At 71.5% G+C, this 51,153-nt stretch carries 46 protein-coding genes and 1 pseudogene (1 of these 47 running past the window's edge); 22 read left to right on the top strand and 25 right to left on the bottom strand.

The genetic code is table 11. The features are described from left to right. Both ACZ4VA_RS30360 and ACZ4VA_RS30365 read right to left on the bottom strand, forming a co-directional pair. Positions 1–439 carry the 5' portion of a glycosyltransferase gene (locus ACZ4VA_RS30360; protein ID WP_355782619.1) on the bottom strand. It extends 824 nt beyond the left edge of the window, so the window shows 439 of its 1,263 coding nt (coding positions 1–439); the start codon lies at positions 437–439; its stop codon lies beyond the left edge, outside the window. Between the two features lie 188 nt (positions 440–627). Further along, entirely contained in the window at positions 628–2,664 is a 2,037-nt protein-coding gene (locus ACZ4VA_RS30365; RefSeq protein ID WP_452922184.1) for a thioredoxin domain-containing protein, read from the bottom strand. A 129-nt stretch (positions 2,665–2,793) separates the two neighbouring features. Here ACZ4VA_RS30365 and ACZ4VA_RS30370 point away from each other — a divergent pair, with 129 nt between their 5' ends. From ACZ4VA_RS30370 to ACZ4VA_RS30390, 5 genes are all read left to right on the top strand, one after another. After that, on the top strand, positions 2,794–3,360 hold the full coding sequence (locus tag ACZ4VA_RS30370; RefSeq protein WP_356238179.1) for a Uma2 family endonuclease: 567 nt from the start codon (positions 2,794–2,796) through the stop codon (positions 3,358–3,360). 466 nt (positions 3,361–3,826) lie between these two features. Next, positions 3,827–4,570 carry an NUDIX hydrolase gene (locus tag ACZ4VA_RS30375; RefSeq protein ID WP_356238178.1) on the top strand — a complete coding sequence of 248 codons (744 nt, stop codon included), beginning with the start codon at positions 3,827–3,829 and terminating at the stop codon, positions 4,568–4,570. After that, on the top strand, positions 4,571–5,734 hold the full coding sequence (locus tag ACZ4VA_RS30380) for a 5'-methylthioadenosine/S-adenosylhomocysteine nucleosidase family protein (protein WP_468083211.1): 1,164 nt from the start codon (positions 4,571–4,573) through the stop codon (positions 5,732–5,734). Continuing rightward, a complete protein-coding gene (locus tag ACZ4VA_RS30385) occupies positions 5,731–7,713 on the top strand; it encodes a hypothetical protein (RefSeq protein ID WP_356238176.1) in 1,983 nt (660 codons plus the stop codon). The genes ACZ4VA_RS30380 and ACZ4VA_RS30385 overlap by 4 nt, the downstream gene beginning before the upstream one ends. Before the next feature lie 26 nt (positions 7,714–7,739). Further along, a complete protein-coding gene (locus ACZ4VA_RS30390; protein ID WP_356238175.1) occupies positions 7,740–8,273 on the top strand; it encodes a hypothetical protein in 534 nt (177 codons plus the stop codon). A 217-nt stretch (positions 8,274–8,490) separates the two neighbouring features. On the opposite strand, the pseudogene ACZ4VA_RS30395 reads toward ACZ4VA_RS30390, so the two are convergent. Further along, positions 8,491–8,646, bottom strand: a pseudogene (locus tag ACZ4VA_RS30395) (DUF255 domain-containing protein); the annotation flags it as partial. A 202-nt stretch (positions 8,647–8,848) separates the two neighbouring features. On the opposite strand from ACZ4VA_RS30395, the gene ACZ4VA_RS30400 reads away from it, so the two are divergent. After that, positions 8,849–12,067 (top strand): tetratricopeptide repeat protein, encoded by a 3,219-nt coding sequence (locus ACZ4VA_RS30400; protein WP_468083213.1) that lies wholly within the window; start codon positions 8,849–8,851, stop codon positions 12,065–12,067. A gap of 74 nt (positions 12,068–12,141) precedes the next feature. Here the strand turns inward: ACZ4VA_RS30400 and ACZ4VA_RS30405 are convergent, their stop codons facing one another. Both ACZ4VA_RS30405 and mca read right to left on the bottom strand, forming a co-directional pair. Continuing rightward, entirely contained in the window at positions 12,142–12,399 is a 258-nt protein-coding gene (locus ACZ4VA_RS30405; RefSeq protein WP_355791548.1) for a hypothetical protein, read from the bottom strand. Beyond that, complete coding sequence (mca, locus tag ACZ4VA_RS30410) at positions 12,392–13,252, bottom strand: mycothiol conjugate amidase Mca (protein ID WP_355791561.1); 861 nt, start codon at positions 13,250–13,252, stop codon at positions 12,392–12,394. The genes ACZ4VA_RS30405 and mca overlap by 8 nt, the downstream gene beginning before the upstream one ends. A 197-nt stretch (positions 13,253–13,449) precedes the next feature. On the opposite strand from mca, the gene ACZ4VA_RS30415 reads away from it, so the two are divergent. Continuing rightward, positions 13,450–13,851, top strand: coding sequence for a DUF4307 domain-containing protein (locus tag ACZ4VA_RS30415; RefSeq protein WP_355791551.1), 402 nt, complete (start codon positions 13,450–13,452; stop codon positions 13,849–13,851). Positions 13,852–14,078: 227 nt separating this feature from the next. Next, positions 14,079–14,576: a transcription elongation factor GreA gene (gene greA / locus ACZ4VA_RS30420; RefSeq protein WP_355791555.1), complete on the top strand. Its 498-nt coding sequence runs from the start codon at positions 14,079–14,081 to the stop codon at positions 14,574–14,576. A gap of 64 nt (positions 14,577–14,640) precedes the next feature. Here the strand turns inward: greA and ACZ4VA_RS30425 are convergent, their stop codons facing one another. The 3 genes from ACZ4VA_RS30425 to ilvA form a co-directional block, all read right to left on the bottom strand. Continuing rightward, positions 14,641–15,498: an ABC transporter permease gene (locus tag ACZ4VA_RS30425; RefSeq protein WP_355791558.1), complete on the bottom strand. Its 858-nt coding sequence runs from the start codon at positions 15,496–15,498 to the stop codon at positions 14,641–14,643. Further along, a complete protein-coding gene (locus tag ACZ4VA_RS30430; RefSeq protein ID WP_356171030.1) occupies positions 15,495–16,505 on the bottom strand; it encodes an ATP-binding cassette domain-containing protein in 1,011 nt (336 codons plus the stop codon). The genes ACZ4VA_RS30425 and ACZ4VA_RS30430 overlap by 4 nt, the downstream gene beginning before the upstream one ends. A 199-nt stretch (positions 16,506–16,704) precedes the next feature. Next, a complete protein-coding gene (gene ilvA, locus ACZ4VA_RS30435; protein WP_355792235.1) occupies positions 16,705–17,934 on the bottom strand; it encodes a threonine ammonia-lyase in 1,230 nt (409 codons plus the stop codon). 164 nt (positions 17,935–18,098) lie between these two features. On the opposite strand from ilvA, the gene ACZ4VA_RS30440 reads away from it, so the two are divergent. From ACZ4VA_RS30440 to ACZ4VA_RS30450, 3 genes are all read left to right on the top strand, one after another. Further along, positions 18,099–18,605 carry a MarR family winged helix-turn-helix transcriptional regulator gene (locus ACZ4VA_RS30440; RefSeq protein ID WP_355792238.1) on the top strand — a complete coding sequence of 169 codons (507 nt, stop codon included), beginning with the start codon at positions 18,099–18,101 and terminating at the stop codon, positions 18,603–18,605. 304 nt (positions 18,606–18,909) lie between these two features. After that, positions 18,910–19,407 (top strand): sigma factor-like helix-turn-helix DNA-binding protein, encoded by a 498-nt coding sequence (locus tag ACZ4VA_RS30445; RefSeq protein WP_355792240.1) that lies wholly within the window; start codon positions 18,910–18,912, stop codon positions 19,405–19,407. Next, the gene (locus tag ACZ4VA_RS30450) at positions 19,404–19,652 is read left to right on the top strand and encodes a hypothetical protein (RefSeq protein ID WP_468083218.1); all 249 of its coding nucleotides are present in this window, start codon (positions 19,404–19,406) and stop codon (positions 19,650–19,652) included. The genes ACZ4VA_RS30445 and ACZ4VA_RS30450 overlap by 4 nt, the downstream gene beginning before the upstream one ends. Positions 19,653–19,668: 16 nt before the next feature. On the opposite strand, the gene ACZ4VA_RS30455 is transcribed toward ACZ4VA_RS30450, so the two are convergent. After that, positions 19,669–20,823: a cystathionine gamma-synthase gene (locus ACZ4VA_RS30455; RefSeq protein ID WP_355781107.1), complete on the bottom strand. Its 1,155-nt coding sequence runs from the start codon at positions 20,821–20,823 to the stop codon at positions 19,669–19,671. Between the two features lie 165 nt (positions 20,824–20,988). Here ACZ4VA_RS30455 and ACZ4VA_RS30460 point away from each other — a divergent pair, with 165 nt between their 5' ends. Continuing rightward, positions 20,989–22,107 carry a hypothetical protein gene (locus tag ACZ4VA_RS30460; protein ID WP_355781110.1) on the top strand — a complete coding sequence of 373 codons (1,119 nt, stop codon included), beginning with the start codon at positions 20,989–20,991 and terminating at the stop codon, positions 22,105–22,107. A gap of 181 nt (positions 22,108–22,288) precedes the next feature. Continuing rightward, the gene (gene msrA / locus ACZ4VA_RS30465) at positions 22,289–22,954 is read left to right on the top strand and encodes a peptide-methionine (S)-S-oxide reductase MsrA (protein ID WP_468083220.1); all 666 of its coding nucleotides are present in this window, start codon (positions 22,289–22,291) and stop codon (positions 22,952–22,954) included. Positions 22,955–23,235: 281 nt separating this feature from the next. On the opposite strand, the gene ACZ4VA_RS30470 is transcribed toward msrA, so the two are convergent. Both ACZ4VA_RS30470 and ACZ4VA_RS30475 read right to left on the bottom strand, forming a co-directional pair. Then, positions 23,236–23,907: a hypothetical protein gene (locus ACZ4VA_RS30470; RefSeq protein WP_468083222.1), complete on the bottom strand. Its 672-nt coding sequence runs from the start codon at positions 23,905–23,907 to the stop codon at positions 23,236–23,238. A 222-nt stretch (positions 23,908–24,129) separates the two neighbouring features. Continuing rightward, positions 24,130–25,170 carry an NAD(P)-dependent alcohol dehydrogenase gene (locus tag ACZ4VA_RS30475; RefSeq protein ID WP_468083224.1) on the bottom strand — a complete coding sequence of 347 codons (1,041 nt, stop codon included), beginning with the start codon at positions 25,168–25,170 and terminating at the stop codon, positions 24,130–24,132. A gap of 172 nt (positions 25,171–25,342) precedes the next feature. On the opposite strand from ACZ4VA_RS30475, the gene ACZ4VA_RS30480 reads away from it, so the two are divergent. After that, positions 25,343–26,257, top strand: a complete 915-nt coding sequence (locus ACZ4VA_RS30480) for a helix-turn-helix domain-containing protein (protein ID WP_389390567.1) — start codon at positions 25,343–25,345, stop codon at positions 26,255–26,257. Between the two features lie 252 nt (positions 26,258–26,509). On the opposite strand, the gene ACZ4VA_RS30485 is transcribed toward ACZ4VA_RS30480, so the two are convergent. The 6 genes from ACZ4VA_RS30485 to ACZ4VA_RS30510 all read right to left on the bottom strand — a co-directional run bounded on the left by ACZ4VA_RS30485 (position 26,510) and on the right by ACZ4VA_RS30510 (position 35,194). Beyond that, positions 26,510–27,280, bottom strand: coding sequence for a group II truncated hemoglobin (locus ACZ4VA_RS30485; RefSeq protein ID WP_388904281.1), 771 nt, complete (start codon positions 27,278–27,280; stop codon positions 26,510–26,512). Between the two features lie 164 nt (positions 27,281–27,444). Further along, positions 27,445–30,762, bottom strand: a complete 3,318-nt coding sequence (locus ACZ4VA_RS30490) for a S8 family peptidase (RefSeq protein WP_468083226.1) — start codon at positions 30,760–30,762, stop codon at positions 27,445–27,447. 224 nt (positions 30,763–30,986) lie between these two features. After that, positions 30,987–31,670: an ABC transporter ATP-binding protein gene (locus ACZ4VA_RS30495; RefSeq protein WP_355779524.1), complete on the bottom strand. Its 684-nt coding sequence runs from the start codon at positions 31,668–31,670 to the stop codon at positions 30,987–30,989. A gap of 50 nt (positions 31,671–31,720) precedes the next feature. Next, positions 31,721–33,163: an ABC transporter permease gene (locus ACZ4VA_RS30500; protein WP_389390569.1), complete on the bottom strand. Its 1,443-nt coding sequence runs from the start codon at positions 33,161–33,163 to the stop codon at positions 31,721–31,723. A 188-nt stretch (positions 33,164–33,351) separates the two neighbouring features. Further along, positions 33,352–34,605 carry a L,D-transpeptidase gene (locus tag ACZ4VA_RS30505; protein ID WP_356171012.1) on the bottom strand — a complete coding sequence of 418 codons (1,254 nt, stop codon included), beginning with the start codon at positions 34,603–34,605 and terminating at the stop codon, positions 33,352–33,354. Positions 34,606–34,849: 244 nt separating this feature from the next. Next, on the bottom strand, positions 34,850–35,194 hold the full coding sequence (locus tag ACZ4VA_RS30510) for a hypothetical protein (RefSeq protein WP_355779531.1): 345 nt from the start codon (positions 35,192–35,194) through the stop codon (positions 34,850–34,852). A 131-nt stretch (positions 35,195–35,325) separates the two neighbouring features. On the opposite strand from ACZ4VA_RS30510, the gene ACZ4VA_RS30515 reads away from it, so the two are divergent. Further along, the gene (locus ACZ4VA_RS30515) at positions 35,326–35,676 is read left to right on the top strand and encodes a hypothetical protein (protein WP_389390582.1); all 351 of its coding nucleotides are present in this window, start codon (positions 35,326–35,328) and stop codon (positions 35,674–35,676) included. A 61-nt stretch (positions 35,677–35,737) separates the two neighbouring features. After that, complete coding sequence (locus ACZ4VA_RS30520; RefSeq protein ID WP_356171006.1) at positions 35,738–36,484, top strand: DUF2625 family protein; 747 nt, start codon at positions 35,738–35,740, stop codon at positions 36,482–36,484. Positions 36,485–36,646: 162 nt separating this feature from the next. Here the strand turns inward: ACZ4VA_RS30520 and ACZ4VA_RS30525 are convergent, their stop codons facing one another. From ACZ4VA_RS30525 to ACZ4VA_RS30540, 4 genes are all read right to left on the bottom strand, one after another. Next, complete coding sequence (locus ACZ4VA_RS30525; protein ID WP_356171003.1) at positions 36,647–38,377, bottom strand: DEAD/DEAH box helicase; 1,731 nt, start codon at positions 38,375–38,377, stop codon at positions 36,647–36,649. Between the two features lie 295 nt (positions 38,378–38,672). Further along, entirely contained in the window at positions 38,673–40,211 is a 1,539-nt protein-coding gene (gene hutH, locus ACZ4VA_RS30530) for a histidine ammonia-lyase (RefSeq protein WP_356171145.1), read from the bottom strand. A 120-nt stretch (positions 40,212–40,331) separates the two neighbouring features. Continuing rightward, the gene (locus ACZ4VA_RS30535; protein WP_356238170.1) at positions 40,332–41,483 is read right to left on the bottom strand and encodes a GGDEF domain-containing protein; all 1,152 of its coding nucleotides are present in this window, start codon (positions 41,481–41,483) and stop codon (positions 40,332–40,334) included. A 711-nt stretch (positions 41,484–42,194) separates the two neighbouring features. Next, the gene (locus ACZ4VA_RS30540) at positions 42,195–43,001 is read right to left on the bottom strand and encodes an enoyl-CoA hydratase/isomerase family protein (RefSeq protein ID WP_468083231.1); all 807 of its coding nucleotides are present in this window, start codon (positions 42,999–43,001) and stop codon (positions 42,195–42,197) included. 201 nt (positions 43,002–43,202) lie between these two features. On the opposite strand from ACZ4VA_RS30540, the gene ACZ4VA_RS30545 reads away from it, so the two are divergent. Further along, positions 43,203–43,871, top strand: coding sequence for a hypothetical protein (locus ACZ4VA_RS30545; protein WP_468083233.1), 669 nt, complete (start codon positions 43,203–43,205; stop codon positions 43,869–43,871). Here ACZ4VA_RS30545 and ACZ4VA_RS30550 read toward each other — a convergent pair. Both ACZ4VA_RS30550 and ACZ4VA_RS30555 read right to left on the bottom strand, forming a co-directional pair. Continuing rightward, positions 43,846–45,084 carry an adenylate/guanylate cyclase domain-containing protein gene (locus ACZ4VA_RS30550; protein WP_356170991.1) on the bottom strand — a complete coding sequence of 413 codons (1,239 nt, stop codon included), beginning with the start codon at positions 45,082–45,084 and terminating at the stop codon, positions 43,846–43,848. The two genes, ACZ4VA_RS30545 and ACZ4VA_RS30550, sit on opposite strands and share 26 nt — an antisense overlap. Positions 45,085–45,292: 208 nt before the next feature. After that, positions 45,293–46,177, bottom strand: coding sequence for a biotin--[acetyl-CoA-carboxylase] ligase (locus tag ACZ4VA_RS30555; protein ID WP_355786138.1), 885 nt, complete (start codon positions 46,175–46,177; stop codon positions 45,293–45,295). Between the two features lie 131 nt (positions 46,178–46,308). Here ACZ4VA_RS30555 and ACZ4VA_RS30560 point away from each other — a divergent pair, with 131 nt between their 5' ends. Together ACZ4VA_RS30560 and ACZ4VA_RS30565 are read left to right on the top strand one after the other, a co-directional pair. Then, positions 46,309–47,910: an acyl-CoA carboxylase subunit beta gene (locus tag ACZ4VA_RS30560; protein WP_355786141.1), complete on the top strand. Its 1,602-nt coding sequence runs from the start codon at positions 46,309–46,311 to the stop codon at positions 47,908–47,910. A 16-nt stretch (positions 47,911–47,926) separates the two neighbouring features. Beyond that, the gene (locus tag ACZ4VA_RS30565; RefSeq protein WP_356170986.1) at positions 47,927–48,133 is read left to right on the top strand and encodes an acyl-CoA carboxylase subunit epsilon; all 207 of its coding nucleotides are present in this window, start codon (positions 47,927–47,929) and stop codon (positions 48,131–48,133) included. 8 nt (positions 48,134–48,141) lie between these two features. Here ACZ4VA_RS30565 and ACZ4VA_RS30570 read toward each other — a convergent pair whose 3' ends face one another. Further along, complete coding sequence (locus tag ACZ4VA_RS30570) at positions 48,142–49,272, bottom strand: SGNH/GDSL hydrolase family protein (RefSeq protein ID WP_452922169.1); 1,131 nt, start codon at positions 49,270–49,272, stop codon at positions 48,142–48,144. Between the two features lie 150 nt (positions 49,273–49,422). Here ACZ4VA_RS30570 and mmpB point away from each other — a divergent pair, with 150 nt between their 5' ends. Beyond that, positions 49,423–49,551 carry a morphogenic membrane protein MmpB gene (mmpB, locus tag ACZ4VA_RS30575; RefSeq protein ID WP_355794064.1) on the top strand — a complete coding sequence of 43 codons (129 nt, stop codon included), beginning with the start codon at positions 49,423–49,425 and terminating at the stop codon, positions 49,549–49,551. A gap of 51 nt (positions 49,552–49,602) precedes the next feature. Further along, positions 49,603–50,223 carry a Maf family protein gene (locus tag ACZ4VA_RS30580; protein ID WP_356170981.1) on the top strand — a complete coding sequence of 207 codons (621 nt, stop codon included), beginning with the start codon at positions 49,603–49,605 and terminating at the stop codon, positions 50,221–50,223. Here ACZ4VA_RS30580 and ACZ4VA_RS30585 read toward each other — a convergent pair whose 3' ends face one another. Continuing rightward, entirely contained in the window at positions 50,224–50,703 is a 480-nt protein-coding gene (locus ACZ4VA_RS30585; RefSeq protein WP_356170978.1) for a hypothetical protein, read from the bottom strand. Positions 50,704–51,057: 354 nt separating this feature from the next. Here ACZ4VA_RS30585 and ACZ4VA_RS30590 point away from each other — a divergent pair. After that, the coding region (locus ACZ4VA_RS30590) for a biotin carboxylase N-terminal domain-containing protein (protein WP_279617129.1) at positions 51,058–51,153 on the top strand (96 nt) is incomplete at its 3' end.

A 51,153-nucleotide genomic window follows, 5' to 3' on the forward strand; every position in this document is an offset into this window, starting at 1 on the left:
GCTCCGGATGGACCTGGTCCTCGGCGTCGAAGACCCCGACGACGTCACCGCGGCAGTGCGGCAGCGCCGTGTTCATGGCCTTCGGCTTGTTCTTCCGCTCATGGGTGTCGACGACGACCCGCACCCGCGGGTCGCGGGCCTCGGCGGCGCGGGCGACGGCCGCGGTCTCCGGGTCGTCGTGCCCCACGATGACGATGATCTCGTAGTCGTCGTGACCGGACTCCAGCAGTCGCCGGATCGTGTGGTCCAGCACCGCCTGCTCGTGCCGGGCGGGCAGCAGCAGAGAGAAGGACAGGCCCTCTCCGCCGTCCGGTCTGCCGAAACGGGTGGAGGCGAGCACCTCGGGCGTACGCCAGGCGTGCATCTGCCACCACAGAGTGAAGGCGGCCATCCAGAACAGAGCCAGTGAAACGGCAGCGATGAAGACAGACGTGAGCAACAGATCCCCCCAGATCCCCAAACCCCTGTCGCGGCGGCGTGTCCTCAACCGCCGCGTCACCGTGAGGAGACTAGGAGGGATCTGTGAAGTCCCGGCACTGTTCAGATAAATAGAGTGTTTCGTAATCCTCGGTCGACTAAGGGCATGTATCGGACCACGTCAGAATTTTCCCGTCCAGATGCGACCGATCAGTCGGAAACCACGCCGCCCAGGGCCTCCCTGAGCTGCTCGGCGTCGGACGTCGGGGCGTCGCACGTGAAGTTGCGGCAGACGTACGCCGCCGGTCGGCCGCCGAGCAGCGGTCGGTCCGCCAGCAGCGGCAGTTCGTCACTGCCCGGAGCACCCACCGCGACCACCGCGCCCGGCGCCGTCCCCAGAAGTGCCGTGCGGTGCAGGGTTCTTGTGGCGTCCGCGTCCGCCGGACCGACGACCGCGACCTCGCGCGGCCCGTCCAGCAGCGCCTCGGCCACCGAGAGCCCCCAGCCCACGAACCGCGGGGCGCGCGGACCCAGCGCCTTCACCACGCCCAACGCCCGCTCCGCGGCGGTGCGGTGGGGTTCGGCGCCGGTCTGGGCCGCGTACGACAGCAGGGCGCCGGCCGCCGCGCTCCAGCCGGAGGGGGTCGCGTTGTCGGTGGGGTCCTGCGGACGCCGGATGAGCCGCTCCGCGTCGGCCGCCGTGTCGTACAGCGCGCCCGACTCTGCGTCGGTGAACTGCGCGAGGACGTGGTCGAGCAGGAATCCGGCGAACTCCAGCCAAACCCCCTCCCCCGTGACCGACGCGAGCGCCAGGAAGCCCTCGGCGACGTCCGCGTAGTCCTCCAGCACCCCGGCGTGCGCGCCGGTCCGGCCGTCCTTGCTGGTACGGGCCAGGCGGGCGCGGTCGTCCAGATGGACGCGTACGAGCAGGTCGGCGGCGCCGATCGCGGCCTCCACCAGGTCCGGACGCCCGAAGTAGGCGCCGGTCTCCGCGAGCGCGGCGACGGCCAGCCCGTTCCAGGCGGCGACCACCTTGTCGTCGCGGCCGGGATCCGGCCGCTCCCCGCGGGCGGCCAGCAGCCGCTCCCGCACCGACGCGATCCGCGCGGCGTCGGACACGCCCTCCCGCTGCGGGAGTTGCAGCACCGAGGCGCCCTCCTCGAAGGTGCCCTCCTCGGTCACGCCGAAGTGCCGGGCGGCGAGTTCGGCGTCGTCCCCGAGGACGTCGCGCAGCTGCTCGGGCGTCCACACGTAGTACGCGCCCTCGACGTGCCGGCCGGTCCCGTCGTCGCTGTCGGCGTCGAGCGCGGACGCGAACCCGCCCTCGGCGGTGCGCAGTTCGCGGACCATGAAGTCGGCGGTCTCCAGGGCGACCCGGCGGGCGAGGTCCGACCCGGTGGAACGCCACAGGTGCGCGTAGACCCGGCACAGCAGGGCGTTGTCGTAGAGCATCTTCTCGAAGTGCGGAACCGTCCAGTCCCGGTCGACGGAGTAGCGGGCGAAACCGCCGCCCAGCTGGTCGTAGATCCCCCCGCGCGCCATGCGCTCGCAGGTGTCCCGCGCCATCTGCAGGGCACCCTCGGAGCCGGTGCGGGCGTGGTGGCGCAGCAGGAACTCGATCACCATGGACGGCGGGAACTTGGGCGCCCCGCCGAAGCCGCCGCGCTGTTCGTCGTACTCCCGGGTGAGCCCGAGCAGCGCCCCGGCCAGCTCCTCCTCGCCCGGCACCTCGGTACCGCCGTAGTTCAGCTCGCGGCCCGCGAGGTCACGCACGATCTTGCCCGCCACGTCGGCGACCTCGTCGCGGCGGTCGGTCCAGGCGCTGCCGACGCCTTCGAGGACCTGGCGGAAGGCGGGCATCCCGTGCCGGGGCTCGGGCGGGAAGTAGGTGCCGAAGTAGAAGGGCTCGGCGTCGGGGGTGAGGAAGACGGTCATAGGCCAGCCGCCCTGGCCGGTGGCGGCCTGCACCGCCTCCATGTAGACGGCGTCGACGTCGGGCCGCTCCTCGCGGTCCACCTTCACGCTCACGAAGTGCTCGTTCAGGTACGCGGCCGTCGCCTCGTCCTCGAAGGACTCGTGCGCCATGACGTGACACCAGTGGCAGGCGGAGTAGCCGACCGACAGCAGGACGGGGACGTCGCGCCGTCGGGCTTCCTCGAACGCCTCGGGTCCCCACGGCCACCAGTCGACCGGGTTGTCCGCGTGCTGAAGCAGATAAGGCGAGGTCACACCAGCCAACCGGTTCATACGACCCAGCCTCTCACAGGGCCTGCCGCGATCGAGGAAGCGCTGACGAGCCCGCCGCACTCGGCCGCGGAACAGTAGGCTGAGCGCAGTGGCGCTGGACCTGCCGAGGCTCCTCGAAGGAGGTACACCATGTCCGCCGAGATGGTGGCGCCCGCGTGGATGCATACGCAGATCAGCGCGGAGCAGTACGACTCCTGGTCCGAGGAGCAGTGCGCCGGCATCGAGATCGTGGACGGGATGGTCGTCGTGAGCCCGAGCGCCTCGAAGCGGCACAACCGGCTGGCTCGGCTCCTGGCCAATGCCCTGGACGCCGCCGCGGGCCCGGACTGGAACGCGGACACGGACTTCGACGTCCGCCTCCAGGACGTACCGCTCACCAACCGCCGGCCGGACGTCATCGTCTACCGGGCAGAGACCATCGACCTCACGCCCACCCGCCCCGAGCACGTGCTCCTGGTAGTCGAGGTCGTGTCGCCCGGCTCGGAGACCACGGATCGGATCGTGAAGGTGGACCAGTACGCCAAGGCCGGCATCCCCTTCTACTGGCGGGTCGAGCAGGCCGCCACCGGGGTCCCGATCGTATACACCTATGTTCTCGACCCCGCCACCAGGGCTTACAGGGACGGCGAGATGTTCACCGGCATGGTGAAGGCCACCGCGCCTTTCTCCATCGCGGTCGATCTTGGGGCCATGTAAGGACGGAGAGGTCTCTCCGCTTTCGAAAGCCGACCGGTAGCGCCCGCATCGCGATTATTCATGGGCCGATCGGAACATTCCCCACCTCCGGGCCGGATGCACCAACTGCGGATGCCATGCCAGCTCGCAAGTGATCGTTTAGCCGTGCCCGGTCAAGAACTGATCAAGGTGACGTTGCCGGAAGATCGGATCAGCCGGGGCGGCTACATACGAAACTGACCCAGGTCCCGGCATCCGGTTTGCGGTTCATCGACGCGAACGGGCCACGACTATCTCGCTTTGCCATCGACGCCACGAGCGCGCCAGTCGCGGCCCGGAAACCGTGACCCGGCAGACAGGTACGAGCTGACATGTTCGACCACCAGCCGACCATCCATGTGCGTCACGACCATGAGGTCGAGCGGCGCGACGATCCCAACACTCTACTTCTTGTGCAAGTGACAGTAACTCAAGTACCTTGCAGGGCATGCAAGATGACGCATGGTCACCTCCTCCTGTCCTACTGACGGTCGATCTCGTGATCCTGACGCTGCGCGACAGTCGTCTGCACGTCCTCCTGGTGGAGCGGGGCGAAGATCCCTTCCGAGGCATGCTCGCGCTGCCTGGAGGATTCCTGAGCCACGATGGCGAGGAGATCCTGGACGCCGCTCACCGCGAACTGAGTGAGGAAACAGCCCTGACCTCCGGCTGTGTGCACCTTGAACAGCTGGCCGTGTACGGAAGATCGGGCCGCGACCCCCGGGGCCGAGTCGTCTCCGTAGCTCACCTGGCGATCGCACCGGGGCTGCCCGACCCTGTCGCGGGGACGGACGCCACCGATGCCGCGTGGGTTCCCGCAGAAGCCGTCCTGTCCGGCGAGGCGACTCTCGCCTTCGACCACCATCGAATTGCCGCAGACGGGATCGAACGCGCGCGCACCAAGATCGAATTTTCGGCACTGGCCACCGCGTTCTGCGGGGAGAGCTTCACCATCGCAGAACTGCAGCAGGTGTACGAGGCCGTTTGGGGCACCACGCTCGACACCCGCAATTTCTACCGGAAGGTCCAAGCCGCGAAGGGGTTCATCGTTCCCGTCGGCACGGACCGCAAGGCCACGGGGGGAAGACCCGCACGGCTGTACCGGGCCGGTCCGAACACCGTGCTGTTCCCACCGCTGATCCGACCCGCGCCATCTGCGTCGGAAGAGAACACGAGAGGGGAAGAGGAGTAGATGCCGAAGAACTCAGTGGTGATTCTCACCGCTCTCAATCTTGAATATCAGTCCGTGCGCCAGAGGCTGGCGGATCCTCAGGTGCATCGCCACAAGCGCGGTACCCGGTTCGAGGTGGGAACCGTACGGGGCACATCGTGCCGCGTCGCACTCGGCCTGACGAACAAGGGGAACCATTCCGCCGCGGTGATCGCCGAACGCGCGATCCAGGAGTTCTCGCCGTTGGCCGTGCTGTTCGTCGGGGTCGCCGGCGCCCTGTGGGACGCCACCAGGCTGGGTGACGTGGTGATGGCCTCCCACGTGTACGCCTATCACGGCGGGACCAGCGAGGACGACGGGCTCAAAGCCCGTCCCCGGGTATGGGAAGCGCCGCACGGCATCAGCCAGCTCGCCTCGCACCTGGCCCGTGTGAACGACTGGGCGGACCCCACACCCGGTCACAAGGACGGACCGCAGGTGCGTTTCGGGGCGATCGCCGCCGGCGAGATCGTCCAGAACTCGAGGATCTCGGCTGAGGCGAAGTGGATCCGACAGCACTACAACGACGCGCTCGCCATCGAGATGGAGGCGGCCGGTGTGGCCCAGGCCGGCCATCTCAGCGGAGCGCCGGTGGCCATCGTCCGGGGGATCAGCGACCGGGCGGACGGCACGAAGAACAGTTTGGAGGACCGCAACTGGCAGCCGCGGGCCGCGGCGAACGCGGCGGCGTTCGCCATCCGGTTGGCAGCGGAACTGGTGGGCGAGCAGGACGAGACCCCCGTGCCCCAGGACGACGGTGCCCGTTCGGCCCACCGGTTCGACCTGCCCGTCAGCAACACCGTTCACAACAGCACCGTCGGCATCATGGCGGGCTCCGTCACGGGCAGCAGTGTCCACATGAGCACGGTCCCCAAGGCACCCGGCCCGACGGACCTGATCACGGGACTGAACGGTTTCCGCGATCAGCTGGGGTGGCACCGCGACAAGGGCGCCCTCGACGAGGACAGCTACCGGGAAGCCCTGACCGATCTGGACTCCGCCCTCCGGTCGGCAAGGGAGCGCACCCTTGAATCGTCCAAGCGGACGGTCATGACACTCAAGAGGCTGCGCGGACTGGTCGCGGAGTGCCCCGCGCTGCTGGCCACGTTGGCTCCGCTGGTTGCCGCGGCCGGTGACCTGACATGAACCACGACGACAGTGCCCCGTACAGCTCGGCGGCGTACGGCTCGACCATCGGGATTCAGGCCGAGACCGTACACAACTCCAACGTCTACTTCGTCCACCCGGACGCCTCGCCGCAGGAGAAGTACCGCGTCGGCGTACAGCTCCTGGAAGACGGCGTTCCCAGCCGGGCCCGCGAAATGATCACCGATGCGATCGCCCATGGGTACGACGGTACCGAGGTGCGTTTCCACTGGGTGCTCGCCATGCTCAGCGCACGCACCCACCACGACCTGACTGCCGAAGAGGTCAGGCAGCTGCGTTACGCCTACGGGCTCGTGCGGGACTTCGCCGAGGACCAGTGGAAGGAAGCCCTGCGCGTCACTTTCGACCTGTTGGCGGTACTCAGCAGCGCCGGCAGCGAGACCGGCCCTGTGCTGAAGCAACTGCAGGACCTGCCGCTCCGCCAGCACGACGCGATTCTCCGCCACCTCGACGTGATACTTACCGGAGGGCTGAAGGACGACCTGTGGGCGGAGACCCTCGGGCGGGCCAGGGCGGAACGCTTCGGCAACGGCCGGGCCCAGCGGGTCTGGGCCTACTTCGCACCCGACCCCATCGGGGCGCGGGCCGTTCGGCCCCGCCCGAGCACCGCGGCCGCCGCCAAGGCGGCCCTCCCTGTCCGGGCGGTCCTGTTCGCCATCAGCAGTGCTCTCCTTGGGGCCCTGGCTCTGATCGCGAATCCGGCCCAGGCGATCGTCGAGTTAACGGTGGCACTCGGCGCGGGCCTGACTGCGGCGCGCTTCGGCGTTCGGTGGTGGGGCCAGGAGCCCAGGCCTGCCTTCAGGGCCGAGGTTCACGCCCCGGATCCGCGCGATCCTCCGATCGCCGAGGACCGGTTCACCAAGCGCGTCCGCCATTCATTCGATCACTACTTCAGCATTCGAAGGCCCCACGGTTTCACCGCGGATGCCTGGCTCGGTCACACCGTTCAGATCCGCAGCAGCCTCGCTGCCGAGATCGCGGACCTCTACCGGGAGAGCCGAATCGGTGTGGAGCGAGTCGACTGGCTGATCCGGTACCTCGCCGAGGACGCCCGAGATCGCTACAACAACGGCATCCTGTCCGATCGGTACCGCCAGGACCGGACGTCGGGCAGGACGAAGGCCTTGACCGTGGCGGCCCTCGCCGTTCTCGGTGTCGCGGCTCTGGCCGGGTTCGGCACAGCGGCCATCGGTGCCGCCCAACCGCGGCCTCTGTGGGCGTTTCTGGCCGTGCTCGGTGCGGCTTGGTCCGGGCACGCGAGCGCTTCCCGATGGCTCGAGGTCCGGCGTGAAGAGCACCGGCTGAACCGGGAGACCCAGGAATACAGCGAGCATTTAGCCGAACGGCAGATTGCCTACCACCGCTGGAAGTCGTTCCTGGACGCTACGCGCCCCAGCGAACTGGAGATGGAGACGTGGCTCACCTGCGACAAGACCTTGTTCGTCGATGAGGCACTCCAGTACCACCGGCTCACCTGGCGTGATCTGATCACCCACACCATCCTGATGGCCCCTGGTCCCTCCTACAAACGTGGTCGGGTCCGAGGCGGCCCATGGCGGTACTCGCACTATGTGTTCCGCCTATTCCTGTTCACCCAGGACGGTATCCGCGAGATCAGCTCTGAGTTCGACTTCTTCGACGGAACGCGCAAGAACGAGCAGCGGTGCAACTACCGGTTCGACGCGCTGACCTCCGTACAGGTGACGGAGAACGCCGACATCGGCTACGACCTGGAGCTCTTCCTCGCCAACGGACCGGCCAGGAAAATTCGCGTCAAGGACGCCGACGCCCATCAACTGGCCCCGACCGAGAATTCCCGGGAAATCTCCGAGATCAACCTCAGCGCGGCCGGCTCCACCCACACCTTCCGCCTTCTGGAGGGGATAGCGGCGGACGGGAAGAGCTGGATCGAACGGCACGGCCCCGACAGCCTGGCTCCCTTCCAGACCGCCGGCTGATCCTGAACGCGAGCATTGGGGTGCCTGTGACCTCCACGGATGACGTCACCGAGAGCAAGGTCCTGCTGGCCGAGTACGACCGACTCAAGGAGGAACAGAAGACCCGCATAGGGTTCCGCGACAATCTGCTCTACTTCACGCTCGCCGCAGCCACTGCAGTCGTGGCGATCACCGCCCAGAGCGGACAGTCCCGACTGTTGCTATCCGTCCCCGCGATCTGTCTGATCCTGGGCTGGACCTACCTGGTCAACGACGAGAAGATCTCGGCGATCGGCTGCTACGTCCGCGACCGGCTGGGGCCGCGCCTCGGGGAACTCATCTCCGCCCACGGCGCAGTGTTCGGCTGGGAGAGCTACCACCGCAACGTCGCGGGCCGCACCGTGCGCAAGCGGCTTCAGACCGCGGTGGACCTGTTCACGTACCTAGTCCTGCCCATGGTCTGCACGACCGCGTTCTGGTGCTCCCCTGCCGTTCAGCCCCTGCTCGTGCTCGCTTCTCTCGGTCAGACGCTCGCCCTAGCCGTACTGGGCTGGCAGTTCCTGCGCCGTACGGAGCGGTAGCACCAGGCCGCCGCCAGGCACGCGTACGACACCTCCCGGCCGCAGCGTGAGGCAAGCGCACACCGCTATCGGACACCCCCGCGTGCAGTGGGCTGACCAGGGCCCTGGTTAAAGGTCTACGTACGGGTCGGGTACCCCTGGAACGAATCGGTCTGTTGATCTCCAAGCCGGGCGGCCGTGCTCAGGCTCCGGGCTAACGCCCTGTGCGAGTCGACTGACACCAGTGGCAGCTGCTGTAGCCCACGCTGAGCAGGACGGGCACATCGCGTCTGCGGGCCTCGTCGAAGGCCTCGGCCGACCAGGGCCACCAGTCGACGGGGTTGTCGGCGTGCTGGAGCAGATACGGGGACGTCTCATGGGCCAGTCGGTTCACCCTTCCACTCTCCCACGGTGTCCCGCGCGAGGAGGAAGCGCCGCTTCGCCCGGCGTGCCCCGCCGGGGGCTCCCCGCCTGGAGGGTCCGCGCCTCCCCGCGTCGCGGCGGCGGGCCGCGCCAATGATCGCGGGCCTCTGTCGCTCGGGCCCCGCACCAAGGACACTCGTAGCCAAGGGAGTTGCACCGGAGGGGGACATGACATGCGGGACAGCCATCGGGCGGAGGCCGAGCGGCTGTTGGCCCGGGCCGTGGAGGAGGAGGTGCGGCGCTCGGGCGGGCGCACCGACGGCGCCGTGCTGCTGTCACGCGCGCGGGGCGGCCTGGACGCCATGGCCCAGGCCGCGGCGGAGGAGTACGAGGCGTACACCCGCGCGCTCGACGAGACGGCGTCGGGCGAGCTGACCTTCGGGCAGCGGTACGCGCGCGAGGGCGCCGGCACCGCCGTGCTGGTGGCGGGCGTCGCCGCGCTCGCGGCCTGCGTCGCCGACCTGGCCCTGGGCACCGGCGCCGGGACGGCCCTGGGCGCCGGTGCGGTGGCCGGCGTGGCCGGGGCGGCGACCACCGTGGCGAAGGTGTCCGCCTCGCACCTGCCCGCCGCGAGCCGCCGCGCGGGCGCCCTGAACCAGCCCGGCGGGCCCGAACAGCTGCGCCTGCAGTGGCTGACGGCCCTGGAGGTACGCGGCATCCGCCCCTTCCTCGACCAGCAGCGGGTGCTCAACGCGTCGGCCGGCGCCAAGAAGGGCGCACCCCAGCTGCGCCGTACCGACAAGAGCGCCGCGGCCCGCCGACGCAACGTCCTGGAACAGTCCTTCGGGCAACTCCCGGAGCTGGACCCGGTGTTCACCGGACGCAGGCCGGAGCTCTCCCGGGTCGCGCAGTGGGTGCACGCGGCCCGCGCGAGCACGGAGACCAAGCCGACGGTGGTCGTGCTGCACGGCGCCCCCGGCTCGGGCCGCAGCACCCTCGCCGTGCGGGCGGCGCACGAGCTCAAGGACCAGTTCCGGGGTGCGTGCGTGGTGGACCTGCGCGGCGACAGCCCGGAGGAGCCGCCGCTGTCCACCCGGGACGCGCTGCTGCACCTGCTGAACCGGCTGGGGGCGCCGCGCGAGCAGCTCCTGTTCCGTGAGCGTTCCTCGCAGGACCAGCAGGTCAGGCGGCTGAGCGAGCTGTACCACCAGCATCTGACCGGGCTGCCGGTCACCATCGTGCTGGACGACGCCTCCGACGCCGAGCAGGTCCGCACCCTGGTCCCCGAGCGGTCCGAGAGCCTGGTGCTGGTCACCGCCCGCACCCCCCTCGAACTCCCCGCGGACCTCGCCGCCTGGGTGCACCACCTCCCGCTGGAGGCCCTGGACGCGGGCGCCGCCGAGGAGCTGCTGAACGCCGCGGCGCAGGACACCTCGGGCCCCTACGACGCCGAATCCTGCGACCGCGTACGGGAGTTGTGCGGCGGCCTGCCGCTGGCCCTGCGCATCGCGGGCTCCTCGCTCGGCCCGCGCACACCCCGTGTCCTCGCCGTCGACCTCGGGGCGTACGGCCCCGTCGAACCGGTCGAGCGGGCCCTGTGGCTGCGCTACACCGACCAGCCGGACACCGCACGGCGCCTGCTGCGGCGGCTGGCGCTGGCCGGGCGCGCCTCGCTGGGCGCGGCAGCGGCGGCCTCGCTGCTGGCGACGGACGAGCAGGAGGCGGCCCGCCAGCTGGCCGCGCTCGCCCGCGCCGGCCTGATCCTGCACGTGCGCGGCAGCCGCTACCGCCTGCACGACGTCGTACGCGGCTTCGCCCAGGCCCGTCTGCTGGACGAGGAGGAGCCGGCCGAGCGGACGGCCGCGCAGGAACGGCTGATCGTGAACTACGGCGAGCTCGCGGACTCGGTGATCCGCCTGGTCGACGGGAAGACGTCGACGCGCGCGGACTCCGCGTTCCAGTCGAGCGCGGTCGGCCCGCACGGTTTCACCTCCCTCGACGCGGCCCTGCGCTGGCTGGACGACGAGTCGAGCTTCATCACGGCGGCGCTGCGCCACGCGGAGGGCGTGAACCAGGCGGCCGTGCTCAACCTGCTGGGCGCCCTGTGCGACTACTGCCTGCTGCGCGGCGACCTGTACCGCCTCGGTGAGATCAGCGAGCTGACCCAGGCCGTCGACCAGGGGCTGCTGGTCCGCTCGGTGCAGTGGCGTACGGGCATCGCGGCCCGCCAGCTCGGCGAGCTGGACAAGGCCCGCACGACGCTCTCCTCGGTGGTCGACCTCTACTTCGAGGCGCACCACGACGCGGGCGCCGCCCGCGCGCTCTGCTCCCTCGGGATCACGCTGCACCACCAGGGCAACCTGGCGGAGGCGGCGGCGCGGCTCCAGGAGGCCATGGACCTGCAGGCCTCGCCCGAGCTGGCCGCCGACCGCGCCTGGACGATGCACGCCCTGGCCGCGGTGGAACGGGACCGCGCCCGGCTGGGCGCGGCTCTCGGCCTGCTCACCGAAGCCCTGGTCCTGCACCGCGAGAGCGAGTCGGTGCACGGCGAGGCGTGGGCGCACTTCCAGCTCGGGCAGGTGGCGCTGCGCATGGGCGACGTGGCGCGGGCGGACCGCGAGCTGCGCGAGGCGCTCGATCTGTACGGGCGTACGCGCGACGGGCGCGGTGAGGCGTGGGCGCTGACCCAGCTGGCCCGGGCGCGGCTCGTCGACGGCGATCCCTCCACGGCGGTGGACGGGCTGCGCCAGGCGGCGTCGCGGCACCGGGACAACGAGGACGCGCGCGGGGAGGCGTGGACGGTGTACTACCTGGGCCAGGCCCTGGAGGAGACCGGCAACCTGGACCACGCGGTGCGCGAGCTGGAGCGGTCCCGCACGATGTTCTCCCGGATGCGGGACGTCTACGGGCTGGCCTGCGCCCGGCACCACTCGGCGCGCGTGACCCGCGACCAGCGGGCCGCCCGGACCGGCTCCCTGCGCAACTCGGGCTTCGCCCGCCAGCTCCTCGTCGACGCCCGCGCGGACTTCCAGCGCATCGGGGTCGCCCACGGCGAGGCGTGGACGTGCCTGGAGCTGGCGGTGGTGGACGCCGGCAACGCGCGCTCGCCGCAGGCGCTGTCCCTGTGCGACGAGGCGATCGGCCTGTTCACGTCCTACGGCGACCGCCGCGGCGAGGACTGGGCGCGCTTCCTGCGCTGCACCCTGCTCCCCTACGCGGCTCCCGGCGGCTCGGAGATCGGCACGGCGGTGGCCCAGGAGGAGCTGGCCCGGCTGTCCCGCTCCCCGCACCCGGCCCGGGACGGCAAGCTGGACGACTACGTCGAGGCGTACCAGCTGCTGCTCGAACGCGGAGTCGACCTGGACGCCGGCTGGCAGGCGTGGCGTCTGGGCATGGTCCCGGACCGCCACGCCCGTGAGGTCATGGGTGTGCCGGTGACGGCCCACAGCTGACCGGGGCCGTCACGCACAGGACTCCGCCCGCCGCGTCCCCTCCCGTACCGGAGGGGCCGGCGGGGACGGGCGGCTCAGCCCTGCTGGGGCTTGGGCGCGGAGGTACCCGAGGTCTCCCGGTCGGCCGGGGCCCCGTCCGTCTCCGGGTCCTCGAAGTCGACCTTCCGCATGTGGCGGTTCATCGACTTCATCAGGCCCCACACGGCCAGGGCCATCACCGCGAACACGATGAAACCGAGGACGCCGGGGGTGACCTTGTTCTCGTCGACCTCCTTGGCGAGGGAGACGAGGTCCGTCATTGCCAGGCTTGCGCTTGCGCTCATGTCAGGCATTGTCGCGGATGCCCGCAAAGAGGTCGTCCTCGGGGAGGGAGGTATCGACGAGGGACTTGGCGAGCTCGTACTCCTCGGTCGGCCAGACCGCCTTCTGGAGCTCCATCGGGACCTTGAACCAGCCGCCGTCGGGGTCGATCTGCGTGGCGTGCGCGATCAGCGCCTTGTCGCGGATCTCGAAGAACTCGGCGCACGGGATGTGCGTGGTCAGCGTGCGCTCGACGCGCTCGAACTCCGACCAGCGCTTCAGCCAGTCCCCGTACGGCGACTCCAGGCCGCTGTCCAGCATCGCCTGGTGCAGCGCCTCGGTGCGCGGGCGGTTGAAGCCCTGGTTGTAGTACAGCTTCTGCGGCTGGAAGGCCGGGCCGAACTCCGACTCCGGGTACTTCTCGGTGTCCGCCGCGCCCTCGAACGCCACCATCGAGATCTTGTGGGTCATGATGTGGTCGGGGTGCGGGTAGCCGCCGTTCTCGTCGTAGGTGGTGATCACCTGGGGACGGAACGAGCGGATCTGCTTCACCAGCTCGCCGGCCGCCTTGTCGACGTCCTCCAGCGCGAAGCAGCCCTCGGGCAGCGGGGGCAGCGGGTCGCCCTCGGGCAGCCCGGAGTCGACGAAGCCGAGCCACTCCTGCTTGATGCCGAGGATCTCGCGCGCCTCGTCCATCTCCTTCTTGCGCACCTCGTGGATGTGCTCCTCGATGTACGTGTCCCCCTGCAGCTTCGGGTTGAGGATGGAGCCGCGCTCCCCGCCCGTGCAGGTCACGACCAGCACGTCCACCCCTTCGGACACGTACTTCGCCATGGTGGCCGCGCCCTTGCTCGACTCGTCGTCGGGGTGGGCGTGCACGGCCATCAGTCGCAGCTGGTCAGTCAAGACTCAATCCTCAGTCAGTCGGCTGTCGCCTCGGTAGGTCGGCGGTCGGCGCCCGGCGTGATTCGGCGTGATGGGCGGCTTCTATAGTGACGGACCGAGGGGGCGAAAAATTCCGCGGCCCGGCCCCGGGAGGTCCCGCCGGGACTTCCGCCCCGGCCCCCTGCGAGAGGACGACCATGAGCACGGCGAGCACGCAGCTGCCCGAGGGCCGGTACGGCCGCTCCGAGGACGAGCGCGCCGACCGCAGGCTCAAGGTCATCGGCACCGTGCTGGGCGCCGCGCTCCTCGCCCTCGTCGGCTACTTCGCCTACTACTACGTGGGCGGAAGCAAGATCAGCGGTGAGGTGATCACCTTCAGCGCCGTCTCGGACAAGGCGGTCGAGGTGCATCTGGAGGTCCGCAAGGACACGGACGCGAGCGGCTACTGCACGCTGCGCTCGCAGAGCTCCGACGGCGCCGAGGTGGGCCGCGCGGACTTCCGCTTCGACCAGCGTTCCTCACGCGTCGACAAGGTCGTCACCCTGCGGACGACGGCGCGCGGCACCACCGCCGAGCTGCTCGGCTGCCACGCCGACTGATCCCGGCGGACACGCTCCGTCACGGGACGGCGCGCGGCGACGAGCGCGCGACACGGCCGCCCCGTATGCGCCGGTTCGTCGCTGACCTGCGTGGACGTAATTCTCATGCCTTATGTCCTCCCCCTTCAGCCACCGAATTGTTAGGCTCGTGGTTTCGCCCACCCGAGAAGGAACATTCTTCTGGGTAGGGCGATGCTTTGTATTCCCAGTACCTACGAGGAGCACCTGTGACCCAGACCAGCGAAAACGTCACCTGGCTTACCCAGGAGGCGTACAACCAGCTCAAGGCCGAGCTGGAGTACCTGTCTGGTCCTGCGCGCACGGAGATCGCCGCCAAGATCGCGGCAGCGCGCGAGGAGGGGGACCTGCGCGAGAACGGCGGGTACCACGCGGCCAAGGAGGAGCAGGGCAAGCAGGAGCTCCGAGTGCGCCAGCTGACCCAGCTCCTGGAGAACGCCAAGGTCGGGGAGGCCCCCGCGGCGGACGGTGCGGTCGCGCCCGGCATGGTCGTGACCATCGCCTTCGACGGTGACGAGGACGACACCCTGACGTTCCTGCTCGCCTCCCGCGAGTACGCGAGCTCCGACATCGAGACGTACTCGCCGCAGTCCCCGCTGGGCTCCGGCGTGAACGGCAAGAAGGTCGGGGACGACGCCCAGTACGAGCTGCCGAACGGCAAGCTCGCCTCGGTGAAGATCCTGAAGGCGCAGCCGTACCAGGGCTGAGCCCCCACGACACGGTCGACGAAGCCCCCGGCGGTCATCCGCCGGGGGCTTCGTCATGCCGGGCTCACGCCGTGGCGGACCGGTACTTGCGGACCGCGAGCGTGCGGAAGATCAGGATGATCAGGACGGAGTAGATCACCGAGGCCCAGACGGAGTGCTGCATCGGCCAGGCGTCGGACTGCGACTGGCCGGGGTTGGCGAACAGCACACGGCAGGCCTGGACGGTGGCGCTGAAGGGGTTCCACTCCGCGATGTGCCGCAGCCAGGGCGTCATGTTCGAGGAGTCCACGAACGCGTTCGAGATGAACGTGACCGGGAAGAGCCAGATCAGGCCGCCGGAGGTGGCCGCCTCGGGCGTCCGCACGGAGAGGCCGATCAGGGCGCCGATCCAGGTGAACGCGTAGCCGGACAGGAGCAGCAGTCCGAAGGCGCCGAGCACCTTGGCGGCGTTGGTGTCGCCGTCCGATCCCACGCGCCAGCCGACCAGCAGGGCGACGACGGCGAGGACCAGCAGGGTCAGGGCGGTCTGGACGAGGTCGGCCAGCGTGCGCCCGGTGAGCACCGCGCCGCGCGCCATCGGCAGGGAGCGGAAGCGGTCGATGAGGCCCTTGTGCATGTCGTCCGCGATGCCCGCTCCGGCGCCCGCGGTGGCGAAGGTGACCGTCTGCGCGAAGATGCCGGCCATCAGGAAGTTCCGGTAGTCGGTGGCGCTGGTGCTGCCGCCGATCTGCATGGAGCCGCCGAACACGTACGAGAACAGCACGACGAACATGACCGGCTGGATGAGCCCGAAGATCACCATCTCCGGGATGCGGGACATCCGGATCAGATTGCGCTTGGCGATGACCAGCGAGTCCCGGACGGACTGGGTCAGGGCGTTGCCCGGGGCCGGGATCTGCACGGCGTCGGTGGCGGCGCTCACTTGGCGGTCTCCTTCGGGTGCTTGCGGCTCTTGGCGTCCGCGGCGGCCGCGCCGTCCTCCTCGCGCTCCTCGGCGAGGTGGCCGGTGAGCGAGATGAACACGTCGTCCAGGGTGGGTCGGCGCAGGCCGATGTCGTCGATCTCGATGCCGCGGGCGTCCAGCTCGCGGATCACCTCGGCGAGGAGCTTGGCGCCGCCGGACACCGGGACGGTGAGCTTGCGGGTGTGCTCCTCGACCTTGGTCTCGCCCTTGCCGAAGCCGAACAGCACCTCGGAGGCGGTGGCGATGTGCTCGCGGTCGTGCACGACGACCTCGACGCGCTCGCCGCCGGTCTGCGCCTTGAGCTGGTCGGAGGTGCCGCGGGCGATGACGCGGCCCTGGTCGACGACGCAGATGTCGTGGGCGAGGTGGTCGGCCTCCTCCAGGTACTGCGTGGTCAGCAGCAGCGTGGTGCCGCCGGAGACGAGCTGCTTGATGACCTCCCACAGCTGCTGGCGGTTGCGGGGGTCGAGGCCGGTGGTCGGCTCGTCCATGAACATCACGGGCGGCGAGACGACCAGCGCGGCGGCGAGGTCGAGCCGGCGGCGCATACCGCCCGAGTACGTCTTCGCGGGGCGGTCGGCGGCGTCCGTGAGGTGGAACTGCTCCAGCAGCTCGGCCGCCCGCTCCTTCGCCGCCTTCGCCCGCATCTGGTAGAGCTGGCCGACCATCTGGAGGTTCTCGCGGCCCGTCAGGTACTCGTCGACCGCGGCGAACTGCCCGGAGAGCCCGACCGAGCGGCGTACCGCGTCGGGGTGCTTGAGCACGTCGATGCCCGCGACGACCGCCCGGCCGCTGTCGGGCCGCAACAAGGTGGTGAGACAGCGGACGGTGGTGGTCTTGCCCGCGCCGTTCGGCCCGAGGAGGCCCAGCACGGTGCCCTCCGGGACATCGAGATCGACGCCGTCCAGAGCCTTTACGTCACCGAAGGTCTTCACCAGGCCTTCGGCATAGATGGCGCCTGGCATGTGAGGTCTCCCAAAAGTTGGAGAATTCCTACGGAAAGATCCTAGGTTTGCAATATGTGCGCCGCGCGACGGACGGGCGTCACCCGGACGGGTGGAACGCCGCCCCTCACGGGCGCGGTTGTGGCGAGGGACACACGGTATCGCGATGTATCGCGTCTCTCAACAGATTTACCCGGCCCTTCACGGCGAACCGCAGGCCTCAGTCGATGACCGTGTAACCCGCCGTACGCAGCGCCCTGTTGACCTCGGCGCAGTGCTCGGGCCCCTTCGTCTCCAGGTGCAGCTCGACCTCCACCTCCGTGAGCCCGAGCCGCGGGTCGGTCCGGACGTGACTCACATCCAGGACGTTAGCGTCGGCCACTGACAACACCCCCAGAAGCGTCGCCAGGGCACCCGGCCGGTCCGTCAGCCGCAGCGTGACGGCGAGGTAGCGGCCCGCCGCGGCCATGCCGTGCCGCAGGATGCGCTGGATCAGCAGCGGGTCCACGTTGCCGCCGGACAGCACCGCCACCACCGGCCCCTCGAAACTGCCCGGCTCGCTCAGCAGCGCCGCGACGGGACTGGCGCCCGCCGGCTCGACGACCAGCTTGGCCCGCTCCAGGCACAGCAGCAGCGCGCTCGACAGATGGTTCTCCGAGACCGTGCGCACGTCGTCCACCAGGTCGTGCACGATCCGGAACGGCACGTCGCCCGGCCGCCCGACCCTGATGCCGTCCGCCATCGTCGCCGGGTTCTCGATCGCCATCGGGCGCCCCGCCGCCAGCGAGGGCGGATACGCCGCCGCGCCTGCCGCCTGCACACCGACCACCCGCACGTCCGGACGCAGCGCCTTCACCGCCGTCGCGATACCCGCGACCAGGCCGCCACCGCCGATCCCGACCACGATCGTGCGGACCTCCGGGCACTGCTCCAGGATCTCCAGGCCGACCGTGCCCTGCCCCGCGATGATGTCGGGGTGGTCGAACGGGTGGATGAACACCGCGCCGGTCTCGGCCGCGTACTCCTGCGCGGCGGCCAGCGTCTCGTCGACCACCTGACCGTGCAGCCTCACCTCCGCGCCGTACTCGCGGGTGGCCGCGACCTTCGGCAGCGGGGCCCCGGACGGCATGAACACCGTCGAGCGCACACCGAGCAGCGAGGAGGCGAGGGCGACACCCTGGGCGTGGTTGCCCGCGCTCGCCGCGACGACCCCGGCGGCCCGCTCCTCGGGCAGCAGACCCGCGATCCGCACGTACGCGCCGCGCAGCTTGAAGGAACCCGTCCGCTGGAGGTTCTCGCACTTGAGGTGCACCGGCGCGCCGACCAGCTGGGACAGGTGCCTGCTGCCCTCCATCGCGGTCATTCGCGACACGCCGGAGAGCATCTTCTGTGCCCCGCGCACGTCGTCCAGGGTCACCGTCCGCAAGGAGTCAGCCGTCCTGTAGCTCATGACCACCAGTCTCGCAGTTCACAGCCCGCCCCTCCTCGTGTGACCACCGGGCGAGACTGGATTGCGCAGCGCCGGTACGGCCCGCCCCCCGGCCGCGTACCCTGTCCCCCAACCCAGGACCCCACGCATGAATTGAGCCCCCGGCCATGCCCACAACACCTGAAATGTCGATGGACATGACGACCGTCGGTGACACCGGTCTTCTCGACACGCTGCAGCACGAGGTCGCGGTGTTCGCGCGCCGCGCGGAACAGACCCGGCTCGGCGGGGTCGGGCAGGTGCGCAACTCCATGGACCGGGCCGCGTACCTGCTGCTCAACCGCCTCGACAAGGAAGGCCCGATGGGCGTCAAGGCCCTCGCCGCGAGCATGGGCATCGACTCCTCGACGGTCACCCGTCAGGTGGCACCGCTAGTCGACACCGGCCTCGTCAAGCGCACCTCGCACCCCGAGGACGGGCGGGCCGTGGTGCTCCAGCTCTCCCCGCGCGGGCAGTCCCGCCTGGAGGAAGTGCGCTCGTCGAGACGTCAGTTGATGGCCGAGCTGACACACGACTGGGCGCCGGAGGAGCGCGACGCGTTCTGCACGCTCCTCACGCGCTTCAACGGCGCGCTCTCGGCCCGCCAGGCCGCACAGGGCGGCCCGGTGACGGAGACCCATTCGGGTTCCTGACCGGCAGCCCGGCCGCCAGGCTCCCCCCGCCGCGCACCGTCCGTTTCCGCACGCCGACCGGCCGCGGACCGTCCGCAGCACCCCGGAGCCCGTCCGGCCACCCCTTCCACACGCACGCGCGCCCGCACCTCCGCACGCGCGTGCGTGTGCGCATGTACGCCTGCCCCTTGACCGGGAGGCCGGGCCTGGCCTCATATGAGAGCGGGCCCCGCCGTACACGGTCTGGCATGCCGTACACGGCCGGGACCACCGTTCCCCTCAGGTCCCACAGACCCCTCCGGGTCACCCTCAGGCGGGAGGCGCGGTGCGAGAACGGCGGGCGTTCCAGAGCGCTCGCCGCGCCCGGGAGTTCGAGGCGTTCGTCGCGGGCGCGGCAGGGCGGCTGCTGCATGCCGCCACGCTGCTCACGGCCGAGACGCCGGACGCCAACCCGCGCGCGCGGCGCCTGCTCACCCAGGCCCTGGCCCACACGTACGCCTGCTGGGACCGGCTGCGCGGCGAGGACCCCTACGACCGCGCGCGCCAGGAGCTGGCCGTCCGCTTCGCGCACGCGGCCTGGCACCAGTACGGCGGCCTCGGCCGGGCCCGGCCCGACCCCGGCAGCGTCCTGGCGCGGCTCACCCCCCAGGAACGGCTGATCCTGGTCCTGCGGCTGTACGAGGGGGTCGCCGAGGAACAGACGGCGGCGCTGCTCGGCCTGCCCCCCGAACGCGTCCGCGCGATCTGCGCCCGCGCGATGACGACCCTGCTGCATCCGCCCCGCGGACCGGCACCGGCCCTGGCGGAGGTGGCGCCGTCGTGAACCAGCCCGAGCGGGAGGCCGCCGTACGGCGGATGCTGGAGCAGAACCCGCCCCAGGTGCCGCCCGACCTGTACCCGGCCGTCGTACGGCGCGGCGCACGGATGCTGCGCCGCCGCACCGCCGCCCGCCGGCTGCTGTGGCTGCTGCTGTTCACGGCGGCCGTCGCCTTCGTCGTCTGGGCGTCGACGGCGCGCCCCTGGGTGGAGCCGCCGTCCGACACGACCCCACCCCTCACCGGCTGGTGAGCGCCGCGGGCACGGCCTAGCCGAGGGCCTGCTGGAGGTCCTGGAGCAGGTCGTCGACGTTCTCGATGCCCACGGACAGGCGCACCAGGTCGCCGGGCACCTCCAGGAGCGAGCCGGCCGTGGAGGCGTGCGTCATGCGTCCCGGGTGCTCGATCAGGGACTCGACGCCGCCCAGGGACTCGCCGAGCGTGAACACCTTGGCGCGGTTGCAGACCTCGACGGCCGCCTCCTCGCCGCCCTCGACGCGGAACGAGATCATGCCGCCGAACGCCCGCATCTGCTTGGCGGCGACCTCGTGACCGGGGTGCTCCGGCAGACCCGGGTACAGCACGCTCGTCACGCGCGCGTGCCGCGTGAGCATCTCGGCGACCTTGCCGGCGTTCTCGCTGTGCCGGTCCATGCGCACGGACAGCGTCTTGGCGCCGCGCAGCACCAGCCAGGAGTCGAAGGGCCCGGCGACCGCGCCCATCGCGTTCTGGTGGTACGCCAGCTCCTCGCCGAGTTCCGCGTCACCGGTGACCAGGGCGCCGCCGACGACGTCCGAGTGGCCGCCCATGTACTTGGTCAGGGAGTGCACGACGACGTCCGCGCCGAGCGCGAGCGGCTGCTGGAGGTAGGGGGTCGCGAAGGTGTTGTCGACGACGAGGCGGGCGCCCGCCTCGCGCGCGACCTGGGCGACCGCCGCGATGTCGGTGATGCCGAGGAGCGGGTTGGAGGGCGTCTCCACCCAGATCGCCTTGGTCTTCGGGGTGAGCGCGGCCCGTACGGCCGCGGGGTCGCTGGTGTCCGCGACCGACCACTCCACGCCCCAGCGGGAGACGACCTTCGCGAAGAGGCGGAACGTGCCGCCGTACGCGTCGTTCGGGATCACCACGTGGTCGCCGGGGCTGAGCAGCGTACGCAACAGGCAGTCCTCGGCAGCCAGTCCGGACGCGAACGCGAGGCCCCGGCGCCCGCCCTCCAGGGCGGCGAGGTTCTCTTCGAGGGCGGTCCTCGTCGGGTTGGCGCTGCGGCTGTACTCGTATCCGCCGCGCAGCCCGCCGACGCCGTCCTGCTTGTAGGTCGAGACCTGGTAGATCGGCGGGACGACCGCGCCGGTGAGGGGATCTGCGGTGTTGCCCGCGTGGATCGCAAGGGTCTCGAAGTGCTGACTGATGTGCCTGTCGCTCATGGGCACCGAGGGTAGTGCTCCCGCGGCACCGATGACGGCACGCGGCCCGCCGGAGCGTGCGGACGGGGGCGGATCCGCGCCGCCGGGAGCGCCCGAAGGGCCCCCGCCGGGGGTTCCGGCCGACCGGGTTCGCCATTTGTCGGACCCGTCTGGTTCGCTTGAGCCATGGAGATTCTCTGGGTCCTGATGGCGGCGCTGATGATGGGGATGGTCCTCGGGCCCCTCTTCATGCGCAGGCGGGCCGGTATTCAGCAGGTCGCCCCGGGTGACCCGGACGCCGCGGACCCGGCGAACTACGGCTTCGTGCGCCAGGAGGAGCTGGACATCCGCATGCCGGGCCCGGACGGCGATCTCGTCGACGTACTGGACCTGGTGCAGCGCACCCAGGACTACCGGGCCGCATCGCAGCTCCTGGCGGGCACGGAGGCGGACGGCGAGCGCCGCTGGCAGCGGGTGCAGGCGTTCGCGGGCGCGGCCTCGCTGGAGCTCCAGCGGCGTCCGGGCGGCGTGAGCGACGTGCCCGGCGGTCAGTGGCTGCGGGTGTGGCGGACCGAAGCGCCGAAGGACGCGGGCGGCGCGGCGGTGCACGCCGAGTTCCTGGTGCAGCAGGCGTGGCGGACGGCGACACCGGGGACGGACGAGTTCCGGATCATCATGGAGGAGGCCCGGGCGGCGTGCGGTGACGCGGCGCTGCTGGCCCCGGGTGACCCGGTCCCGTACATCATCGAGCTCTCCGTGGCCCGCGGACTGGCCTACGACCGGGCCGAGTTCGAGAATCTCTGGCTCAAGATCCTGGACCGGGCGCCGGCCCACATGGGCGCGCATCTGGCGGCCCTGCACTACTGGTGCGAGAAGTGGCACGGCTCGCGCGAGGTGGCGTACTCCTTCGCGGAGGCCGCCGCGACCCGCGCTCCCCGGGGTTCGCTGCTGGCCGCGCTGCCCCTCTTCGCCGTCTTCGAGCACCTGCCCGAGGTGAACCTGGTCAGCAGCTTCTACCAGAGCGAGGTCGTGACCAAGGCGGTGCACGGCGCGCTCTTCGCGGTGCACGCGGCCCGCCCGGACGATCCGATGCTGGCCCACGTCCGCCACCTCCTGGTCTTCTTCCTGGTCCGCGGCGAGCGCTGGTCCGAGGCGATGAACCAGCTGGTCCACATCGACGGACACGTCGGCGCCCTGCCCTGGACCCTGACGTCCGACCCGGCGGCGGACTACGCGGTCTACCGCGCGCTGGCGGTGGCGGGCTACGAGGCGAACGGCGGAAACCCGGCGACGCTGCCGCAGTGACGGAAGGGGCGGTTCCCGGGGGTACGCCGACCCGCCCCAACTCTCCTGGACACGGCGGACGTTGCATTCCAGCCTCTCATCACGCAGTGCCCCCGCCCCGACTCGCCCAGATCACGGAATGCCCCGCACCCCGGCGCGGTTGACGTGCGTGGACCCACCCCTGCGACCCCGTGGAGACCGCGTGTTCCTGTACAGCCGTACGCCCAGGCTGCCGACCCGCGAGCAGGCGCTGACGGGTCGCCCGGAGCCGATGTTCGACCTCCCCGCCCGGCACACCGTGCTCGGGACGCCCCTCGCCGGCCCCTACCCGGAGGGCATGGAGGTCGCCGACTTCGCCCTGGGCTGCTTCTGGGGCGCCGAGCGCGCGTTCTGGAGACTCCCCGGGGTGTACACGACCCTGGTCGGCTACCAGGGCGGCTACACCGAGCACCCCGCGTACGAGGAGGTCTGCTCGGGCCTCACCGGTCACACGGAGGCGGTCCGGGTGGTCCACGACCCCGCGCTGATCACGTACGAGCAGCTCCTGCGGGTCTTCTGGGAGTCGCACGACCCGACCCAGGGCTTCCGCCAGGGCAACGACGTGGGCACCCAGTACCGCTCCGCCCTGCACACCCACACCCCGGCCCAGGCGGCGGCCGCGGCGGCGTCACGCGATGCCTACCAGAGGGTGCTGACCGGGGCGGGCCACGGCACGATCACCACGGAACTCCTCCCGGCGGAGGGACGCCCCTTCTACCCGGCGGAACCGCACCACCAGCAGTACCTGGACAAGAACCCCGCGGGGTACTGCGGGATCGGCGGGACGGGGGTCTCCTGCCCGGTCGGCGTGGCCGGGGCGGGCGGGTGAGCGATCCGTCAGGGTGAACCCCGGCGTTCGGCGATCGTACGCACGGCCCGTGCGCACGCCGCCCACCGCGCCCCGTCCTGGGTGCGTACGACCTTCACGGGCGGCTCCGCGCACGTCGTGCCGTGCCAGGTGCACCGCTCTTCCCGGTAGGACACGCTGTCCGGGTCAAGTCCTTCGGGAAAGTCGGGCCACACGTCCACCGTCGTCATAGACCAACGCTGGTAAGACGACACCGCACAGCGCGGCACCTCGGACGGACCTGGCTGTGCGAGGACGTGCCGTCAAGGGCGCCCGCCGGGCTGGACGGCCACGACGAGGCACCGGAACTCCCCACCGGCTGAGCCCAGTTCGGAGTACGGCTGCCAGCCGAGGGGGTAGGCACCCCGCAGCGTGCACGTGTTCGGCTCGTAGGCACCCTCCGCCCACAAGAGCGTGCCGCCGAGCTCGCGCCCCTGATGGATCCTGAACGCCTGGTCCCTCGTCCGCGCACGGCCGACGCCGGGCTCCGTCCACAGAGCCGGGTGGTTGGTCAGCATGATCGCGAGACCGTTCTGGTCGGAACGGTCACAGAAGCGCTCGAGGCGGGCCATGTCCCGTACGAAGTGCAGGCGGGCCAGGTCGGTGGCGGCGTGCGCCCTCAGCTCGTAGTCCTCCGCCGGAGTGCCCGCCGTGCCCGACCACCTCCGGGTGAAGTACTTGAACTCGATCGCGGTACGGGCCGACGGTCCGATGCACAGGAGATCCAGGTACTCGGTCCGCCCCTCCCCGCGCCGCGGCACCTCCAGCCTGGAGTGCACATCAGGCGACAGCTCCCACAGGACGCGGGCGAAGCTGTGCTGGAGATCGGCCTCGGAGTGGAAGACCGGCCGCCGCTCACTCAGTCGCGTGAGGACGTCCCCGAGCGGGACCTGTCCGGCGATCATCCCGTCGCTGTCCCTGGCTGTCGTGGTCACCGAGCCATTGAAGGGGCCCCTCGGCTGCTTCCACAAGGCTCGGAGCCACCGCACTGTCGCTCGAACGGCCGGACGTGTCCTCCCGTCCCTTCGGGGGTGCACTGAGCTCCGCGACCCGGGGTTCGGACGTACTCCTCGGCACCGGGAAACGCCGGAAGGCGAGGCGCCCCCCGGACGCGTGGTCCAGGGGGCGCCCTTGGGGTGGGGGCACCCTTGGGGGGATCAGATGGTCGCCGTGTCGATCACGAAGCGGTAGCGGACGTCGCTGGCGAGGACACGCTCGTAGGCCTCGTTGATCTCGGACGCGCTGATCAGCTCGATCTCGGCGCCGAAGCCGTGCTCCGCGCAGAAGTCGAGCATCTCCTGGGTCTCCTGGATGCCGCCGATGCCCGACCCGGCGAGGGTCTTGCGGCCGCCGATCACGGAGAACAGGTTGAGCGCGACGGGCTCCTCGGGCGCGCCCACGTTCACGAAGGCGCCGTCCGTCTTGAGCAGGGACAGGTAGGCGTCCAGGTCGAGCGGGGCCGAGACGGTGGAGAGGATCAGGTCGAACGTGCCGCGCAGCTCCTCGAAGGTCTTCGGGTCGCTGGTGGCGTAGTAGTGCGAGGCGCCCAGCTTCAGCCCGTCGTCCTTCTTGCGGAGCGACTGGGACAGGACCGTCACCTCGGCGCCGAGCGCGTGCGCGATCTTGACGCCCATGTGGCCGAGGCCGCCCATGCCGAGGACGGCGACCTTCTTGCCGGGGCCGGCGTTCCAGTGCTTCAGCGGGGAGTACGTGGTGATGCCGGCGCAGAGAAGGGGCGCCGCCTCGTCCAGGGCCAGGCCCTCGGGGATGCGGACGGTGTAGTTCTCGTCGACGACGATGTGGGTGGAGTAGCCGCCGTAGGTGGGCTCGCCGTTCTTGTCGACGGCGTTGTACGTGCCGGTCATGCCCTTCGAGCAGTACTGCTCCAGACCGGCCTTGCAGTTGTCGCACTCGCGGCAGGAGTCGACCATGCAGCCGACCCCCACGCGGTCACCGACGGCGAACTTGGCGACACCGGAGCCGACCTCGGTGACGATGCCCGCGATCTCGTGACCCGGCACCATCGGGAAGATGGCCTCACCCCAGCCCTCACGGGCCTGGTGGATGTCCGAGTGGCAGATGCCCGCGAACTTGATCTCGATCAGGATGTCGAACTCGCCGACCTCACGTCGCTCGATGGTCGTGCGCTCCAGCGGAGCCTTGGCGGCGGGGGCGGCGTACGCAGCAACAGTGGTCATGCCGTGGGTTCTCCTCAGGAGGTCTGTCGCACCCGGCCGCCTGCTGACCGGGCACGTCGACCAGACTGCCCCGTCGCGCCATATTCACCCAGGTCACGGCTCTGCCTACGTCCAGCGGTCCTACTACTGACGGGGTCAGGTTCATGGGCGTAGGACCGTGAATACTGGACGCATGGACCAACAGCCCTCCCATGAGCCCGCCGGGGACGCGGGGCAGTCGCTGGACCGGCGTGCCGAGCTCAGCGAGTTCCTGCGCACCCGTCGCGCCCGGCTCAAGCCGGAGGACGTGGGGCTGCCGGACTTCGGCCGGCACCGCAGGGTGCCCGGACTGCGCCGCGAGGAGCTGGCCCAGCTCGCCGGGGTCTCCGTGGCGTACTACACGCGCCTGGAGCAGGGGAACGGGCGCAACGTCTCCGCGGAGGTCCTGGACGCCATCGCCCGCGCCCTGCGCCTGTCCGACGCCGAGCACGCCCATTTGACGCACCTCGCCAAGCCCAAGCAGCACAAGAAGAAGCAGCCGGCCCGGCCGCAGCAGGTGCGCGGGGCGCTGCGCCAGCTCCTGGACACGCTGGACGGCACGCCCGCGTACATCACCGGCCGGCGCGCCGACGTACTCGTCTGGAACCGGATGGCCGCGGCCGTCTTCGGCGACTGGGCGGAGCTGCCGCCGCAGGAGCGGAACTGGGCGCGGCTGGTGTTCCTGAGGCCGGAGTACCGCGAGCTTTTCGTGGACTGGGAGCAGAAGGCGAGCGACATCGTCAGTTTCCTGCGCATGGACGCGGGCTGCCATCCCGACGATCCCCGGCTGTCCGCCCTGGTGGGCGAACTGTCCGTGAAGAGCGAGGAGTTCAGGCGGCTCTGGGCCACGCACGACGTCAAGGAGAAGAGTCACGGGGTGAAGCGGCTGCACCATCCGCTGGTGGGCCCGCTGACCCTGTCCTTCGAGACGTTCCGGCTTCCGGACGACGGCGAGCAGGCGATGGTCACGTACCACGCCGAGCCGGGGTCCGCCTCGGCGGAGGCGCTGCGGCTGCTGGCGTCGTGGGGAACGGACGCGACGCGAGCCGGGGCGGCGACCCCGCAGTAGGGCGCCCGGCAGACCATCCGGTCCGGGTTCCGGCCGGGTCCTGGTCCGGCACGGTCGCCCGGTGCGGGTTGCCCCCCGGGCCGCCCGCCCGGCGCGGGTCCGGCCCCGGACAGCCCGCCCCCGGACGGACGTCGACCCGACGGCAGGGCTCGCGGCACGACAAGTGGGCGGCGGCCCCTCCCCCGGCGGGCCCCGGACATCCGCCCCGGCACCACGCCCTCCATCCTCCAAGGGTCGCCCCCATCCCCCGTCCTACCCCCGATACGGCGGTGCGGCCCCCCACGTCCACTTGGGGACCGGCTGTTCCGCCGGTGGGGCCGCGTCCGGGGCGGAGAAGTGGACGGCGAGGCGGGTGCCCCACTCGGCGTAGGCGACGAAGGCGGAGCGGAACTCGGGGTCCGTGGGGAGGCCGGCGTCGTCGGCCGCGTCCTGGAGGAGGTTCACCCAGCGTCGGCGCTGGGGCTCGGTGATCCCCTTGCCGAGGTGCTTGGCGACCATGTGGCCGTGTCCGCCCTGCGTCTCGGAGTACGCCGTGGGCCCGCCGAAGACCTCGCCGAGCCAGAGCGCGACGTGGGCGGCGTGCTCGGGCGCGAGGCCCGCGAAGACGGGGGCGAGGACGTCGTCCTTGAGCACCTTCTCGTAGAAGGTCTCGGTGAGCCTGGCGAAGGCCTCGGCGCCGCCCGCCCAGGAGTAGAGGGTCGGCACGGCCGCGCCGGTGCCGCGTACGGTCGTCGGCTTGTAGTGGCGCATCTCCTCGATGTCACCGACGTAGGGGCGGATCTCGGCGAGGAAGTCCGTGAACAGCTCCGACTCCCGGAAACCCTCCAGGTGGTCCTCGGTCGAGGTCCAGGTGATCCGCAGCACGAAGTGCTCGAAGTCCTCCTCGCAGCGCGCCAGTTCGTAGTCGATGCACTGCGGGGCCGCCGCGAGCTGGGCGGCGGCCCGGGTGTAGGCGGCCATGAACTCGGCCGACTGGTGCTCGGGGATCCGGTACCGGATGTACTCCACGGTCGATACGGTCATGCCCCCACACAAACACGGACGGCCCGCGGAAGCTCGGCTTCCTGCGGGCCGTCGCGCGTATCAGCGCTGGGCGAAAAACGTCCGGCACTCGGTCCGGCACTCAGCGGACCCCGGGGACCGGGCCCGTTCGGCGGGTCAGCGGGACCTCGCCGGACGGCTCCGGGTCACTTCCCGTAGTACGCGTTGTAGATCGAGATCGTCGACTTGTTGCCCTTCTTGTCGGTGATCTTGGCGTGGAAGGAGATGCCCTTGCCCTTCGCCGGGTTGGTCACCTCGACCTTGCCGTTCTTCACCGTCAGCTGGGTCCACGTCTGGCCGTAGTCGTACGAGGCGTACACGTACAGCGACCTGAGGTTGCCGCCCGCGGCCGCGCCCTGCACGGTGACCGGCACCGAGACCTTCTTGTCGGCCTCGACGCGGCTGTCCAGGCCGGTGGCGGCGTTGAAGCGGACCGTGGAGGCGGGCAGCTTCGCGCTGTCGACCTTCTTGGACCGGAACGTCCAGCTGGCGTCGATCCGGGTGGAGGCCGCGGCGACCTTCACACTGCGCTTGACCGACGTGGTCAGCTTGTACTCGGCCTCGCCCGCCGGGACCTTGAACTGCCCGTCACCGAAGAGCGCGTCCTCGTTCGAACCCACCTTGGTGCCGTTGCGGTACAGCGTCGTGGCGACCGAGGTGAACGCGGACGAGCCGGCGTGGGTCTTGCCGTCGGCGAACAGCGGCAGGTAGCCGTAGATCTTGTCGTCCTCGCGGAACAGGCCGTAGGACCCGCCGATACGCGGACCGAAGACGGCCGTGTTGAAGGTCTTCTCGTAGCTCTTGCCGCCGGTGAAGCTCTGCGCGTTGCCGAGCGTGTAGAACGCGTCGCTGATCGGCCAGCCGTCCTCGTCGACCCCGGCGATCTGCTCGAAGTCGATGCTCCACTTCACCCCGCCGGTGGTGGACAGGTGCAGCGTCCGGGTGCCGGGCAGGGTCTGCTGGATGCCGATGGCGGAGCCGCTGGAGCTGCCGGGCAGCCAGCCGAACGCCGTGACGGCGCCCTTCTTGCCGCTGGAGGACGCGCCGAGACCGAACTTCACCGAGGCCAGTTCGCTCGCCTTGTAGTGCCTGGTGTAACCGGTGGCCACCTGCTTGACCTTGGCGGCCGTGGTGGTGTCGTACTCCTCGTCGTCACCCTTGGTCCAGTGCGCGTCCCACTGCTGCGTCAGCGAACCGTCGGTGATCTGCGGACCCAGGTGCGCGGTACGGAAGTTCGCGTACGAGTCCAGCCACCAGCCGTAGGAGTAGCTGGTGTCGGCCGTCTCCAGCGTGAAGTCCGGTGACGCGAACTGCGACTTCGCCGCCGCGTCCGGCACCGTGATGTCCACCGGCTCGGTGGTCCGCGCGTCCAGCGTGATCGCCGTGTCCTTGGCGATGTTCAGCTTGGGCTGGGCGATCCAGTCGGCGCCCTTGGTGAAGTCCTCCGGGTCCACGTACACACCGGAGTTGAGGATGTAGCCGCCCTTGGGGACGCGCACCTTGACCGTGCCCGAGGCGTCGTAGGGAGAGAACCACTTCTCCTTGCCGAGGCCCGAGACGCCGGTCAGGTCCGTGCCGTAGTTCACGGCCGGCTTGCCGTCGCGGTCGATGTGCTTGAGCGTGACCGTGTACGACTCCACCTCGCGCTGCACCGCGGCCGCCGTGCGGACGCTCTGCCCGCCGCCGCTCGCCGTGACGTACGCGGAGTAGGCGCCGTCCGCGGTGCCGCCCAGCTTGGTGTTGGCGGTGAGTCCGACGGACGCCTTGCCGCCGGCCGGGACGGTGACCGTCTTCGCGCCGAGGGTGAAGAAGCCCGCGGGAGCCGCCTGGCCCTTGGGGTTGGTGCCGGCCACCGTGAGGTTCAGCGTGACGGCGGCCGTACCGAGGTTGCGGTAGGTGATCTCCTTGGTGACCGGGGTGTCGTCGGTGTGCGGCCACTGCTGCACGCCGAAGGTCGCCGACACCGGGTCCGCGATCACGGACTGCTTGATGGCCTTGTCGACCTGGATGCGGCCCGAACCCTGCTGGAACGGCGTGTACTTGCCGCCCTTGGTGGAGCCGGTCAGCGCGCCCTTGAGCTCGGTGTACGTCCAGCCGGGGTGCTGCTGCTTCAGGATGGCGGCGGCGCCCGCGACGTGCGGGGTCGCCATCGACGTACCGGAGATGGTCAGGTAGCCGGCCGGGTTCTGGCCGACCTCCTTGTCGATGACGCTGCCGGGGGCCGCGGCGGCCGTGATGTTCACGCCGGGCGCGGTCACGTCGGGCTTGATGGCGCCGTCGAGGCCGGGGCCGCGGCTGGAGAAGGAGGCCAGCTTGTCGCTGTCGTCGACGGCGCCGACGGTGAGCGCGGCGGCCGCGCTGCCCGGGGAGCCGACGGTCTGCTCGCCGAAGTCGCCGTCGTTGCCGGCGGCGATGGCGAACAGGATGCCCTTCTCGGCGGAGAGCTTGTTGACCTCGGCTTCGAGCGGGTCGATCTCGGGGGTGTCACCGCCGCCGAGGCTGAGGTTGACGACGTCGGCGCCCTGCGCGGCCGCCCACTCCATGCCGGCGAGGATCTCGGAGTCCTCGCCGTAGCCGGTGTCGTTGAGCACCTTGCCGTTGAGGATCTTCGCGCCGGGCGCGACACCCTTGAACTTGCCGTTCGACTTCGCGCCCGTGCCCGCGGCGATGGACGCGACGTGCGTGCCGTGGCCGTAGTGGTCGGTGGCGTCGGCCGCGGTGGAGAAGTTCTTCGACTCCAGCACCTGGTCCTTGAGGTCCGGGTGGGTCGCGTCGACACCGGTGTCCAGGACGGCGATCTTGACGCCCTTGCCGTCGTAGCCCGCCGCCCACGCCTTGGGGGCGCCGATCTGCGGCACGGACTTGTCGAGGCTGGCCTTGCGGACGCCGTCCAGCCAGACGTGGGCGATGCCGGAGGCGGCGGTGCCCTCGTCGGTGACCGCGGTCCACAGCCGGTCCGCGTCCTGCTTCGGCGTCAGCACCGCGTCCGCGTTCAGGGACTTCAGGGTCCGGCGGACCTTGGTGGCACCGGCGTCCCGGACGTCCGCCTTCGCCGCGGTGGCGGCGCCCCGGTAGCCGACGATCAGCTTCAGGCCCTGCTTCTGGGCCTTGCGGCTCGCGGACTTGTTCAGCTCGGTGACGTCGAAGAGCCGCTGGTCCAGCTTGCCGGTGGCTATCAGGCGCTGCGCGTCGGCCGGAACGACGAGCGTGTGCCCGTCGGTCTTCCGCACCTGCACGGGTATGTGCTCGCGGCCCTTGGCGGGCTCGAACCCGACGACGCGGCCCTTGGCGCCGACGACGACGCGGTCGCCGGTGACGAGCGTGATGCGGTGCTTGGCCGTGAGGGCGGTCCCCGTCGCGCTGTTCGTCGCCTCGGCCCTGGCCGCCGACGCCGGGCTGGTCATTCCCGCCGCCAGTGCCACCGCGGCCGCCGTGGCGATCGTGGCCGCGCATGCTCTCTTCACTTGTTGACGCAAGTCTCCCCCTGGAGTGAGTTCCGGATGAATTTCCCCATTCACCCGGCCGGGGGTAGTCCCGTACGTGTGCACGAACACCCCCCGGTAACGGCAGTATGCCCGGGGGGTGATCAGCCGCTCAATAGCGTGACGAGGGTGAAGGGTTGACACCTAACTTCCGTTTACCACCCAAATGGGGCAGGAACGTGCCGTCTTCGTCGCCGGAGGTGCGCTCAGCCCCCCGCGTTCTCCTTGACGCTGATCCTGCCCTTGCGGATCGTCGCGACCCTCGGGGCCTTCCGCGCGATCGCGGAGTCGTGCGTGACCATGATGAAAGTCAGCCCGTGCTCCTTCCACATGGTCTCCAGTACGTCCATGATCTCGTCGCGCATGGACTCGTCGAGGTTGCCGGTGGGCTCGTCGGCGAGCAGCACCTTCGGCCGCTTCACCAGCGCGCGGGCGATGGCGACGCGCTGCTGCTGGCCGCCGGACAGCTCGGCGGGCAGATGCCCGAGCCGCTCGGCCAGCCCCACCGACTCCAGTGCCTCCGCGGCCCGTTGCCGCCGCTGACTCGCCTTGAGCCTCATCGGCACGAGGGCGGTCTCGACGTTCTCCTGGGCGGTGAGCGTCGGGATGAGGTTGAAACTCTGGAAGACGAAGCCGATGTTCTCGCTGCGCACCTTGGTCAGCCTGGCCTCGGACAGCTTCGCGAGGTCCGTGCCGTCGAGGTCGACGCTGCCCGCGGTCGGCCGGTCGAGTCCGCCGAGCATCTGCAGCAGGGTGGACTTGCCGCCACCGGTGGGGCCCTGGATGACGAGGCGGTCGCCGTCCGCGATGGTGAGGTCGACACCGGCGAGCGCGTCCACACTCTCCTTGCCCCGCTGATAGCGCTTGGTGACGCCGCTGAGTTCGTACATGGTCCAACTCCTGTGATGGGTACGGCTGGTGGTCGGCGGACGCGGCGGGGCTACTCGACCCGGCGCAGGGCGTCGGCGGGGCGCAGCCGGGAGGCCCGCCAGCCGCCGAAGGCGCCCGCGACGAGGCCGCCGGTGACGGCGAGCGCGACGGCCAGCGCGATGGTGCCGACGCTGACCGGTGCGGTGAGCGCGACGTCGAGGGCCTTGGACGCGGACTGCCGGGCCGGGCCCACCATGCCGCCGGGGCCGCCCGGACCGCCGGCGCCGCCGCCCGAACCGCCCAGCTGGGCCTGGAGCGTCGGACTGACGGCGGTGACGGCGTAGGCACCCGCGAGCCCGAGGGCGATACCGAGCACGCCGCCGACCAGGCCGTTCACGACCGCCTCGCCGACGACCTGGCGGGTCACCCGGCCGGACTTCCAGCCGAGCGCCTTGAGGGTGCCGAACTCCCGGACGCGACGGGACACGGCCGAGGAGGTGAGCAGGCCGGCCACCAGGAAGGCCGCCACGAGCACCACGACGGACAGCCACTTGCCGACGCTGGACGCGAGGTCGGACGCGGTCGACAGGGAGCCGGAGACGGTGTCGGCGAGGTCGGCGGAGGTGGTGACGGTGGTACCGGAGATGTTCTTCTGGATGGTGCTCTTGACGGCGTCGATGCGCTGCGAGTCGGACGCCTTGACGTAGATCGTGGTGACCTTGCCCGCGGAGTCGCTCAGCTTCTGCGCCTGCCGGAGCGGGAGGTAGAGGTTCGCCGCCGCGTCCCCGCTGTCCGGCGTCGCTATGCCGATGAGCTCGTACTTCACGCCCTTGACGGTGACCGTGTCGCCGAGCGCGAGCTTCTTCTCCTTGGCGTACGAGGCGTCGGCGACGACGACCTTCGCGTCGGTCTCCGAGGTCCTGAAGGTGCGTCCGCTGGTGATCTTCGACGAGGTCAGCGGGCCGAGGGCGGGCTCGGTGACGTCGGTGCCGTAGACGGAGTAGCTGTTGACGTCGAACTCGGCGCCGCCGCCCTCCACCCGGCCCTGCGGAGCGGGCTCGGCCCCCCGCGCGACGTCGCCGTTCTGGTCCTGCTTGAACTCACCGCGCTTGAACTGGCCGCTGACCTTGACCACTTGGAGGCTCAGGCCGCCGACGGCGTCCTCGACGCCGTCCTGCGCGGCGACCCTGCCGACGGTCTTCGCGGACAGCGTCTGGAAGCCCTGCACCATGACGCGGTCGCTGCTCTGCTTCTCGTCGGAGTCGTCGGAGCGGGCGTCGAACTTGAAGCGCGGGCGGCCGCTGTCGCCCTGGGCCGCCGCGGCCTTGGTGACCGTCATGTCGGTGCCCAGTCCGTAGAGCGACTGGAGGACCTTGCCCTGCGCCTTCTCCATCCCCGAGGAGACCGAGCTGACCACGATGACGAGGGCGATGCCGAGGGCGAGTCCGGAGGCGACGACGAGGGCCGCTTTTCTGCGGCGGCGCAGTTCGCGCCTCAGGTAGGTGAAGAACATGGCCGCAAGCTAGGTACGGCGCGTGATGAGGGGATAAGGCCGCCATAAGAGAACGATGAGAAGGCCGTGCGGCACGCTGACGGCGCCCTGCGCGCAGCCTCGGAACCCCGTGACCGCCGCGTGGCCGGGAACGCGAGAGCGGCGGCTCCCTGTCCGGGAGACCGCCGCTCGGGACCGCTGAGGGGGCGTCAGGCCGCCGCGCCCGCCTTCCAGGTGGCCCAGTCCATGTTCCAGTCGCTCAGACCGTTGTCCGGGGAGATCGTCTTGTCGCCGGTGTTCTTGACCACGACGACGTCACCGATCAGCGAGTTGTCGTAGAACCAGGCCGCGGGCGTGTTCGGGTCGTTGGCGCCCTTGGTGTCCGACAGGCCCACACAGCCGTGACTGGTGTTCACCGAGCCGAAGATGGACTTGGCTCCCCAGTAGTTGCCGTGGATGAAGGTGCCGGAGGCGGACAGGCGCATGGCGTGCGGCACGTCCTTGATGTCGTACTCGCCCTTGCCGTCCTCCTTGGTGAAGCCGACGGTCGAGCCGTCCATCCGGGTCTCCTTGAACTTCTCGGAGATCACCATCTGGCCTTCGTACGTCTTGTTCTCCGGAGCGCCCGCGGAGATCGGGATGGTCTTGACGGTCTTGCCGTCCCGCGTGATCTTCATCGTCTTGGTCTGGGCGTCGACGACGGAGACCTGGTTGCGGCCGATCTTGAAGGTGACCGTCTTCTGCTGCACGCCGTACACGCCGTTCGCGCCCTCGACACCGTCGAGGTTCAGCTTCAGGGTGACGGTCGAGCCGCTCTGCCAGTACTCCTCCGGGCGGAAGTCCAGGCGGTTCGGGCTGAACCAGTGCCCGACGACCTCCTGGCCGCTGCTGGAGGAGACGGTGATCCCCTTCTGCACGGCGGACTTGTTCGTGATCGCCTTGTCGAAGTTGATCGAGACCGGCATGCCGACGCCGACGGTGGCGCCGTCCTCGGGCGTGAAGTTGCCGATGAAGCTGTTCGCCGGGGAGACCGTGGTGAACGAGGCGTTCTCGTGGGCGGCGCGGCCGGCGGAGTCCTTCGCCTCGGCGGTGAGCTTGTAGGTCGTGGCGCGCTCGAGCTGGCCGGTGGGGGCCCAGCTCTTCTTGTCAGCCGATATCTGGCCGGCCACGGCGGTGCCCGCGGCGGTCTTCAGCGTGACCTCCGTGAGCTTGCCCTTGCTCACGGTGACCTTGGTGCCGGTGTTGATGGAGGCGTTGTCGGAGCCGTCCTTGGGCGTGATCTTGATCTGGGCCTCGGACGTCTTCTTGGCGGCTGCCTCGTCGACCTTGGCCTGCGAGGTGCTGTCACCGCCGCCCGACGCGCCGGCCGAATCGTCGCCTCCGCTGCACGCAGAGAGCACCAGCACCCCGCCGAGCAGTGCGGACGCGGCCATCAGACCCTTGCGCCGCTTACTGTCCGTCATCACACGCTTCTCCATCGTTGCCGAAAACCCGAAAACCCCGAGAGTCCCGTTAAGAACCTTCAACGCTACGACCGGTACGTCCCGTTCCACATCCCTCGGATGTGTGGGCCACACCACGCCTGATCGACCGGCCCGACGGGCGGACCGGGACCGACCGTGGTGCTCAGGTGGTCAGTGCGCCTGGTGAGACGAAGAAACCCCGGACGGCGGTTGCCCCCCGGGGTCACCTTTTCCCCAAGTCGCGTCAGCCGAGTCCGTTCTCCTCGTCGTCCTCGGCAGCATCATCCTCGTCCAGGTCCCAATCCGGCGAATCGGGGTCGTAGTCGATCTGCTCGCTGCTCCACGACGCCTGGGCCAGCTCGATCCCGGGCACCTCGCTGACCAGGTCGAACGGGTCGACGAGATACGCGAGGGCCTCGGCAGTGTCTTCCGTCACCGCGCCCTCGGCGTGCGTCCGCTCGTCGGCCGGCATGTCGGTGTCCCCGGCGATCCGCTGCAGGGCGGCCTTGGTGACGGCGTCGGCGTCGCCGACCTCCAGCACCAGTTCGACCCGAAGCCGTACAAACCGTGATGTCTCAGGAGTACTCATGGGAGGGAGCGTACGACCCACACGATGCGCGACTTTCCCACGACCCGCGCCTTTCATTAGCATCGCCCCACACGGCCAATTCGCCAGCGCCACAAGGGGATCGATATTCCGTGTCCGCCGCACGTCGATCGTTGCTGACCGCCACCGCCGCCGGGACCCTGCTGGGGGCCCTGTGGTTCGTTCCGTCCGCCAACGCCACACAGGACGACCCAGCACAGCACTCGGCGTCCATGACCCGCACCTCGGCCGGTTCGGCGAACTCGTCGGCCTGGTCGGACTCCTCGGGCCCCTCCCTCACCTCGACGTCCACGGACGTCACACGGACCTCCGCCGAGACGACGGGCGACGGTGACGGGACCCGGCTCGCCGACACCGGCGGCGTCGACACCACGCCCTACGTCGTCGGGGGCACGCTCTTCCTCGGCCTCGGGGCCGGGTTCGTGGCGTACTCGGTGCGACGGGAGCGCGCGACCGCCTTCTGAGCAACGTACGACGGCCCGTTGAGCACGGCGGCCGCGGCCCGCGAGACCCCCGGGTGGACCCATGCGAGACCTGATCGAGCTGACCGACGTCGAGGCGCCCGCGTGGCCCCTCCTCTCCGCGGACCTGGCCGCGAGCGAGGTGCACGTCGACGTGCTCCCCGTGGACCCGGAGCGGGCGCGCGCGTCCCTCCTCCAGATGCAGATCACCGCGCGCTCCCGGCTGGGGGCGCTCGTCCTCAACTGCGGTGGCCTGGTGCTGGACAGCGGCTGGCTGCGCGTCTACGGCAGTCCCGGCCCCGGAGCGCCGTCGGGGCCGCCCGGACTGCGCGGGGTGCCCTCACTGGCCGCCGTCAACGGCTTCCCCGAGCGCTTCGACCCCGGGTGGCGGCCGCGTGGCGCGCTCGTCGTCGGCCACGACGTCCTGGGCGGCGTCTTCGCCCTCAACGGGGCGGACCCGCAGGTCTCGGGCCGGCCGGGCGAGCCCGGCGAGATGGTGTACTTCGCGCCGGACTCGCTGCGCTGGGAGGCGCTCGGCGCCGGCTACGGCCCGTGGCTCGCCTGGCTGCTGACCGGCGGCATGGAGCAGTTCTACGAGACGCTGCGCTGGCCCGGCTGGCGGGCCGAGTCGGGCGCGCTGACCGGGTCGCAGGGGATCTCGGTCGCGCCGTTCCTGTGGTCGGCCGAGGCCAAGCGGGATCTGGCGGCGACCAGCCGCCGCGCGGTCCCGCTCGCCGAACTCCTCGGCGTCAACAGGCACTTCTGCCAGGAACTCGACTCCGTGGACCCGGGGTTCCTGGGCGACGTGTGACCGGCGCCCGCCGGGAGGCCATCACCGGTAGGTCCGCGCGGACGCGAAAAAGCACGAGGTCCCGGCGCGGGTGCGCCGGGACCTCGTGACTGAAGTGCAGGGCCTCTCGGCCGGACAACACCGACCGTGACCGGCGGTCGCCCGCCGATCCGGACGACAGACCTAGGCGGCGCTGCGTCCGCCGCCGCCCTGGCCGCCGCGCTGCGGGGCGCGGCCCCGGCCGCGCCCGCCGCCCGAACCCGAGCGCGTACCGCCCGTGCCCGCTCCGGAACCGGCGGCGCCACGGCCCCCGGTACCCGAACCGGTACGGCTTCCGGTGCCCGCGCCGGTACGGCCGCCGGCGGAGGTTCCCGTACGGCCTCCGGTGCCGCCGGCCGTGCGGCCCCCGGCGCCGGTGCCGTTCGTACGGCCGCCCGTGCCGGTGCCGCCGGTGCGGCCCGCGGAGCCGGTGCGCCGGCCCGTGCCGGTCCCGGCGGCGGCCCTCGGCCTCGACGCCCTGCCGGGCCGCTGCTTCGGCTGCTCGACGGGCTGGGGGACCTCGATGACGACCGGGACGCCGGAGGGCTCGCGCGCCCCGGTGAGCCGGGCGAGCTCCTCGTCGCCGGAGGTGACGCGGGCCGTGCGCGGGCTGATGCCGGCGTCGGCCATCAGCCGGGTCATCTCCCGCTTCTGCTCGGGCAGTACGAGCGTCACGACGCTGCCGGACTCGCCGGCCCGGGCGGTACGGCCGCCGCGGTGCAGGTAGTCCTTGTGGTCGGTCGGCGGGTCGACGTTGACCACGAGGTCGAGGTCGTCGACGTGGATGCCGCGGGCCGCGACGTTGGTCGCGACGAGCGCGGTGACGTCGCCGTTCTTGAACTGGTCGAGGGTGCGGTTGCGCTGCGGCTGGCTGCGTCCGCCGTGCAGGGCGGAGGCGCGCACGCCGTTGGCCAGCAGGCGCTTGGTGAACCGGTCGGCGCCGCGCTTGGTGTCCACGAACAGGATCACCCGGCCCTCGCGGGCCGCGATCCGCATCGCGACGGCCTTCTTGTCGGTCTCGTCGGCGACGTGCAGCACGTGGTGCTCCATCGTCGTCACCGCGCCGGCCGACGGGTCCACGGAGTGCACCACCGGGTCGGTGAGGAACATCCGGACGAGCCGGTCGATGTTCTTGTCCAGCGTCGCCGAGAACAGCATTCGCTGCCCGTCCGGCTCGACCTGCTTGAGCAGCGCCGTGACCTGCGGCATGAAGCCCATGTCGGCCATCTGGTCGGCCTCGTCGAGGACGGTGATCGCGACGCGCTCCAGCGTGCAGTCCCCGCGCTCGATCAGGTCCTTCAGGCGGCCGGGGGTGGCGACCAGCACCTCGGCGCCCCGGCGCAGCGCACCGGCCTGGCGCCCGATCGACATGCCGCCCACGGCGACGGTCATCCGCAGGTTGACGGCGGTCGCGTACGGGGTGAGGGCGTCGGAGACCTGCTGGGCCAGCTCACGGGTGGGCACCAGGACCAGCGCGAGCGGCGACCTCGGCTCGGACCGGCGGCCGGCGGTGCGGGCGAGCAGGGCGAGTCCGAACGCGAGCGTCTTGCCCGAGCCCGTGCGTCCGCGGCCGAGCACATCGCGTCCCGCCAGGGTGTTCGGCAGGGTGGCGGCCTGGATCGGGAACGGCTCGGTCACACCCTGGGCCGCGAGGGTCTTCGTCAGCGCGGCGGGCATGTCCAGCGCGTCGAAGGACTCGACGGCGGGCAGTGCGGGCGTGACGGTCTCGGGCAGCGAGAATTCCTGCGGCGCCACGGCCTTGCGGACCGGGCCGCCCTTGCCGGCGCCCCTGGTGCCGTTCTTCTGGGGACGCCGGGCGGCGGCGCCGGTGGGCCGTCCCGAAGTGGTGCGGGCGGCGCGTTCGGATCGAGTCATGCTGGCTCTGGATTTCCTTCCTGGGCCCCATAAAGAGCAGGAGTCGGGGCCCGCACCCGAGAGGTGCGGGCCCCGGCTCAAAAGAAGAGCGTCCCCGATTCAGACGGGGGCGTCGTTCTGCAAAACAAAACGCGCCTGCGGAAGATTCCGATCAGGCGCAGAAAGTAAGGGGATAACTGAATAGCGTATCAACGAGACCTTAGCACAGGTGGGACCGCCGCCCGATCGGCAGCGGCCCCACCCGCACCTCCTGCACCGGCCCGCGCGGACGCGCCCGGCCGGTGCAGGAGGGGGCTCAGGCCAGGGGGCCCGTCACCGGCTCCACGGCGGCGACGACCCGGCCGGCCCGGACGAAGGCGTCCGCCGCGGCCAGGTCGGGCGCGAGGAAGCGGTCGGGGCCGGGGCCCTCGACACCGGCCGCGCGCACGGCCTCGATGACCGCCTGCGACGCCGGGGCCGGGGTCAGCCCCTCGCGCAGCTCGATCGCGCGGGTGGCGGCGTACAGCTCGATGGCGATGATCCGGGTGAGGTTGTCCACGGCCGTCCGCAGCTTGCGCGCCGCCGACCAGCCCATCGAGACGTGGTCCTCCTGCATCGCGGAGGACGGGATGGAGTCCGCGGAGGCCGGTACGGCGAGCCGCTTCATCTCGCTGACCAGGGCGGCCTGCGTGTACTGGGCGATCATCAGGCCCGAGTCGACGCCGGCGTCGTCCGCGAGGAACGGCGGCAGCCCGTGCGAGCGGTTCTTGTCGAGCAGGCGGTCGGTGCGGCGCTCGGCGATCGAGCCGAGGTCGGCCGCGGCGATGGCGAGGAAGTCGAGGACGTAGGCGACCGGGGCGCCGTGGAAGTTGCCGTTGGACTCGACGCGTCCGTCGGGCAGCACGACCGGGTTGTCGACGGCGGAGGCCAGCTCGCGCTCGGCGACCGTGCGGGCGTGGGCGAGGGTGTCGCGTCCGGCGCCCGCGACCTGCGGGGCGCAGCGCACGGAGTACGCGTCCTGTACGCGCGGCGCGTCGTCCTGGTGGTGGCCGGTGAGCTGCGAACCCTTCAGCACGGCCAGCATGTTGGCGGCGGAGGCGCCCTGTCCGGGGTGCGGGCGGATGGCGTGCAGCTCGGGCGCGAGGACCTTGTCCGTGCCGAGCAGGGCCTCCAGGGAGAGGGCCGCGGTGACGTCGGCGGACTTGTAGAGCGTGTCCAGGTCGGCGAGGGCCATGACGAGCATGCCGAGCATGCCGTCGGTGCCGTTGAGGAGGGCGAGGCCCTCCTTCTCGCGCAGCTCGACGGGGGCGATGCCGTGCTCGGCGAGCAGTTCGCCGGCGGGCCGGACGACGCCGTCGGGGCCCTCGGCGTCCCCCTCGCCCATCAGGGTCAGCGCGCAGTGCGAGAGCGGGGCGAGGTCGCCGGAGCAGCCGAGCGAGCCGTACTCGTGGACGACGGGGGTGATGCCCGCGTTCAGGATGTCGGCCATGGTCTGCGCGACCTCGGGCCGCACGCCCGTGCGTCCCGAGCAGACGGTCTTCAGCCGCAGGAACATCAGCGCGCGGACCACCTCGCGCTCCACGCGGGGGCCCATCCCGGCCGCGTGCGAGCGGACGATGTTGCGCTGGAGCTGGGCGCGGAGTTCCGGGCTGATGTGCCGGGTCGCGAGGGCGCCGAAGCCCGTCGAGACGCCGTACACGGGGTCCGGTTTGGCGGCCAGCGCCTCCACGATCCCGCGGGCCGCGGCGAGGGCCGCCACCGCCTCGCCGGAGAGCTCGATCCGGGCGCCGCCGCGCGCCACGGCGAGTACGTCGGACGCGGTCACGCCCGACGTCCCCACCACCACAGTGTGCATATCCATATTCAGGAGCGTACGCAGTGAATTCCTCGATGTCACTAGTGGGTGGCCGGTTGACCCCTTACTCCGGGCTACGTCACAGAGGCGCTCCCGGACCCGGGGCAGACCCCGCCCGGATCACGGCGGGGGTTCGTGCCGGCCCCGGAAGCGGCGGCGCTCCGCGGCGGCCGGCGGCGGGGTGTCCGCGAGGCGCACGACAGGGTCGTCGGGGCCCTCGCGCCCGGCGACGACCGGCCTCGTGGCCCGCACGGCCTTCGCGCGGTACTGGGCGGCGTCGGCCAGCCGGAAGAGCCGGCGCGCGGACCGTACGGGCCCGATCGGGTCCTCGGTCGAGGCGACCCCGCAGGCCACGCCGTCGCCGAGTTCCAGCTCGGCCGCCCGCCGGCACAGCTCGTCGGCGATGCGGACGACCTCGTCGGCGGCCGGGCCGACCGCGAGCAGACAGAACTCGTCGCCGCCGAGACGGGCGGCCAGGGCGCCGGGGAGCATCGCCCCGCACAGCGACAGCACGGACCCGAAACGTTCCAGCAGGCGGTCGCCCACGGCGTGCCCCCGGGTGTCGTTGACCCGCTTGAGCCCGTTCAGGTCACAGACGACGAGGCTGACGACGGCGCCGTCACGCCGGTGCAGCTCGACGGCCTCGTCGAGGCGTACGTCGACGGCGCGGCGGTTGGCCAGGCCGGTCAGCGCGTCGGTGAACGCGAGCCGGCGGGCCTCCTCCAGACGCTCGGTCTGGGCGATGCCGGCGGCCACGACGGAGGCCAGGACGGTGGCGAAGTCGGCGTCGCCGCCGTCGAAGACGGGCTCGCCGGTGCGGCGGGCCACGTACAGCTCGCCCCAGGCTCGGCCGTGCAGGACGATCGGCGCGACGACGCAGCAGCCGCGGCCGCGCCGGCGCAGGGCGGCGACCCGCTGGTGGCAGTACTCGGCGCGGCCCTCGGCGGGGCCCTCCGCCGTCTCCACCCAGGCGTTGGGCTCGCCGCCGCACGCCCAGCGCTCGTGCAGGAACTCGGTGATCTCCGGGAACTGGTGCACGGGGTAGGACTCCCCGTCGGGGAACTCCTCCTCGTCGTCCGCCCGCTCGCCCACGTTGACCAGGACGCGCAGCCTGCCGAGTTCGCGCTCCCACACGGAGAGCGCGGCGAAGCTGCCGGACAGCGCGCGGCACGCGCCGAGCGCTGCGGCCCGCCAGGACTCGCGCGGGCTGTGCGCCGCCGCCATCCCCTGCGCCAGCGCCACCACGGCCCTCAGCCGAATGTCCTCACCCATCACCACAGGCTAGGTAAATTTCCGACAATTAGGGCGATCAGTGCGCCGAACAGACGCCCGACTGGCCGTACCGCCCACGCCCGGCAAACGCCCCCGCCACGACGGCGACCACGAAGACACCGGGAGACCGCCGGGGCCCACGGCACACTCAGACCCACCCCAGCACCCACCCGACCGGGCCCGTCACCCCGCCGGGCACGGCGCCGGGAAGCCCCAGGTTCGACGGGCGCCGGGGGCACGCGCCCGGAAGCCCGGACCGTCGGGCGCGACGTCCCGCGTATCACCGAGGCCGCGGCCCGGCACCGACGAAGGCGCCCGGCCAACGACGCCCCCGATACGGGGCCCGGCACCCGGAAGTCCCGGCCTTGACGGGCACTCCGCTCCCCGCGCCACCGAAGGCCGCCCGCACCAGCGGGGGCACTCGGCCGACGGGACCCCTGCCATGGGCCCGGCGCCCGGAAGCCGCGACCCTCGCCTCCCCCAGAGGCTCCCCCCGACCGGGCAGGGACGCCCGGGCGACGGCAACGCCGGAACGGTTGCACGGCGCCCGGAAGCCTCGGCGCGCGCCTCGCCCCGGGGCGGCGAGGGGCACCCTACCCACGGCACCCCTAATACGGGGGCACGACGCCCGGAAGCCCAGGCCCGACGTCCCCGCCACGCGGGCATGGCACCCACACGCCCCGGCGCCCGGCGATCACGTCGTCGTGGGGGTCACTCGCCCGGCCATTGCGGGGCTCGCTTCTCGTTGAAGGCCGCGACTCCCTCCGCGCGGTCGCCCGAGAAGGCGACCGAGCGCCAGGCGGCGTCCTCGACCTCGAGGCCCGCCCGCAGGTCGAGGCCGTGGCCCAGCCGCAGCGCGCGCTTGGCGGCCCGCAGGCCGACCGGCGAGTTCGCGGCGATCCGGGCGGCGAGCGCGAGCGCCTCCGCGCCGTCCTGCCCCTCGTCCACCAGCTCGTCGACCAGGCCCAGCTCCCGCGCCTCCTCGGCCCGCAGCTTCCGCGCGGTGAAGACCAGCTCCGCCGCGCGGGCCGCGCCCACCCGGCGGGGCAGCAGCTGCGTACCGCCGCCACCGGGGATCACCCCGACGGACACCTCGGGCAGCCCGAGGACGGCGGTGCGGTCGGCCACGATCAGGTCGCAGGACAGCGCGAGCTCGAAACCGCCGCCCAGCGCGAACCCGTGCACCGCGGCGACCGTGGGCATCGGCAGCTCCAGCACACCGGTGTACGCGGCCCGCGTCACCGGGCGCTGGCGCAGCAGATCGGCATCGCTGAAGGAGTTGCGCTCCTTGAGGTCGGCGCCGACGCAGAAGGCCCGCTCGTGCGTGGAGGTCAGCACGACCACCCGTACGTCACGGTCGGCGGCGAGGGCGTCGCAGGCACCGGCGACGGAGCGGGCCATGTCCGTGGACACCGCGTTCATCGCCTTGGGCCGGTCGAGCGCGAGCTCCGCGACATGCCCGTGCCGCCGTACGGCGACGAACTCCCCGAACCGCCGCTCGTCCCCTTGCTCCGCCATGACACCCTCCTGGTTAACGCGGGTTAACACCGACGTCCCGATCATCGCAGCCGGGGCCGCCGAGGAAAAGGCGTCCCGCCCCGCCCGGCTCCTCGTTCGGGTGACACCGGCCCCAACTCCCCCCGTAGGCACGCAAGCCGCGCATAACCTGCGCACCGCTACAGCGCACCCGGGGGCGCCGACGCATCTGGGAGGACCGGCATGACGGACACAGCGCAAGCGACAGCATCGCCGGACACGGCGCGGACGGCACCGCCGCCGGGCGCGAAGGAGGCCCAGGACCGCCTCGTGTCGTGGACGCGCCCCGTGCGGGGGCGGCACCGCAGGCCACGGCCGCGCCGCACGCTCGTCGCGGTCGGCGGGCTCGCCCTGGCCGCCGGGGCGCTGAGCCTCGTACGGCTCACGCCCGATCCGCTCGGCGGGGGCGGCGAACGCACCGAGGCGGGGCCCCACGGGTCCGGCGCGGCCAGTGGCCCGGCGGACAACGCCGCCGCCACCGTCGAGCCGGTGCCCACGGCCGGCTCCGCGACGCCTTCGGCGACGGGCGTGATGGGCGGGGCGGGCGCCACCCCGACCTCGGGTGCGACGGTCATCCCGACCTCCCCGACCTCCCCGACCGGCACGCCCATGCAGTCCCGGCCCGCGGACCCGGCGGCCGGCCGGACCGGCATCCCCGAGGCTCCCGCGGACCCGGTGACCTCCGCGCCGCCGGCCCCGTCCAGGCCGCCCACGACGTCCGCCGCGCCGCGGCCCGCCCCGAGTCACAGCACGCGCGCGCCGGACCCGGGCCCGGACGACCCGGGCCTGTGCGTTCCGGTGATCGGGCTGTGCGTCGACCCGCTGGCTAGGGTGCCGCGTCCCGGCGGGTGAGCAGCCAGGGCTCCACGACGCCGAGGCCGCGCACGGGCCGCTGCCACATCGGCTGGAGCGCGAAGCGGTAGGTGGGCGGCTCCTCGCCCTCCTTCTCCGCGGCGGCCGCGGCCTCGGCGGCCTCCGCCTCGGAGGCGGGTGCCTCGCTCGTGCGGACCAGTTCCTCCGCGAAGGCCCCGTCCACCAGGACGGCGTCCCGCGGCGCTATCGAGGTGAGCCGGCTGGCCAGGTTCACCGTCGTACCGAACACGTCGCCCATCCGGGTGGTCACGGTGCCGAAGGCGATGCCGACGCGCAGCTCCGGCATCGTCTCGTCGTTCGCCATCGTCTCGATGAGGCGCAGGGCGATCTCGGCGGCCACTCCGGCGTCGTCCGCCGCGTAGAGCACCTCGTCGCCCAGGGTCTTGATCAGCCGGCCGCCGTGCGCGGCCACCAGGTCGGCCGCGGTGGTCTCGAAGGCCTCGACGAGTTCGCCGAGTTCCTCCTCCTCCATACGGCGGGTCAGCCGCGTGAACCCGACCAGGTCCGCGAAACCGACGGCCAGCCGCCGGTCGACCATCTCCTCGTCGTCCGCGGCCTGGACGACCCGGCCGGTCGCGGCGGCGAGCTGGCGCCGCCAGACGTAGACGATGAACTCCTCCAGCTCGGGCAGGAGCAGCTCGACCAGGGGGTACGTCACCTCGGTGCGGGTCATGCCCGGCTCGGGCGGCTCGGTCAGGCCCTCCAGGAAGGAGTCGATCTGCCACTCGGCGAGCCGCGCCGTCGTCTGCCCGGTCGAGCGGGCCACCTGCACGGCCATCGCCTCGCTGAGCAGTCCGGCCTCGACGAGACCGGCGAGGCGGCGCAGGGCGAGGACGTCCGCCTCGGTGAGTGCCTTGGCCTGGCCGATGTCGGCGAAACCCATGGCCCGCCAGAAACGGGACGCCAGCTCCATGGAGACGCCCGCGCTGCGGGCCGCCTGGAAGGGGGTGTAGCGGCGCTCGGCGCCGAGGATGAGCTGTTCGAGCCGCAGGGCGAGCGGGTCGCCCTCACCCTGGTCGTCCTCGGAGTCCACCCGGTCGTGCGCCTCGGTGCGGCCGGCCGGTGCGTCCGTACGCCCGTGCGCGTCGGTGCGGCCTCGCGGCGCGTCGGCGGCCCGCTCGGCGGTGCGCGCCGGCTCGGCGTCGGGATCGGGGTGTGCACCCGTGCCGGAGCCCGTGTCGTCGACGGTCACGCCTGCTGCCCTTCCGATCTGCCGCGGTCAGGTATCGACCGCGCTCAACTCTACGGCAGGTGTGCGCTGGCTCACTCCTGACTCGTACGGTCGTGGGGCCGGCCTCGAAACCTTTCGCTCCGGCCGCCGCTTCCCGCGCCGACCTGGGACTCCTGCCCCGGGCTCCGCTTCTCGAACGCCCCCGGGCCCGGCGATCGGCGGCCCCGGATCAGGCGGGCCGCAGGTGCACGATGTCCCCCGCGCCCACCGGCTGCTGCACGCCTTCCTCGGTGGCCAGCACCAGGCGCCCGTCACCGTCGACGGCCACCGCCTCACCGGTGATCGACGTGTCCCCGGGGAGTTCGGCCCGGACCACTCGACCCAGCGTCGCGCACCCGGCGGCGTACGTCTCCTGCAGACCCGAGGCCGCGGGGTCGCCGCCGGCCGCCCGCCACCTGCCGTACCACTCCTCCAGCGAGCGCAGCAGGGCCCGCAGGACCGTGTCGCGGTCCGTCGAGACGGCGCCGGCGAGGGCGAGCGACCCGGCGCCCGGCACCGGCAGTTCGTCCTTGCGCAGGGTGACGTTGAGGCCGATGCCGATGACGACACCGTCGGTGCCGGCCCGCTCGGCGAGGATGCCGCCGGCCTTGCGCTCCTCGCCGTCGACGGTGACCAGCAGGTCGTTGGGCCACTTGAGTGCCGTGTCCACGCCCGCGGCGCGCGGCAGCGCCGTCGCCACGGCGACCCCGGCGAGCAGCGGCAGCCAGCCCCAGCGCTCGACGGGCACCTCGGCGGGCTTCAGCAGCACGGAGAAGAAGAGGCCGGAGCGGGCCGGAGCGGTCCACCGGCGGTCCAGCCGGCCGCGTCCGGCGTGCTGCTCCTCGGCGACGAGGACGGCGCCCTCGGCCAGCGTCCCGGCCCGTCCGGCCAGGTCGGTGTTGGTGGAGCCGGTCGCGGGTACCACGTCGAGCGAGGACCACAGGCCGCCCTCCCGGACCAGTGCCCGGCGCAGGGCGGCGACGTTCAGGGGCGGACGGTCCAGGTCCGACCAGCGGCTCGCGCGCGGGCCGTCACCGGGCTCGTCGTGCGCGTCTGAGGAATCTCGCGGCGTCATGCAACCCACCCTAGGTGTGGTAAACGCCGCACTGCCGAACGGTATCCGCGCCACTACCCTACGAGTCAGTAGCAAACCCCTGAGCACGTCACCCTCACGTCCCCACTGAGCAGGCAGGGAGCCGCATCCCGATGTCCGAGCCGGAAGAGCTGCACCACCCCGACATCCACACCACCGCGGGCAAGCTCGCGGATCTGCAGCGGCGCATCCAAGAGGCGACGCACGCCGGCTCGGAGCGCGCCGTCGAGAAGCAGCACGCCAAGGGCAAGCTGACGGCGCGTGAGCGCATCGAACTCCTCCTCGACGAGGGCTCCTTCGTCGAGCTGGACGAGTTCGCGCGACACCGCTCGACCGACTTCGGCATGGAGCAGAACCGCCCGTACGGAGACGGTGTCGTCACCGGGTACGGCACGGTCGACGGCCGCCCCGTCGCCGTGTTCTCACAGGACTTCACCGTCTTCGGCGGCGCCCTGGGCGAGGTCTTCGGGCAGAAGATCATGAAGGTGATGGACTTCGCGCTGAAGACGGGCTGCCCGGTCATCGGCATCAACGACTCCGGCGGCGCCCGCATCCAGGAGGGCGTCAGCGCGCTCGGCATGTACGGCGAGATCTTCCGCCGCAACACCCACGCCTCGGGCGTCATCCCGCAGATCAGCCTGGTCGTCGGCCCCTGTGCGGGCGGCGCGGTCTACTCGCCCGCGATCACCGACTTCACGATCATGGTCGACCAGACCTCGCACATGTTCATCACGGGCCCGGACGTCATCAAGACGGTGACCGGTGAGGACGTCGGCTTCGAGGAGCTGGGCGGCGCCCGCACGCACAACTCCGCGTCCGGCGTGGCCCACCACATGGCGGGCGACGAGAAGGACGCCATCGAGTACGTCAAGCAGCTGCTGTCGTACCTGCCGTCCAACAACCTCAGCGAGCCGCCGGTCTTCCCCGAGGAGGCGGACCTCACGCCGACGGACGAGGACCGCGAGCTGGACACGATCGTGCCGGACAGTGCGAACCAGCCGTACGACATGCACACCGTGATCGAACACGTCCTGGACGACGCGGAGTTCTTCGAGACGCAGGCGCTCTTCGCACCGAACATCCTCACCGGCTTCGGCCGGGTCGAGGGGCAGCCGGTGGGCATCGTCGCCAACCAGCCGATGCAGTTCGCGGGCTGCCTGGACATCGACGCGAGCGAGAAGGCCGCGCGGTTCGTGCGCACCTGCGACGCCTTCAACGTCCCGGTGCTCACCTTCGTGGACGTGCCGGGCTTCCTGCCGGGCGTCGACCAGGAGCACACCGGCATCATCCGCCGCGGCGCCAAGCTCATCTACGCGTACGCCGAGGCGACCGTCCCGCTGATCACGGTCATCACCCGCAAGGCCTTCGGCGGCGCCTACGACGTCATGGGCTCCAAGCACCTGGGCGCCGACCTCAACCTGGCGTGGCCGACCGCGCAGATCGCGGTGATGGGCGCGCAGGGCGCGGTGAACATCCTGCACCGCCGCACCATCGCGGCCGCGGAGGCCGCCGGGGAGGGCGAGGCGACCCGGGCGCGGCTCATCCAGGAGTACGAGGACGCCCTCCTGAACCCGTACACGGCCGCCGAGCGCGGCTACATCGACGGCGTGATCATGCCGTCCGACACCCGCGCCCACGTCGTGCGGGGGCTGCGCCAGCTGCGGACCAAGCGCGCGTCCCTGCCGCCGAAGAAGCACGGCAACATCCCCCTCTAGTCCCCAGGGAGCGGTCATGACGATCAAGGTCGTACGGGGCAATCCGACCCCGGAGGAGCTGGCCGCCGCACTCGCGGTGGTGCGGGCGCGCGCCGTGGCGGCGGAGACGCCGTCCGGCGCGCCCCGCGAGCGGGAGGCCTGGGCGGACCCGGCGCGGCTGGCGCTGCGCCGGATGCCCGCGCCGAGCCCGCGGGCGTGGGGCCGCACGTACTGGCCCGGATAGGTTCCGGCTCAGAGCAGTTCCGCGACGGCTTCGGCCATCACCGCGTATCCGGCGTCGTTCGGGTGCAGGTGGTCGCCGAAGTCGTACGCGGGGTGCAGCCGGTCCGGGTCCGCCGGGTCGGCCAGCGCCACCGTGAGGTCCACCACCGCGTCCCACTCCCCCGAGGCGCGGATCCACTCGTTCATCTCGTGGCTCACCTTCGCCGCGTGCTCGCCCCAGTGGTCGGAGCCGCCGAACGGCAGCAGGGTCGAGCCGATCACCCGCAGGCCGCCCGCGCGGGCCTGCCGTATCAACGCCCGGTGGCCGTCGATCAGTTCGTCCGCCTCGACGACCGGCGCCGGGTGGTACGTGGGCTGCTCGCGGGTCTCGCTGAAGCCGATGTCGTTGAGGCCCAGGAGCACGACGAGGGTGTCGACGCCCGGGTGGCGCAGGACGTCCCGGGCCAGCCGGTGGACGCCCCTCTCGCCGTACCAGGCGGAGTCGTTGAGCAGCAGGTTCCCGCCGATGCCCGCGTTGAGCACGGGCCGGCCGGTGAGCTCCGCGAGCGCGTCGGACCAGCGGCGGTCGGCGCCCGGGGTCGAGCCGAAGCCGTCCGTGACGGAGTCCCCGAAGAGCGCGACGGCGTCACCGCGGCCCGCGTCGGTCTCGACGGCCGACAGGAAGTACCAGGACTCGTCGGACTCCTCGAAGCCGTCGCCCGTGACGTCGTCCAGCAGGTCGCCCGGACCCCGATAGGCGGTCGTGAACGCCTGCGCGTGGAAGGTCGCGGGGCCGGTGACGGCGTCGAGATGCAGGGTGACCGTCAGTGACTCCCCCGCCGCCAGGGTGAGGCCCGCCGGATCGCTCAGCACACTGCCGCGCGCCGGGACCGCGACGGCGTACGCCCCCTCGAATTCCAGCCGCCTGAATGAGCCGGGCTCGACGGCGGCTCCGGCGGCCGCACGGGCGACCGTGGCACCCGCGATCCGCAAGGGCGAGAACCCGTAGTCGTTGGAGAGGCGGACGCGGAGGCGGTCGCCGCCCGCGCTGACACGGACGGTCTGGCGCAGCGACTGACGCCAGAAGCCCTCGCGCGAGCGGTTGGGCGTGAAGCCCTCGGCGGGGAGCTGGGGGGCTGCCGTCCAGGCGGTGGTGAACACAGGCGTTCCTCTCTAAAAGGGACCGTGGTTCCTTTAGTGGCACTCATGACGGTAGCAGGCAGTGACGCCTAATGGAACGGTGGAACCGTTTAGAGAAGTTGAGTACGCGTACTCAGGCGCCCGGGACCGCGCCGACGCACGATCGGAGACATGCTGTGGTCCGACCCCGAGAACGAGCCGCCCGAGGAACTGCGCGACATGCAGAACATGCTGCGCCGCCTCGGTGTCCTCATGGCGCTCGCCATCATGCTCGCGATGATCGTCCTCGGCGTCAGATGACCGCGCCCGGCACGGCCCGGGACGCCCTGGCCGCGCCGATACCCTGACGGCATGACCGATCAGCCGCGCCGCCGTCTCGTGCTCGCCTCCCAGTCCCCCGCCCGGCTCGGCCTGCTGCGGCAGGCCGGACTCGCTCCCGAGGTGATCGTGAGCGGCTTCGACGAGGACACCGTCACCGCCCCGACGCCCGCCGAGCTCGCCCTCGCGCTCGCGGAGGCGAAGGCATCCGTCGTCGCGGCACGGCCCGAGGTCCAGGGCGCGCTCGTGATCGGCTGCGACTCGGTCCTGGACCTGGACGGAGAGGCGCTCGGCAAGCCCGCCGACGCCGAGGAGGCCACCGCCCGCTGGAAGGCGATGCGCGGCCGGGCCGGCACCCTTCAGACCGGGCACTGCATCTACGACACCACGGCCAAGCGCTACGTGTCGGCGACCGCGTCCACCGTGGTGCGCTTCGGCGAGCCCACCGACGCCGAGATCGCCGCGTACGTCGCCTCGGGCGAACCCCTCCACGTGGCCGGGGCGTTCACCCTCGACGGCCGCTCGGCCCCGTTCGTCGAGGGCATCGACGGCGACCACGGCAACGTCATCGGCATCTCCCTGCCCACGGTGCGCCGACTGCTGGCGCAACTGGGCGTGGGCATCACGGAGTTGTGGACGCCGCGCGAGGGGTGATCAGCCCGCCGTGGGGGCCGGGGGCGCCGTGACCGGCGCTCCCCCGCCGTCGCCGCCGTCCTTCTCCGGCGCCGCGGCCGCCGGGCCCGTCCGGCGGTCGTACGCCACGAGGACGAGCACGATCAGCCCGAGCACCACCATCATGAAGACGAACGCGCCCCAGCCGACCAGGCCCACGGCGAAGGCGCCGAGCAGCGCGTGCACCACGGCGGCGCTGATCAGCAGGATGCGGCCGATGCCGGCCGGGGGCCGGTCGCGCAGCGCCACCAGCAGCGCGGCCAGGCCGCACAGCGCGAAGTACAGGCCGAAGACCAGCCCCCCGGCCTTCGAGGAGACGGACATCTTGTGCGGGTCGAGCCCGGCCAGGGACATGTCCTGCCGGTCGACGACCATGCCGAGGTACCAGTTCAGCAGCGCAATGCCGACCGCCTCCACGAAGAGCACGATCGCCGCCACCCACGCCGCCGGTCTGCGCACCACCGGTCCCCACCCACTTCCGCGTGCTGTTACCCCAAGTACGTTCGAGACAAGCGAACGCTACTAACGGGTAAACCGTGGGACAAGGGCTCGGCGCAGGGCAAAGAATCATTGGGCCATTCGTAGGGACTCCACAAAGAAACCCTGTGGGGCGCAGCACGCTCTCACAGAGACCTTGACCACACCGGAGGGCTAGGGTTCAGGGGAGGATTCCTGCGTACCGCGGTGCGACAAGGGATTTCGCGGGCCGAGCGAGCCTCGGATCACGCTCCGTGTGGGCAAGCTCACCATTGGGGACGGGTCGAAAGGTCGTGTCGGCTGTCCCTAAACTCGGCTTGTTTCAAGGAGGGAGCCATCGTGCGCAAGGTGCTCATCGCCAACCGTGGCGAAATCGCTGTCCGCGTGGCCCGGGCGTGCCGGGATGCCGGGATCGCGAGTGTTGCCGTCTACGCC

The sequence above is a fragment of the Streptomyces sp. NPDC028308 genome, from assembly GCF_055565855.1.

Coding starts and splice junctions, on each gene's coding strand:
- ACZ4VA_RS30485 (WP_388904281.1), bottom strand. CDS start 27,280: ATGACCGTATCGACCGTGGAGTACATCCGGTACCGGATCCCCGAGCAC.
- ACZ4VA_RS30500 (WP_389390569.1), bottom strand. CDS start 33,163: ATGTTCTTCACCTACCTGAGGCGCGAACTGCGCCGCCGCAGAAAAGCG.
- ACZ4VA_RS30525 (WP_356171003.1), bottom strand. CDS start 38,377: ATGACTCGATCCGAACGCGCCGCCCGCACCACTTCGGGACGGCCCACC.
- ACZ4VA_RS30405 (WP_355791548.1), bottom strand. CDS start 12,399: ATGCCTGACATGAGCGCAAGCGCAAGCCTGGCAATGACGGACCTCGTC.
- mca (WP_355791561.1), bottom strand. CDS start 13,252: ATGGCCGTGCACGCCCACCCCGACGACGAGTCGAGCAAGGGCGCGGCC.
- ACZ4VA_RS30495 (WP_355779524.1), bottom strand. CDS start 31,670: ATGTACGAACTCAGCGGCGTCACCAAGCGCTATCAGCGGGGCAAGGAG.
- ACZ4VA_RS30455 (WP_355781107.1), bottom strand. CDS start 20,823: ATGAGCGACAGGCACATCAGTCAGCACTTCGAGACCCTTGCGATCCAC.
- ACZ4VA_RS30440 (WP_355792238.1), top strand. CDS start 18,099: ATGTCGATGGACATGACGACCGTCGGTGACACCGGTCTTCTCGACACG.
- ACZ4VA_RS30415 (WP_355791551.1), top strand. CDS start 13,450: ATGAGCACGGCGAGCACGCAGCTGCCCGAGGGCCGGTACGGCCGCTCC.
- hutH (WP_356171145.1), bottom strand. CDS start 40,211: ATGCACACTGTGGTGGTGGGGACGTCGGGCGTGACCGCGTCCGACGTA.
- ACZ4VA_RS30545 (WP_468083233.1), top strand. CDS start 43,203: ATGACGGACACAGCGCAAGCGACAGCATCGCCGGACACGGCGCGGACG.
- ACZ4VA_RS30385 (WP_356238176.1), top strand. CDS start 5,731: ATGAACCACGACGACAGTGCCCCGTACAGCTCGGCGGCGTACGGCTCG.
- ACZ4VA_RS30480 (WP_389390567.1), top strand. CDS start 25,343: ATGGACCAACAGCCCTCCCATGAGCCCGCCGGGGACGCGGGGCAGTCG.
- ACZ4VA_RS30400 (WP_468083213.1), top strand. CDS start 8,849: ATGCGGGACAGCCATCGGGCGGAGGCCGAGCGGCTGTTGGCCCGGGCC.
- ACZ4VA_RS30380 (WP_468083211.1), top strand. CDS start 4,571: ATGCCGAAGAACTCAGTGGTGATTCTCACCGCTCTCAATCTTGAATAT.
- mmpB (WP_355794064.1), top strand. CDS start 49,423: ATGCTGTGGTCCGACCCCGAGAACGAGCCGCCCGAGGAACTGCGCGAC.
- ACZ4VA_RS30460 (WP_355781110.1), top strand. CDS start 20,989: ATGGAGATTCTCTGGGTCCTGATGGCGGCGCTGATGATGGGGATGGTC.
- ACZ4VA_RS30505 (WP_356171012.1), bottom strand. CDS start 34,605: ATGACGGACAGTAAGCGGCGCAAGGGTCTGATGGCCGCGTCCGCACTG.
- ACZ4VA_RS30370 (WP_356238179.1), top strand. CDS start 2,794: ATGTCCGCCGAGATGGTGGCGCCCGCGTGGATGCATACGCAGATCAGC.
- ACZ4VA_RS30555 (WP_355786138.1), bottom strand. CDS start 46,177: ATGACGCCGCGAGATTCCTCAGACGCGCACGACGAGCCCGGTGACGGC.
- ACZ4VA_RS30475 (WP_468083224.1), bottom strand. CDS start 25,170: ATGACCACTGTTGCTGCGTACGCCGCCCCCGCCGCCAAGGCTCCGCTG.
- ACZ4VA_RS30540 (WP_468083231.1), bottom strand. CDS start 43,001: ATGGCGGAGCAAGGGGACGAGCGGCGGTTCGGGGAGTTCGTCGCCGTA.
- ACZ4VA_RS30565 (WP_356170986.1), top strand. CDS start 47,927: ATGACGATCAAGGTCGTACGGGGCAATCCGACCCCGGAGGAGCTGGCC.
- ACZ4VA_RS30375 (WP_356238178.1), top strand. CDS start 3,827: ATGCAAGATGACGCATGGTCACCTCCTCCTGTCCTACTGACGGTCGAT.
- ACZ4VA_RS30520 (WP_356171006.1), top strand. CDS start 35,738: ATGCGAGACCTGATCGAGCTGACCGACGTCGAGGCGCCCGCGTGGCCC.
- ACZ4VA_RS30510 (WP_355779531.1), bottom strand. CDS start 35,194: ATGAGTACTCCTGAGACATCACGGTTTGTACGGCTTCGGGTCGAACTG.
- ACZ4VA_RS30580 (WP_356170981.1), top strand. CDS start 49,603: ATGACCGATCAGCCGCGCCGCCGTCTCGTGCTCGCCTCCCAGTCCCCC.
- ACZ4VA_RS30430 (WP_356171030.1), bottom strand. CDS start 16,505: ATGCCAGGCGCCATCTATGCCGAAGGCCTGGTGAAGACCTTCGGTGAC.
- ACZ4VA_RS30365 (WP_452922184.1), bottom strand. CDS start 2,664: ATGAACCGGTTGGCTGGTGTGACCTCGCCTTATCTGCTTCAGCACGCG.
- ilvA (WP_355792235.1), bottom strand. CDS start 17,934: ATGAGCTACAGGACGGCTGACTCCTTGCGGACGGTGACCCTGGACGAC.
- ACZ4VA_RS30560 (WP_355786141.1), top strand. CDS start 46,309: ATGTCCGAGCCGGAAGAGCTGCACCACCCCGACATCCACACCACCGCG.
- ACZ4VA_RS30535 (WP_356238170.1), bottom strand. CDS start 41,483: ATGGGTGAGGACATTCGGCTGAGGGCCGTGGTGGCGCTGGCGCAGGGG.